This is a genomic window from Streptomyces sp. NPDC001532 (assembly GCF_040298625.1).
GTDB lineage: Bacteria > Actinomycetota > Actinomycetes > Streptomycetales > Streptomycetaceae > Streptomyces.
Genome location: NZ_JBEPAL010000007.1, coordinates 115343 through 173013, shown reverse-complemented (window position 1 = coordinate 173013; position 57671 = coordinate 115343). Strand labels below are relative to the sequence as shown.

General features: G+C 72.2%; 46 protein-coding genes (2 of these 46 running past the window's edge). 15 read left to right on the top strand and 31 right to left on the bottom strand.

The window, feature by feature from the left end:
* A protein-coding gene (locus ABT232_RS09770; RefSeq protein ID WP_351838300.1) for an SDR family NAD(P)-dependent oxidoreductase crosses the window boundary here: on the bottom strand, positions 1 to 6521 show its 5' end (the start). It extends 8209 nt beyond the left edge of the window; 6521 of the gene's 14730 nt are visible here — the first part of the coding sequence; its start codon is at positions 6519 to 6521; the stop codon falls past the left edge of the window.
* A gap of 219 nt (positions 6522 to 6740) precedes the next feature.
* Here ABT232_RS09770 and ABT232_RS09765 point away from each other — a divergent pair, with 219 nt between their 5' ends.
* Complete coding sequence (locus tag ABT232_RS09765; protein ID WP_351838297.1) at positions 6741 to 7646, top strand: shikimate dehydrogenase family protein; 906 nt, start codon at positions 6741 to 6743, stop codon at positions 7644 to 7646.
* A gap of 469 nt (positions 7647 to 8115) precedes the next feature.
* The gene (locus tag ABT232_RS09760; RefSeq protein ID WP_351838437.1) at positions 8116 to 9495 is read left to right on the top strand and encodes a class II 3-deoxy-7-phosphoheptulonate synthase; all 1380 of its coding nucleotides are present in this window, start codon (positions 8116 to 8118) and stop codon (positions 9493 to 9495) included.
* A 63-nt stretch (positions 9496 to 9558) separates the two neighbouring features.
* Here ABT232_RS09760 and ABT232_RS09755 read toward each other — a convergent pair whose 3' ends face one another.
* From ABT232_RS09755 to ABT232_RS09735, 5 genes are all read right to left on the bottom strand, one after another.
* The gene (locus ABT232_RS09755) at positions 9559 to 9756 is read right to left on the bottom strand and encodes a hypothetical protein (RefSeq protein ID WP_351838294.1); all 198 of its coding nucleotides are present in this window, start codon (positions 9754 to 9756) and stop codon (positions 9559 to 9561) included.
* 240 nt (positions 9757 to 9996) lie between these two features.
* Positions 9997 to 10779 carry an AfsR/SARP family transcriptional regulator gene (locus ABT232_RS09750; RefSeq protein WP_351838291.1) on the bottom strand — a complete coding sequence of 261 codons (783 nt, stop codon included), beginning with the start codon at positions 10777 to 10779 and terminating at the stop codon, positions 9997 to 9999.
* A 485-nt stretch (positions 10780 to 11264) separates the two neighbouring features.
* The gene (locus ABT232_RS09745; protein WP_351838288.1) at positions 11265 to 11927 is read right to left on the bottom strand and encodes a ScbR family autoregulator-binding transcription factor; all 663 of its coding nucleotides are present in this window, start codon (positions 11925 to 11927) and stop codon (positions 11265 to 11267) included.
* 642 nt (positions 11928 to 12569) lie between these two features.
* Positions 12570 to 13763, bottom strand: a complete 1194-nt coding sequence (locus tag ABT232_RS09740) for a cytochrome P450 family protein (protein WP_351838286.1) — start codon at positions 13761 to 13763, stop codon at positions 12570 to 12572.
* A gap of 645 nt (positions 13764 to 14408) precedes the next feature.
* Complete coding sequence (locus ABT232_RS09735) at positions 14409 to 15098, bottom strand: ScbR family autoregulator-binding transcription factor (protein WP_351838284.1); 690 nt, start codon at positions 15096 to 15098, stop codon at positions 14409 to 14411.
* Between the two features lie 266 nt (positions 15099 to 15364).
* Here ABT232_RS09735 and ABT232_RS09730 point away from each other — a divergent pair, with 266 nt between their 5' ends.
* Positions 15365 to 17602 carry an acyl-CoA dehydrogenase family protein gene (locus ABT232_RS09730; RefSeq protein WP_351838282.1) on the top strand — a complete coding sequence of 746 codons (2238 nt, stop codon included), beginning with the start codon at positions 15365 to 15367 and terminating at the stop codon, positions 17600 to 17602.
* Between the two features lie 156 nt (positions 17603 to 17758).
* Here the strand turns inward: ABT232_RS09730 and ABT232_RS09725 are convergent, their stop codons facing one another.
* Positions 17759 to 18967, bottom strand: a complete 1209-nt coding sequence (locus ABT232_RS09725; RefSeq protein ID WP_351838279.1) for an ion transporter — start codon at positions 18965 to 18967, stop codon at positions 17759 to 17761.
* A gap of 190 nt (positions 18968 to 19157) precedes the next feature.
* On the opposite strand from ABT232_RS09725, the gene ABT232_RS09720 reads away from it, so the two are divergent.
* Together ABT232_RS09720 and ABT232_RS09715 are read left to right on the top strand one after the other, a co-directional pair.
* Positions 19158 to 19796 (top strand): TetR/AcrR family transcriptional regulator, encoded by a 639-nt coding sequence (locus ABT232_RS09720; protein WP_351838277.1) that lies wholly within the window; start codon positions 19158 to 19160, stop codon positions 19794 to 19796.
* 134 nt (positions 19797 to 19930) lie between these two features.
* Entirely contained in the window at positions 19931 to 21637 is a 1707-nt protein-coding gene (locus ABT232_RS09715; RefSeq protein WP_351838274.1) for a cellulase family glycosylhydrolase, read from the top strand.
* 91 nt (positions 21638 to 21728) lie between these two features.
* Here the strand turns inward: ABT232_RS09715 and ABT232_RS09710 are convergent, their stop codons facing one another.
* Positions 21729 to 23600 (bottom strand): TerD family protein, encoded by a 1872-nt coding sequence (locus ABT232_RS09710; protein ID WP_351838272.1) that lies wholly within the window; start codon positions 23598 to 23600, stop codon positions 21729 to 21731.
* 114 nt (positions 23601 to 23714) lie between these two features.
* On the bottom strand, positions 23715 to 24500 hold the full coding sequence (locus tag ABT232_RS09705) for a hypothetical protein (protein ID WP_351838269.1): 786 nt from the start codon (positions 24498 to 24500) through the stop codon (positions 23715 to 23717).
* A 521-nt stretch (positions 24501 to 25021) separates the two neighbouring features.
* Here ABT232_RS09705 and ABT232_RS09700 point away from each other — a divergent pair.
* A complete protein-coding gene (locus ABT232_RS09700) occupies positions 25022 to 25468 on the top strand; it encodes a DUF3592 domain-containing protein (protein ID WP_351838266.1) in 447 nt (148 codons plus the stop codon).
* Between the two features lie 543 nt (positions 25469 to 26011).
* On the opposite strand, the gene ABT232_RS09695 is transcribed toward ABT232_RS09700, so the two are convergent.
* The 3 genes from ABT232_RS09695 to ABT232_RS09685 form a co-directional block, all read right to left on the bottom strand.
* Positions 26012 to 26698, bottom strand: a complete 687-nt coding sequence (locus tag ABT232_RS09695) for a hypothetical protein (RefSeq protein ID WP_351838263.1) — start codon at positions 26696 to 26698, stop codon at positions 26012 to 26014.
* Between the two features lie 635 nt (positions 26699 to 27333).
* Complete coding sequence (locus ABT232_RS09690; RefSeq protein WP_351838260.1) at positions 27334 to 28674, bottom strand: class I SAM-dependent RNA methyltransferase; 1341 nt, start codon at positions 28672 to 28674, stop codon at positions 27334 to 27336.
* A 238-nt stretch (positions 28675 to 28912) separates the two neighbouring features.
* A complete protein-coding gene (locus ABT232_RS09685) occupies positions 28913 to 30964 on the bottom strand; it encodes an APC family permease (RefSeq protein ID WP_351838257.1) in 2052 nt (683 codons plus the stop codon).
* Between the two features lie 453 nt (positions 30965 to 31417).
* On the opposite strand from ABT232_RS09685, the gene ABT232_RS09680 reads away from it, so the two are divergent.
* A complete protein-coding gene (locus ABT232_RS09680) occupies positions 31418 to 32089 on the top strand; it encodes a potassium channel family protein (protein WP_351838254.1) in 672 nt (223 codons plus the stop codon).
* Positions 32089 to 32766 (top strand): potassium channel family protein, encoded by a 678-nt coding sequence (locus ABT232_RS09675; protein ID WP_351838251.1) that lies wholly within the window; start codon positions 32089 to 32091, stop codon positions 32764 to 32766. Before ABT232_RS09680 ends, ABT232_RS09675 begins: the two co-directional genes overlap by 1 nt.
* 93 nt (positions 32767 to 32859) lie before the next feature.
* Here the strand turns inward: ABT232_RS09675 and ABT232_RS09670 are convergent, their stop codons facing one another.
* The 5 genes from ABT232_RS09670 to ABT232_RS09650 all read right to left on the bottom strand — a co-directional run bounded on the left by ABT232_RS09670 (position 32860) and on the right by ABT232_RS09650 (position 36195).
* Positions 32860 to 33621, bottom strand: coding sequence for a DUF3159 domain-containing protein (locus ABT232_RS09670; protein WP_351838248.1), 762 nt, complete (start codon positions 33619 to 33621; stop codon positions 32860 to 32862).
* A 3-nt stretch (positions 33622 to 33624) separates the two neighbouring features.
* The gene (locus tag ABT232_RS09665) at positions 33625 to 34023 is read right to left on the bottom strand and encodes an OB-fold nucleic acid binding domain-containing protein (protein WP_351838246.1); all 399 of its coding nucleotides are present in this window, start codon (positions 34021 to 34023) and stop codon (positions 33625 to 33627) included.
* A gap of 279 nt (positions 34024 to 34302) precedes the next feature.
* Entirely contained in the window at positions 34303 to 35061 is a 759-nt protein-coding gene (locus tag ABT232_RS09660) for a DUF3710 domain-containing protein (RefSeq protein ID WP_351838243.1), read from the bottom strand.
* Position 35062: 1 nt separating this feature from the next.
* Positions 35063 to 35614: a dUTP diphosphatase gene (gene dut, locus ABT232_RS09655; protein ID WP_351838241.1), complete on the bottom strand. Its 552-nt coding sequence runs from the start codon at positions 35612 to 35614 to the stop codon at positions 35063 to 35065.
* Positions 35611 to 36195, bottom strand: coding sequence for a PaaI family thioesterase (locus tag ABT232_RS09650; protein WP_351838238.1), 585 nt, complete (start codon positions 36193 to 36195; stop codon positions 35611 to 35613). Before ABT232_RS09650 ends, dut begins: the two co-directional genes overlap by 4 nt.
* A 58-nt stretch (positions 36196 to 36253) precedes the next feature.
* Here ABT232_RS09650 and ABT232_RS09645 point away from each other — a divergent pair, with 58 nt between their 5' ends.
* Positions 36254 to 36718, top strand: a complete 465-nt coding sequence (locus ABT232_RS09645) for a DUF3093 domain-containing protein (protein ID WP_351838236.1) — start codon at positions 36254 to 36256, stop codon at positions 36716 to 36718.
* A gap of 15 nt (positions 36719 to 36733) precedes the next feature.
* Here ABT232_RS09645 and ABT232_RS09640 read toward each other — a convergent pair whose 3' ends face one another.
* From ABT232_RS09640 to ABT232_RS09625, 4 genes are all read right to left on the bottom strand, one after another.
* Positions 36734 to 37708 carry a hypothetical protein gene (locus ABT232_RS09640; protein ID WP_351838233.1) on the bottom strand — a complete coding sequence of 325 codons (975 nt, stop codon included), beginning with the start codon at positions 37706 to 37708 and terminating at the stop codon, positions 36734 to 36736.
* 13 nt (positions 37709 to 37721) lie between these two features.
* Positions 37722 to 38018, bottom strand: a complete 297-nt coding sequence (locus ABT232_RS09635) for a DUF4193 domain-containing protein (protein ID WP_043504706.1) — start codon at positions 38016 to 38018, stop codon at positions 37722 to 37724.
* Positions 38019 to 38413: 395 nt separating this feature from the next.
* Complete coding sequence (locus ABT232_RS09630; protein ID WP_351838231.1) at positions 38414 to 39649, bottom strand: sensor histidine kinase; 1236 nt, start codon at positions 39647 to 39649, stop codon at positions 38414 to 38416.
* 6 nt (positions 39650 to 39655) lie between these two features.
* Positions 39656 to 40309 (bottom strand): response regulator transcription factor, encoded by a 654-nt coding sequence (locus tag ABT232_RS09625; RefSeq protein ID WP_003993508.1) that lies wholly within the window; start codon positions 40307 to 40309, stop codon positions 39656 to 39658.
* Positions 40310 to 40779: 470 nt separating this feature from the next.
* Between ABT232_RS09625 and ABT232_RS09620 the strand changes: the two genes are divergently transcribed.
* Positions 40780 to 40953, top strand: a complete 174-nt coding sequence (locus ABT232_RS09620) for a hypothetical protein (RefSeq protein ID WP_351838229.1) — start codon at positions 40780 to 40782, stop codon at positions 40951 to 40953.
* An 86-nt stretch (positions 40954 to 41039) separates the two neighbouring features.
* Here ABT232_RS09620 and ABT232_RS09615 read toward each other — a convergent pair whose 3' ends face one another.
* Positions 41040 to 41855, bottom strand: coding sequence for an inositol monophosphatase family protein (locus tag ABT232_RS09615; RefSeq protein WP_351838226.1), 816 nt, complete (start codon positions 41853 to 41855; stop codon positions 41040 to 41042).
* Positions 41856 to 41863: 8 nt separating this feature from the next.
* On the bottom strand, positions 41864 to 42991 hold the full coding sequence (locus tag ABT232_RS09610) for a ferrochelatase (protein WP_351838224.1): 1128 nt from the start codon (positions 42989 to 42991) through the stop codon (positions 41864 to 41866).
* A gap of 175 nt (positions 42992 to 43166) precedes the next feature.
* Here ABT232_RS09610 and ABT232_RS09605 point away from each other — a divergent pair, with 175 nt between their 5' ends.
* On the top strand, positions 43167 to 44411 hold the full coding sequence (locus tag ABT232_RS09605; protein ID WP_351838221.1) for an MFS transporter: 1245 nt from the start codon (positions 43167 to 43169) through the stop codon (positions 44409 to 44411).
* Entirely contained in the window at positions 44371 to 45690 is a 1320-nt protein-coding gene (locus ABT232_RS09600; protein WP_351838219.1) for a D-arabinono-1,4-lactone oxidase, read from the top strand. The genes ABT232_RS09605 and ABT232_RS09600 overlap by 41 nt, the downstream gene beginning before the upstream one ends.
* Here the strand turns inward: ABT232_RS09600 and ABT232_RS09595 are convergent.
* Entirely contained in the window at positions 45614 to 46468 is an 855-nt protein-coding gene (locus tag ABT232_RS09595) for a hypothetical protein (RefSeq protein WP_351838216.1), read from the bottom strand. The genes ABT232_RS09600 and ABT232_RS09595 overlap by 77 nt on opposite strands.
* A 472-nt stretch (positions 46469 to 46940) precedes the next feature.
* Here ABT232_RS09595 and sepH point away from each other — a divergent pair, with 472 nt between their 5' ends.
* Positions 46941 to 47990 (top strand): septation protein SepH, encoded by a 1050-nt coding sequence (gene sepH / locus ABT232_RS09590; protein WP_351838214.1) that lies wholly within the window; start codon positions 46941 to 46943, stop codon positions 47988 to 47990.
* Between the two features lie 189 nt (positions 47991 to 48179).
* On the opposite strand, the gene ABT232_RS09585 is transcribed toward sepH, so the two are convergent.
* The gene (locus ABT232_RS09585; RefSeq protein WP_351838434.1) at positions 48180 to 49028 is read right to left on the bottom strand and encodes a sulfurtransferase; all 849 of its coding nucleotides are present in this window, start codon (positions 49026 to 49028) and stop codon (positions 48180 to 48182) included.
* 305 nt (positions 49029 to 49333) lie between these two features.
* Here ABT232_RS09585 and ABT232_RS09580 point away from each other — a divergent pair, with 305 nt between their 5' ends.
* Positions 49334 to 50131: a VOC family protein gene (locus tag ABT232_RS09580; RefSeq protein WP_351838211.1), complete on the top strand. Its 798-nt coding sequence runs from the start codon at positions 49334 to 49336 to the stop codon at positions 50129 to 50131.
* A gap of 10 nt (positions 50132 to 50141) precedes the next feature.
* Here ABT232_RS09580 and ABT232_RS09575 read toward each other — a convergent pair whose 3' ends face one another.
* The 4 genes from ABT232_RS09575 to ABT232_RS09560 form a co-directional block, all read right to left on the bottom strand.
* Positions 50142 to 50789 carry a thymidine kinase gene (locus ABT232_RS09575; protein ID WP_351838208.1) on the bottom strand — a complete coding sequence of 216 codons (648 nt, stop codon included), beginning with the start codon at positions 50787 to 50789 and terminating at the stop codon, positions 50142 to 50144.
* Between the two features lie 44 nt (positions 50790 to 50833).
* Entirely contained in the window at positions 50834 to 52030 is a 1197-nt protein-coding gene (locus ABT232_RS09570) for an alkaline phosphatase family protein (RefSeq protein WP_351838206.1), read from the bottom strand.
* On the bottom strand, positions 52030 to 52626 hold the full coding sequence (locus ABT232_RS09565; RefSeq protein ID WP_351838431.1) for a DUF5998 family protein: 597 nt from the start codon (positions 52624 to 52626) through the stop codon (positions 52030 to 52032). The genes ABT232_RS09570 and ABT232_RS09565 overlap by 1 nt, the downstream gene beginning before the upstream one ends.
* A 72-nt stretch (positions 52627 to 52698) precedes the next feature.
* A complete protein-coding gene (locus tag ABT232_RS09560; protein ID WP_351838204.1) occupies positions 52699 to 55509 on the bottom strand; it encodes a bifunctional acetate--CoA ligase family protein/GNAT family N-acetyltransferase in 2811 nt (936 codons plus the stop codon).
* 178 nt (positions 55510 to 55687) lie between these two features.
* Between ABT232_RS09560 and ABT232_RS09555 the strand changes: the two genes are divergently transcribed.
* Positions 55688 to 55969: an HPr family phosphocarrier protein gene (locus ABT232_RS09555; RefSeq protein ID WP_138962230.1), complete on the top strand. Its 282-nt coding sequence runs from the start codon at positions 55688 to 55690 to the stop codon at positions 55967 to 55969.
* A 263-nt stretch (positions 55970 to 56232) separates the two neighbouring features.
* Here the strand turns inward: ABT232_RS09555 and ABT232_RS09550 are convergent, their stop codons facing one another.
* Both ABT232_RS09550 and ABT232_RS09545 read right to left on the bottom strand, forming a co-directional pair.
* Positions 56233 to 56934, bottom strand: coding sequence for a GntR family transcriptional regulator (locus ABT232_RS09550; protein WP_351838201.1), 702 nt, complete (start codon positions 56932 to 56934; stop codon positions 56233 to 56235).
* Positions 56935 to 57130: 196 nt separating this feature from the next.
* A protein-coding gene (locus ABT232_RS09545; protein WP_351838198.1) for a M23 family metallopeptidase crosses the window boundary here: on the bottom strand, positions 57131 to 57671 show its 3' portion. Its footprint extends 224 nt past the window's final position; the window shows 541 of its 765 coding nt (coding positions 225-765); its start codon lies off the right edge, out of view; it ends in the stop codon at positions 57131 to 57133.

Genomic DNA, 57671 nt, shown 5'->3' with positions numbered 1-57671 from the left:
GGCAGCGCGATCTCGGCGAACACCTCGTCGCCGCGCCGCCAGACCTGCCGTACGCCCTGGAAGACGGGCCCGTAGTGGAGGCCTGCGGCGGCCCGGCCCTCGTAGAAGCCGTCCAGGTCGACCTTCTCGGCCTGCGCGGGCGGCCAGGCGGTCAGGTCGAAGGCGGCGTCGGCGGGCTGCTCGGTGAGGCTGCCGGTGACGTGCCGGGTCCACGGGGTCTCCGGGCCGGCGTCCTGCGGGGTGGAGTACAGGCTGACGGTCCGCCGGCCGTCCTCGGCGCCGCCGACGACGACCTGGATGCGGACGCCGCTGCGCTCCGGCAGGACCAGGGGTGCCTCGATGACGAGTTCCTCGACGGCGCTGGTGCCGACCTCGTCACCGGCCCGCACGACCAGCTCGATCAGCGCGGCGCCCGGCACCAGGACGGTGCCGGAGACGGCGTGGTCGGCCAGCCACGGGTGGGTGCGCAGCGAGAGCAGGCCGGTGGCCAGCACGCCGCCGGAGTCGGGCAGCTGGGTGACCGCGCCGAGCAGCGGGTGCCCGGCTCCGGCGAGCCCGGCGCCGGAGACGTCGGCCGCGCCGCCGGCGTCCTCCAGCCAGTAGCGCTCGCGCTGGAAGGCGTACGTCGGCAGCTCGACGGGGCGGGCGTCGGTACCGGCGAGGACGTGCTCCCCGTCCAGTGCGGCCCCGTGCTCGAAGAGCCGGCCGAGGGCGGTCATGACGGCGCGCGGCTCGGGGACGCCGCCGCGCAGCAGGGTGACGAACGCGGTGCCTTCGGCGTCGGGCAGGCAGCCCTGGGCGAGGGCGGTGAGGACGCCGTCGGGGCCGGCCTCCAGGAAGGTGGTGACGCCCAGCTCGTGCAGGGTGGTCACGCCGTCGGCGAAGCGGACGGCGTCGCGCACGTGGCGGACCCAGTAGTCCGGGGAGGACAGCTCTTCGGCGGTGGCGAGCTTTCCGGTGACGTTGGAGACGACACCGATGCGCGGGGCGTGGTAGGTCAGTCCGGCGGCGATCTGCCGGTACTCCTCCAGCATCGGGTCCATGAGGCCCGAGTGGAAGGCGTGGCTGACGGTGAGGCGCTTGGTCTTGCGGCCCTGCGCCTCGAAGGCGGCGGCGACCGCTTCCGCGGCTGCCTCCTCGCCGGAGAGGACCACGGAGTTCGGGCCGTTGATCGCCGCGATGCCGACGCCGTCGGTCAGCAGCGGCAGCACCTCTTCCTCCGTCGCCTGCACGGCGATCATCGCGCCGCCCGACGGCAGCGCCTGCATCAGGCTGCCGCGCGCGGCGACCAGACGGGCCGCGTCGGCGAGGCTCCAGACGCCCGCCACGTGCGCGGCGGCCAGCTCGCCGATGGAGTGCCCGGCGACGAAGTCCGGACGCAGGCCCCACGACTCGGCGAGGCGGTACAGGGCGACCTCGATCGCGAACAGCGCGGGCTGGGTGAACTCGGTGCGGTTCAGCTCCTCCGCGTCCTCGAAGACGACGTCCTTGAGCGGCCTCGGCAGATGCCGGTCCAGTTCGGCGACGACCGCGTCGAACGCCTCGGCGAACACCGGCAGGCTGCCGTACAGCTCGCGGCCCATGCCGATCCGCTGGGCGCCCTGACCGGTGAACAGCACCGCCAGGCGGCCGTCGGCGGCCACCGTGCCGCCCTCGCCGCCGGCGATCGAGCGCAGTTCGGCGACGGCCTCGGCCAGGTCCTCGGCGACCACGGCGGCGCGGTGCTCCAGGGCGGCGCGCGAGGTCAGCAGCGACCAGGCGACGTCCCGCAGTTCGGCCTGCGACTCGGTGAGGTGGTCGGCGAGCCGGTCGGCCTGCGCCCGCAGCGCCTGCTCGGAGCGGCCGGACACCACCAGCGGCAGCGGCCCGGTGAACTCCGCCCGCTCCACCGGGGTCTCGTCGGCGGCGGGCGCCTCCTCGATGACGACGTGCGCGTTGGTGCCGCTCACCCCGAAGGACGAGACACCGGCGCGGCGCGCACGGCCCTCCTCCTTGGGCCAGGGGCGGGCCTCGGTGAGGAGTTCCACCGCTCCGGCCGACCAGTCGACGTTCGGCGACGGCTCGTCGATGTGCAGGGTCTTGGGCAGTTCCTCGTGGCGCAGCGCCATGACCATCTTGATGACACCCGCGACACCGGCGGCGGCCTGCGCGTGCCCGATGTTCGACTTCAGCGAACCCAGCCACAACGGCCGTTCCTGCGGCCGGTTCTGGCCGTAGGTCGCGATCAGCGCCTGCGCCTCGATCGGGTCGCCGAGCGTGGTGCCGGTGCCGTGCGCCTCGACCGTGTCCACGTCCGCCGGCGTCAGCCGCGCGCTCGCCAGCGCCTGGCGGATCACCCGCTCCTGGGAGGGGCCGTTGGGCGCGGTCAGGCCGTTGGAGGCGCCGTCCTGGTTGACGGCCGAGCCGCGGACCACGGCGAGCACGGTGTGCCCGTTGCGCCGCGCGTCCGACAGCCGCTCCAGCAGGACCACGGCGACGCCCTCGGACCAGGCGGTGCCGTCCGCGGACGCGGAGAAGGCCTTCGCCCGGCCGTCCTCGGCGAGACCGCGCTGCCGGGAGAACTCCACGAAGACGCCCGGCGTCGGCATCAGGGCCGCGCCGCCCGCCAGGGCCATGGAGCACTCGCCGCCGCGCAGCGCCTGCACGGCGAGATGCAGGGCGACCAGGGACGACGAGCAGGCGGTGTCGACGGTGAGGGCGGGGCCCTCCAGACCGAGGGTGTAGGAGACCCGGCCGGAGGCGACACTGCCGGCGATACCGATGCCGAGGTAGCCCTCGGTGCCCTCGGGCACCTGGTGGACGGTGCTGCCGTAGTCGTGGTGCATCAGACCGCTGAAGACGCCGATGTGCGAGCCGCCCAGCGAGGTCGGGTCGATGCCGGCCCGCTCGAAGGTCTCCCAGGAGGTCTCCAGGAGCAGTCGCTGCTGCGGGTCCATGGCGACGGCCTCGCGCGGGGAGATCCCGAAGAAGGCGGCGTCGAACTCGGCGATCTGCGGCAGGAAACCGCCGTGCCGGGTGTAGGAGGTGCCGGGGTTGTCGGGGTCCGGGTGGTACAGCGCGTCCAGGTCCCAGCCGCGGTTGTCGGGGAACTCGCTGATGGCGTCGACACCGCCGGCGACCAGCCGCCACAGCTCCTCCGGCGTGACCGCGCCGCCGGGCAGCCGGCAGCCCATCGCGACGATCGCGATCGGCTCGTCGGAGACGGCGAGTTCGGGCAGCTCGGCCGGGGAGTCCTCGTCCGCGGAGCGCAGCAGCCGCTTGCGCAGGTAGGCGGCGACCGCGACCGGCTTCGGGTGGTCGAAGGCGAGGGTGACCGGCAGGTGGAGCCCGGAGTCCTCGGTGAGGCGGTTGCGCAGCTCCACGGCGGTGGCCGAGGTGAAGCCCAGCTCCTTGAAGCTGCGGGACGGGTCGAAGGCGGTCAGGCCGGTGATGGCGCGGACCTGGGTGGCGACCAGCTCCAGCAGCACGCGGTCCTGCTCGGCCTCGGGGAGACCGGCCAGGCGGGCCCGCAGCGCGTCGGTGGAGTCCGCGTCGGGCGCGGCGGCCGTGGTGGCGGGGGTGTCCACGACGTCGGCGAACAGCGCGGGCAGCGGCTCCGCGGCCAGCGGATCGAGGCGTACGGCGGTCAGCTGGGGCTGCGCGACGGTGTGCGCGGCGTCGAACATCGCCAGCGCCTCGTGGGTGCTCAGGGTGCCGGTGCCGGCCGCGGCGGGGTGGCCGGGGGCGGTGTCGGCGGTGCCGTCCCAGGGGCCGAGCGCGAAGGACAGCGCGGGCAGGCCGAGGGCGTGGCGGTGGCCGGCGAGGGCGTCGACCGCGGCGGCGGCAGCGGCGGCGGCGCCGTGGCCCGGGGTGCCGAGCAGACCGTCGGCGGTGGGCACCAGGACGAACGTGGCGAGGGTGGAGTTCTTGGTGAAGTCGTGCAGCGCGAGGGCGCCGCGGACGGCCTGGCGGCGGCCGCGTTCGCTGTCCAGGTCCTCGCGGCCCGCGGTGTGCACGATCGCGGTCACCGGCGCGGGCGCCTTCGGGAACAGCTTGGCGAGGGCCTTGCGGTCGGCGACGTCGGCGGCCTCCAGGCGCACGTCGACACCGGCCTCGGCGAGGTCGTCGCGCAGTGCCGCGGCGGCGGCGTCCTTGCGGCCGCCCTTGCTGACCAGCAGCACCTTGCGGGCCCGGTAGACGGCGACCAGGTGCCGGGTGATGTGCTCGGCGGCGACCCCGTCGGCGCCCGTGACCAGGACGGTGCCGCTGGTGTCGGGTGCGGCGGCGCGGCCGCCGTGCGTGGCGGCGGCGACGGCGCGGACCAGACGCGGGCGCAGGACGACGCCCTCGCGGACGGCGGTCTGCGGTTCGCGGGAGGCGACGGCGAGCGCGAGCGCGGCGGCCAGGCGGGACTCGTCGTTCTCCTCGTCGGCGCCGAGGTCGACGAGCAGGAACCGGTCGGGGTGAGCCGACTGGTAGGCGCGGACCAGGCCCCACACCGCGGCGTGCGCGAGTCCGTCGAGGGCGTCGTCGGGGCCGGTGGCGACGGCGTCGCGGGTGGCGAGCAGCAGCGGCAGGCCGGTGGTGCGCTCCTCGGCGAGCCAGGCGTCCAGGGTCTCGGTGAGGCGGGCGACCAGCGCCTCGGCGGCCTCGGCGCGGCGGGCCGCCCCGGTGCCGTGGGTGTCGTCGCCGAGCAGCAGCACCGCGACGTCGGGGGCGTCGGCTCCGCCGGCGAGTTCCTCGGTGAGGGCGTCCAGGGCGTCGATGCCGCAGGTGGCGTCGACGTCGGCGAGCGCGGCGAGGCCGCCGAGGGAGAGGTGGGTGTCGACGGTGTGGCCCAGCGCCTCCAGGGCGGCGGCCAGTCCGGTGCCGTAGATGTCGCCGGCGAGCGCCCAGCGGGCGGCGGCGGCGGGCCGCGGGGCGGGCACGGAGGGCAGGGGCAGCCAGTCGGTGCGGAACAGGGAGGGGTAGCGGCCGTCGCCGGAGGCGCGCAGCCGGGCCGGGCGCTCCAGCAGCACATGGCGCATGATCTTGCCGGAGGCGGTGCGGGGGACGCGCTCGACCTCGTACACCTCCTCGGGGACCTTGTAGTAGGCGAGGTTCTCCCGGCAGGCCTCGAACAGCCGCTCGAGGTCGACGCCTTGCGGGCCGGGGACCAGGAAGGCGACCGGGACCTCGCCGAGCACGTCGTGCGGGCGGCCGGCGACGGCGACGTCGGCGACGCCGGGCACCGTGCGCAGCACCTCCTCCACCTCGCCGGGGTGGATGTTCTCGCCGCCGCGGATGATCAGTTCCTTGATGCGGCCGGTGACGGTGAAGTAGCCCTGCTCGTCGCGGCGGGCCAGGTCGCCGGTGCGGAACCAGCCGTCCTGGAGGGCGGCGGCGGTGGCCTCGGGCTGGTTGTGGTAGCCGACCATCACGCTGGCGCCCTTGACCCAGACCTCGCCCTCCTCCCCCACGGGCACGTCCTCGCCGGACTCCGGGTCGACCAGGCGCACGTCCAGGCCGGGCACGGGCAGACCGCAGGAGCCCTCGACGCGGGCGCCGGTGGGCCAGTTGATGGTGATGGAGCCGCAGGTCTCGGTGGAGCCGTAGGCGTCGAGCAGCGGCGCGCCGAAGGTGTCCTCGAAGGCGCGGCGCAGCTCGGCGGTGGTGATGGCGCCGCCGACCAGGCACATCCGCAGCTCGGGGGCGGTGAAGCCACGCTCGCGGGCGGCCTGGACGAGGTAGTGGTACATCGTCGGCACGCCGGCGAGGAAGGTGGCCTTCTCCTCGCGTACGGCGTCCAGGATCTCCCCGGCGGAGAAGCCGTCGACGATCCGGGCGGTGGCGCCGACCGCCGTCACCGTCAGCACGCACACGATGTGGGCGAGGCTGTGGAACAGGGGCAACGGCCAGACGACCCGGTCCTCGTGGGTGAGGCCGGGGATCGGGGCGTAGCAGGCGGCGACCGACGTCAGGCAGTTGCGCTGGGTGGACAGCACGCCCTTGGGCCGGCCGGTGGTGCCGGAGGTGTAGAGCATCCAGGCGACGTCGTCCAGGCCGAGGTCGTCGCGGGCCGGCTCGGCGGGCTCCGTCTCGGCGAGCTGCTCGAAGTGGACGGTACCGGCCGGGGCACCGACCGGTACGCCCTCGTCGCCGGTGACGACCACCTTCAGCTGCGGCCGGTCCTGGACCAGCCGGGACACGACCTCCAGCAGCGCGGGCTCGGTGATCAGCACTCGGGCGCCGCTGTCGTCGAGGAGGTAGGAGAGCTCGGCCTCGGTCAGGCGCGGGTTCAACGGGACACCGACGGCCGCCGCACGGGTGATCGCGAGGTAGCTCTCGACGAACTCCACGCTGTTGCCGTGCAGGATCGCGGCCCGGTCGCCCGGTTGCAGTCGCAGACCGGCCAAGTGGCCGGCGAGCCGTCGAGTGCGCGCCTCCAGTTCGGCGTGGCTCACACTCCGCCGCGCATCGCGGTACGCGACCTTGGCCCCGAAGCGATCGGCATTCGCCCTCAGCAGGTCGGGCACCGGCCGGATCAATTCGGTTCGCAGCATGGCGGACACCTCTCGTCGAGTGAAAGACTTCTGCAGCGGAGACAACAGCGTCACATTTCCGCCGCCGATCCGATCCACTATCAACCCCCCTAGGAGGGCCCTGTATTGCCGCCCGGCCGCATGCCGGGACAGGGGGGTGTGACTCAATGCGAAGGTAATTGCCGCCGTGATCGGCCCTGTTCAAGAGGCGGCCGGTAATGACGATCGGAGGAGCCGACCATGATCCCGAATTCCCGTACCCACGTACCGGTGATTTCCGGAAACACCCGACTGTTCGCGGTGCTCGGAGATCCGGTGCAACAGGTGCGGGCGCCGGAAATGCTGAACCCGGTGTTCGCCGAACTCGGCCTGGACGCGGTGCTCGTGCCGGTGCACGCCCCCGTCGCCCACCTCCGCGAGGTGGTCCGCGGTCTGCAGCGCGCGGCGAACGTGGACGGACTCCTCGTGACCGTCCCGCACAAGGCTGCCGTCCGCGACCTGGCCGACGTGCTCAGCCCGGCGGTCGAACTGGCGGGCGGCGCGAACGCGCTGCGGCGCGGGGCGGACGGGCGCTGGTACGCGGAGAACTTCGACGGCGCCGGCTTCGTCGCCGGCCTCACCGCGGCCGGCCACACCCCGGCCGGCAAGCGGGTGACACTGCTGGGCGCGGGCGGCGCGGGCGGCGCGATCGCGGCGGCGCTGACGACGGCCGGCGTCGCGTCCCTCGACGTCGTGGACCTCGACACACACCGCGTACGGGCGGTCCTGGACCGCCTGACGCCCTACGCCGGCAACCGCGTCCGCGCGGGCGGACCGGCCGCGGTCCGCGCGTCCGACCTGATCGTCAACGCCACCCCGCTGGGCCTGCGCGACACCGACCCGCTCCCCTTCGACCCGACGGAGGCCGCCCCCGGCACGGTCGTCGCGGACATCATCATGACCCCCCGCGACACCCGCCTCCTACGCACCGCGGCGGCCCGTGGCCTGCCGGTCCACCACGGCGAACACATGCTGTCCCACCAGCTGCGGCTGTACCGGGAGTTCTTCGACCTGGAGGGGGCGGCTGGGGCGACGGCCGAGGGGGCGGCCGAGAGGGCGGCCGAGGGGACGGCTGCGGAGAGGACGGCGTCGGTGACGCCTGCGTGAGCGGGGACTGGGCCGCGGGGCGGAGCCGCGCGATGCGGCCCAGGCCGCCCGCCCCTTGACGCCCCGCACCCGCCGACGGCGAGCACGCCGCACGGGGCCATCCGCACCGAGCCGCGGCTCGCACGGGCGGTGCGGGCGGCGACGACAAGGGCCGAAGGCGAAGCCGAGGCCACCCCGACCACGACCCGCACCCGCCGACGGCGAAGCCGAGGCAAGCCCCCTCCACGACCCGCACCCGCCGACGGCGAGCAGGCCCCACAGGGGCCACCCGCACCGAACCACGGCTCGCACGGGCGGTGCGGGTGGGAACGACAAGGGCCGAAGGCGAAGCCGAGGCCACCCCACCACGCACCCCCAGGTGCGCCGAAGGCGCCGCCGAGGCCCCCGGTTGCCACGCAGTGCAACCGCAGTGACCCCCGCGTGGCCGCGACCTTCTTAGCCTGCGGGCATGAATCCAACCATCGGCGACATGACGGCCCAGGGAGCGGCAGCAGCCCGCTCCCCCCGGTTCCCCGAAGACATCGAAGCCCAGGTGAAGGCCGCGGTGGCCCGGCCGGCCGCCCAGCAGCCCGAGTGGCCGGATCCGTCCCGCGCCCACGCCGCCCGGGACGCCCTGACACAGCTCCCGCCCCTGGTCGTACCGGGAGAGGTGGACCGCCTCCAGGCCCAGCTCTCCCGGGTCGCGAACGGCCAGGGCTTCCTCCTCCAGGCCGGCGACTGCGCCGAGACGTTCGACGGCAACACCGAGTCGCACGTGACGGCGAACATCCGCACCATGCTCCAGATGGCCGTGGTGCTGACGTACGCCGCCAGCCTCCCGGTCGTGAAGATCGGCCGGATCGCCGGGCAGTACGCGAAGCCCCGCTCCAACTCCACGGACGCGCTGGGCCTGCCGGTGTACCGCGGCGACATCGTCAACTCCCTCGACCCGACCCCCGGCGCCCGCGTCCCGGACCCGCAGCGGATGCTGCGCGCGTACGCCAACTCGGCGGCCTCCCTCAACCTGGTCCGCGCGCTGGCCGGTTCGGGCCTGGCCGACCTCGGCCGGGTGCACGACTGGAACCGTGACTTCGTCCGCACCTCCCCGGCCGGCGAGCGCTACGAGGCCCTGGCGGCGGAGATCGACCGCGGCCTGGCGTTCATGACCGCGTCCGGAGCGGACCACGGCGCCCTGCACACCACGGAGATCTACGCCAGCCACGAGGCGCTGCTCCTGGAGTACGAGGACGGCCTGCTGCGCTGGGCGGCGTCCCCGGCCGGCGAGCCCCGCCTGTACGGCCTGTCCTCGCACATGCTGTGGATCGGCGAGCGCACCCGCCAGCTGGACGGCGCCCATGTCGCCCTGGCCTCGCTGCTGGCGAACCCGGTCGGCCTGAAGCTGGGCCCGGGCACCACGCCCGAGCAGGCGGTGGAGTACGTCGAACGGCTCGACCCGGACAACGTGCCCGGCAGGGTCACGCTGATCAGCCGGATGGGCAACGGCAAGGTCCGGGACGTACTGCCGGCGATCGTGCAGAAGGTGGAGGCGAGCGGCCACCGCGTGGTGTGGCAGTGCGACCCGATGCACGGCAACACGGTGGAGGCTGCCAGCGGCTACAAGACCCGCCACTTCGACCGCATCCTCGACGAGGTGAAGGGCTTCTTCGAGGTGCACAAGGCGCTCGGCAGCCACCCGGGCGGTCTGCACATCGAGCTGACCGGCGACGACGTCACCGAGTGCCTGGGCGGCGCGGAGGACATCGACGAGCAGGCGCTGGCGCAGCGGTACGAGACCAGCTGTGACCCGCGGCTGAACCCGAAGCAGTCGGTCGAACTCGCCTTCCTGGTGGCGGAGATGCTCCAGGCATGAGCCCGGCCCGACCAGCACGAAGGGGGCGCCCGGAAAATTCCGGGCGCCCCCTTTTCTCGGCGCTCACTCGGCAATCAGCGCGGGGTGGTGCCAGGCGAGCGCCGTATAACGGTCGACTCGGTCGGTGACGCTCTCGTTCGGAGTTCCTTTGTACGACCCGAGATTTCCGGTGAAAATGCTGATCGCCGCATCGAGCGCGACATTGAGTCCGATGCGCGGGTCGTCTTCCTCGACGGTGGACTCGGAGTGCTGTGCCTGCATTTTCCTGACCCTCCCTGAACCGGCCGCGAAACGTTTCCCCGTTCCTGATAGAGAACGTAGAAGTCCGGGCCGTCCGAGGGATCCCCTAGCCCACCCCAGAGGTTTTTCCAATTACCGCGGGATGAGCGTTCCCCGAGATCTCGGCGTCTCGCAGATCTCGGAGTCTCAGACGTCTGGGAGTCTCGGGGGTCTCGGAGTCTCGGAGGTCCGGGAGTCCGGGAGGTCTGGGAGTCCGGGACGTCAGACCAGCTGCGGCCGGCGCCCGAGGAGCCGCGGCTCCTGGTTGAGGATCGCCCGCTCCAGCTCCTGGAGGTCCCGCGTCGGGTCGAGGCCGTGGACGTCGACCAGCGCCTGCCGGGTACGCCGGTACGCGGCCAGCGCCTCGGTCTGCTGACCGCAGCGGTACAGCGCGAGCATCAGCTGGTGGCAGAGCCGTTCCCGGGTGGGCACGACGGACGCCATCTGCTCCAGCTCGCCGACGAGTTCGCGGTGCCGGCCCAGCTCCAGCCCGGCGGCGGCCCAGTCCTCGTAGACGGTCAGCCGCTCCCGCTCCAGCTGGGCGAAGGTCGGCCAGCTGATGCCGGTCTCGGCGAGGTCGACGAGGACGGAGTCCCGCCACAGGGACAGCGCCTGGGTGAGCGAGTCGACGGCCGCGTCGGGGAAGCCGGCGGCGAGTTCGGCGCGGCCCTGGGCGGCGAGCCGCCGGAAGCGGAAGGCGTCGACGGTCTCCGGTTCGAGGCGCAGCTGGTAGCCGTGCGGCGCGGTGGTGAGACGGACACCGCTGCCTGCCAGCTCGGCCTGCTCGAAGATCCTGCGGATGCCCGAGACCGCGTTCTGCACCATCTTGCGCGAAGTGGTCGGTGCGTCGTCGCCCCAGAGGGCGGTCACGAGCCGGCTGGTGGCGACGGTCTTGTTCGGGTTGAGCAGGAGATAGCCGAGAGTGGCCCGTTGGATGACTCCGCCCAGAGGCAGTGCTCGTTCTGCGGTGATCAGTTCGAGCGGACCGAGAAGGTTGAACCGCATACTATCCCCCACGCTTTGGACGGCTTCAGCAACACCCCCTAGAAAACAAACCGGCTCCGCTGTTTGTCAAGCGGGAAGCGGCAATAGACCTCAGAAACCTCGAGGTTCACCAGAGCGAGCGAGCCGACAAAACGGCACCTACATGGTCACTCCAGGCACATATGCCGTGTGCAACTTGCCACGCCATCCAGGCTTTGACACCAGAAAACAGCGACGACAGTCTGCTTTGGATCATCGAGCGGCAACTGCCCACCCACCACGACAGCCGCCCGCCGCCCGCCGCCCGCCGCCCGCCGAGACAGCACGCCTGCATGCCAGGCGACAGCACGACGTGGCGGCAGCGCGACAGAGCGACGCGGCAACGCGGCACGCGGCACGCGGCACGCGGCAACCCAGCGACGCAAGATGACGGCCCTTCAGGGCAGCAAGAAGCCACCCCCGGGCAAGAACACCCCAGGGGCTCGTCGAGCCGACGCGCTACGCCGCTACCGCTCGGCCACCGAACTGGCCACCGGCACCCCGCAGGGCGACTCCTCGACCCCGACGTGCCCGGAGGCCACGAACAGCTCCTGGGCCGCCGGGCCGACGACACGCGGCAGCAGAAGTGTCCAGAAGCGTGTCAGGGTCGACCGGTCGAGCCAGCGGCGGTCCCGGCCGCCCAGGGCCTCCAGGCCGGCCGCGACGGCCACCACGGCCGTCGACAGGTCACCTGTGGCCACGTCGGGCATCAGGGCACCCTCGCGCTCCGCACGTTCGACCGTGACCTCGACCCAGGTCTGCCAGTCCTGGCGCAGGTCCTGGGTGGCGTCGCCACGCTCGGGGTGGGAGCTGAGCGCGAACCCGGCGCGCAGCACGACGTCCTGGCCGAGCCCTTGCACGAGGTCGTGACTGGCGTCGATGAGCACCTGGAGGGACAGGGCGTCCCGCTGCCGGGTGATCCACAGCAGCCGCTCTCCGGCCACGGACACCACCGCGTCTAGGAGCGCCGCCTTGTTCGCGAAGTGAAAGTGCAGCGCTCCGCTACTGACCCCCGCCTTGGCGCTGATGGTGGCGAGCGAGGCGACCTCGAACCCGTCCCGATCGAACAGCTCGGCCGCGGCGTTGACGAGCGCATTGCGCGTCCGTATCGCGCGTTCCTGCTTGGCCATGGCGGACTCCGTTGCTCACCGGCGGTCAGTGCTGCGGAGGACGGGGTTCCGTTCGGTCGCCGTCGGGGGCCGCAGACTCCTCACTGTAACAAACCAGCTGCGCGGTTTCCCTACTTCGTAAGGCCTCGGACCTGGGAAAGCCCGGAAATCGACCCAGGAACCGGCCCTCGAAGAGCCACCAGTGGAGCGCCGCTTGACGGTCGTGGACAGCGGATGGACGCCCGATGGGCGGCCAGTGGGCGGCCCATGGATATCCAATGGACGGTCAATGGACGCCAGGGCGCACCGGAGGGCCGGCCGGACCCGCCGCCGGAACGGCCCCGATCGGCGACAGCCCTCTGCCGACCGCCACCGACCGCCACCACGGCCCCCCGGAAACCCCGAGGTCCCGCCGGCCGGCCGCTCCGCGACCCACCGTCGTACGCCGCTCGGCAAACAAGCAAACGGGGCCCGCGAAAACGGGCCCCGTCAGGGAACGCGCGGCAAGCCGCGCCCTCGGCCGCCGGCACGGCACGCCGAGGACGAACGCCTCACTCAATACGACCAGTGGCCGCTCTCAGCACCTCCATGGTTGGCGTGATTCCACCGGCCGCGCCCCGCACCGCTCCCGGGCCGCCCCGGCCTCCGCCGGCCGCCTGTGGCTCACTTCCGCAGCAGCACCGGCAGCGCCCCGAAGCCGTTCAGCAGGAACGTGGGCAGCGGGCGCAGCTCCTCCTCCGGGCAGCCGAGGGCCAGGTCGGGGAAGCGCTCGAAGAGGGCGCGGAAGGCGACGGTGGCCTCCAGGACCGCCAGCGGGGCGCCGAGGCAGCGGTGCGCCCCGTGCCCGAAGCCGAGGACGTCACGGTCGGTGCGCAGCAGGTCGAAGCGAGCGGCGTCCTCGCCGTACCGCTCCGGATCGCGACCGCCCGCCGCGAAGCTGACGAGGATGGGGTCGCCCTGCCGGATCAGCACGCCGTCGAGGTCGATGTCCTCGACCGCGAACCGCATCGGCGAGTAGGAGGCGGGGCTGTGGACGCGCAGGGTCTCGTTGACCACGTCGTCCCAGCCGGCCCGCCCGGCCCGGACATGCTCCAGCTGCTCCGGGTGGGTCAGCAGCGAGCCCACGCCGTTGACGATGAGTGTGGACGTCGTGTCCTGTCCGGCCGCGATCATCAGGAAGAGCGTGCCGAGGAGTTCGTTCTCGCTGAGCCGGTCACCGTCGTCCCGGGCGGCGATCAGCGAGGAGGTCAGGTCGTCGCCCGGCTGCCTGCGCTTGGCGGACACCAGCTCGGCGAGCAGCCGGAAGGCGGTGCCGCGGGCGGCCTCCATGGTCTGGGCGGAGACGCTGGAGGAGAACACCACCCGCAGCGCGGCGCAGAGCGCCGTGCGCGTCTCGCTCTCCTCGACCCCGAACAGCTCGCAGACGACCCGCAGGGGCAGCGCCTCGGCGAAGCCGGAACGCAGTTCGACCGGCCCGCCCTCGGATCCGGCGTCCAGCGCGTCGAGGAGGGACGTGGTGATCTCCTCGACCCGGGGCTTCAGTGCGGCGGTCCGGCGGGCGGTGAAGGCGCCGGCGACGAGTCTGCGCAACCGCCCGTGTTCCGCGCCGTACGCGAAGAGCATGTTCTCGTTGGCGACCCAGGGAAAGAGCGGCCAGTCGGGCGTGATGCGCCCCTCGATGAAAGCGGGCCAGTGGCGCCGCGCGTCCTTGGAGACCCGCGGGTCCAGCAACAGCCGCTCCACCTGGCTCTGCCGGACGACCGCCCAGGCCCGTATGCCGCCCGGCAGTTCGACCTCGACGGCCGGGCCCTGCTCCCGCAGCATCGCGGCCTCGGCCGCGATGTCCCTTCCGGTCACGTCCAGTGTGTAGAGACCAGAAGTAACGTTCATTCTGTTGAACTCCATTCGGTCGTCGTCGCGTTCCGCCCCCACCCGCACGCACACACACCGAGGAGAACGAGGAGCCCGGCGGCTGCTCCTCCCCCGTGGCGACGGCCCGTCACCCGGGCCGCGCCGGCACGCCGCTTCACCGGCGCGCATCACACCGCCGCCCGACGCACCGAAGCGCGCCGACCGGCTTGGAGCCGTCGTACTCGATCAGGCCGTGATTCCTGCTTCCAGCGGTCCGTACGCCGTCGAGGCCGTACGCCGATCCGCCGAAGTTCCTGCTGTCGCGGCGCGGTTGGCCTCAGCGCGGTGAGCCGAGGATCCGGAGCCCCGGGTCCCACACACCGCGCTTCCGCCGGCCCATGGACCGAAGCCCCCTGCGCTACGCCCCCACAGACCCCGCCCGCGGACCGAACCCCCGCGACCGCGGCCCCACAACCGAGCGACCGCAGCCACAGCACGAGACCTCACCCGCGAGCCCACCCGCACGAACCGTGCACACGAGACCACCCGCACGCACGAGACCGCAGACCCAAGCCCGCGCCTAAGGCCACACCTAAGCCTTCTACCGGGCCGTGGCCCGTCCGGCAGCCGTTTCGGCAGACCGGTGACACCTCACACGGCAGCCCCGGCGTGGGCGGCCAGCCGCTCGTCGCGCAGCCGGACGGCCTCCGTGTAGACGCGCTCCGCGCGGTCGGGCGCGAAGTCCAGCCGGACGAGGACGCCCGGCACGGTGACGGCGGTGATGAGGTTCCGCATCAGGTCCGTCGTCCGCTCCACCATGTCCGCGTGGCCGGTCATGATCTTGGAAAGCACCTGCACGCCAGTGAAACTGCTGGTGAACAGGGTGGCCGTGGACGCCACATCGATGTGCGGCAGCAGCTCGCCGGCCGCCTTGGCGCGGGCCAGGACATCCATGTTGTGGTTGATCCAGCCCTGCATCGGCACCCTGCGGTCCAGGCCGTCCTGCGGGGACCCCTGGTCCACGGTGAGCCGGATGCTGCCACGCACCATCGGATCGCCGAGCCGCAGCAGATGGGCGAGGAGCAGCGCCTCGTCCAGGCTCTGCTGCAGGTACAACTCCTGCGGCGGAACGGGCGGCAGCGCGGACACCTGTCCGGCCAGCACCTCCTGGGCCAGCTCCTCCTTGGAGGAGAAGTGGAAGTACAGCGCGCCCTTGGTCACGCCGCACTTCTTCAGGACCTCGGAGATGGTCGCCGCCTCGTAGCCGACCTCGTCGAACAGTTCCGCCGCCGCCTTGACGATCTTCTGGCGCGTACGGATGGCCCGCTCCTGCTGTGCCACTGCATCCCTCCGTACCCCTCGGAAGAAGAGACCGAGTGGTTTGTATTCCTATAGCCCGCGTGGAGTGATGAGTTGGCGTCCGGCCGCCTCACCCCCGTCGTTCCAGACCGGGCGCGCGAAACCGGTCAATTCACACGTCCGATCGGAACAATAAAACCACCCAGCCGGTTTTGCAAGGGCTTGAAAACAAACCGATTGGTCCGTAGTTTTCTCTCCGGCGCCACCAACGCATACCTTCTGGCTTGGCACTCACTGGGGGACAGTCGATGTTTCAGCAGGTTGAAGCACCGTTCAGAGGCACCGAAGAATCAGACCGCGCGGACGGTTCTATTCCGCTTCTTCGCACCGCGTCCGCGGGTGCCACCACCGCCGTCGCCACCAGCGCGGCCGTCGCTTCCGCACCCGCCCGCACCCGCACCACCGTCGCTCCCGTCGAAGGCAGCGCCCTGGACGAGCTCACCCACCTGCTCTTCGAAGGCGACGAGCGCGACCGCGTCCACGGCCCCTGGCGAGCCCTCGTGGGGGGCGAGGAGTTCGCCTACCGCCCCGGACTGCCGCCGCAGGAGCGCGCGGAGCTCTCGTACCAGCGCCTCCGCCTGGTCAACAGCGCCGTCCCGTCAGCCGAGGCGCTGACCTACGACGCCCGCCGGCTCGCCGCCCTGCACGAGTGGACCGGCTTCGTCGACGGCGGCCTGTGCACGCTCGCGAGCATCCACTACAACCTCTTCCTCGGCAGCCTGCTCGACCACGACGGCTACCGCCGCGACCTCACCCCGTACGCCGCCATGCGGCGCACCGGCGTCTTCCTGTGCACCGAGCTGGAGCACGGCAACGACGTCGCCAACCTCCAGACGGTCGCCCGCTTCGACCGCGAGACCGGCGGATTCATCCTGCACACGCCGACCGTCGGCGCCCAGAAGTTCATGCCGAACACCAGCCTCACCGGCGGCCCGAAGAGCGCGGTGGTCGCCGCCCGGCTGCTGGTCGACGACGAGGACCAGGGCATCTTCCTCTTCCTCACCCCGCTCAGCGACGACAACGGTCACCTGCCCGGCGTTCGGGTCCGCCGACTGCCCGAACGCACCGGCACCCCGGTCGACCACTGCCTCACCGCCTTCGAGCACGTCCGACTGCCCCGTGAGGCCATGCTGGAGGCCGCCCACGGCCGGCTGGACGAGGACGGCAAGCTGACCAGCTCCCTCGGCAACCGCCGCAAGCGGTTCCTGCGCTCCGTGGGCCGCGTCACCGTGGGCAAGCTCTGCATGAGCGCCGGCACCCTGGGCATGGCGCGCGCCGCGCTCACCATCGCCGTCCGCTACGCCCACCACCGGCAGATCGGCGGCACCAAGGCCGGCCAGCGCGTCCCGCTGACCGCCCACCGCAGCCACCACGCCCGGCTGCTGCGCTCCCTGTCCACCGCCTACGCCATGACCTTCCTCCAGCGCTCGATGGTCGACCGCTGGATGACCCACGACGAGACCGACCGCGAGCAGCGCGAGGAGATCGAGCGGCTGATCGCCGTCGCCAAGGGCTGGATCACCTGGCAGGCCCGGGACATCACCATCGAGTCCCGCGAGCGCTGCGGGGCTCAGGGTCTGTTCCCGCACAACAACCTGGCGGACCTCCAGCTGAACGTCGAGGGCGGCATCACCGCCGAGGGCGACAACCTGGTGATCTGGGTGAAGGCCGCCTCCGAGATGGTCTTCGGCCACGAGTCGGGCCCCGAGCAGCCGATGGCTCCGGGCGGGCGCGATCTGACCGACCTCGGCTTCCTGCGCGACCTGCTCGCCTCCGCCGAGCGGATCTGGCAGACCCGCGCCCGGGAGGCGCTGCGCGGCGGTCCGGCGGGCGACCCGATCGGACGCTGGAACGCCACCTCCGGCGCCGCCCTCGAAATGGTCTCCGCGCACGCCCGCCTCCAGGCGGCGGACGCCCTGCTGGCCGCCGCCGACACGGCCCGCAACGCCCGCGCCCGGTTCCTGCTGGAGAACATGTCCCGGCTCTTCCTGCTGGAGCAACTGCGCCAGCACACCGGCGACCTGCTGGCCGCCGGCCTGATGACGCCCGAGCAGATGGTGTCCCTGCACAACACCGCCGACCGCGTCATAGCCGACCTGGCGCCCCACATGATGACCCTGGTGGACGCCTTCGACCTGCCGGAGGAGTTCCTCTCCCGCGTCCCGATCGCCGGCCCCGACTACATGGACCACTACCACCAGCACCCCACCCCCGACCCTCAGCCGGAGCCGACAAGAGCCACCGCGACGAGGACCACTACTCCTATCGCGACGGAGGGCATCGCGACGAGGACCACCACGCCTATCGCGACGGAGGGCATCGCGACGAGGACCACCACGCCTATCGCGACGGAGGGCATAGCGACGGGGACCACCACGCAGTCGCTGCCCGAGCCCGCGCTGACGTCGGCGCTGGAGTCGGCGGTCGAGTCCGTCCTGGAGTCCGCGTCGGAGCCGGAGCCTCTGCCGGAACCGACCCCCGCCTGATCCCGCGCCCGACCCCCGGGGGCCCACTCCCCCGGGTATGCCGACGTCCCGCGCGAGGCCGCCCCCACCCAGGGAGCGACCTCGCCCCACGTCCGGCACCCGAACAACCACACAGCGGCCCTACGGAGCCAGCGCCTCTACGGACCCACCGCTCCCCTACCGACCGGAGCCGTAACCGGAACCGGAGCCGGAGCCGGAGCCGGAAGCGGAGCCGGAGCCGAAAGCGGTACCAGAGCCGGCTCCGGAACCGGAGCCGCTGCCGCTGCCGCTGCCGCTGCCGCTGCCGCAAGCCAACCCCGCCTCCAGATCATCGAGCGCACATCTCGCGAGAGCGATCCGGGCCCGCAGTTCCCCCTCCGAAAGCCCCGCGGCCCGCACCGCCCCGGAGCGAGCGGGCCCCGCTCCCCCTCCACCCCCTCCGCCCTCTCCTCCCGCTGCACTCCCTCCACTCCCGCCACCCCGGGCACCCGCCAGGCCCTCGACCCGCTCCCGCTCCAGTTCCCGAGCCTCGTCCAAGGAGCTGATGACGACGCCGATGAGGACGTTGACCAGCACGAAGGAGGCGAGCACGACGTAGGAGGCGTAGTAGAGGATGCTCCAGTCGGACACCTTCAGCCCCGCGTGCACCGCGTCGCCGAGACCGTCCAGCGTGATCAGCAGGAACAGCGTCAGCACGGCACGGCCGATCGTCCCGTACTGCTCGGGATCGTCCTGGCCGAAGAAGACCCAGCCGACCATGGCGTAGACGTAGAGCACCAGCGCGCCGACGAGCAGGAAACTGACGGTGCCGGGCAGGCTCCGGGCGACCGCGACCATGACGATGCGCAGCTGCGGCAGGAAGCGGGCGGTGCGCAGCACCCGGGCCAGCCGCAGCAGCCGTAGCACGGTGGTGTTCTCGCGTACGAGGGGCAGGAACGCGCAGGCCACGACGGCAAGGTCGAACAGGTTCCACGGATCCCGGAAGAAGGCCCGGGGCCGGTCGGCGTGAGCGCAGGCGCGCAGGGCGATCTCGGCGGTGAAGGCGGCCAGGCAGAGGTTCTCCGCGAGACCCAGCCACTGGTGCCATTCCGCGACGACGCTGCGGTAGGTCTCTACGCCCAGCAGGGCCGAGTTGGCGAGGATGAGGACGAAGACGGCGAGCCCGAACCAGGGCGCGTCGACGAGTTCGCGGGCCCATGCCGCCAGCGCCACCGCACGGCGGCTCGGCGGCACGCTGCCCGTGGGAGCAGGGCAGTGGTCGAGGTACTTGATGTCGTGGTGGCCGGCGTACGTGGTGTCGTGGTCGTCGGTGTTGGTGATGTCGTGATGGTCGGTGTACGTGGTGTCGTGGTGGTCGGTGTGCTTGGTGTCGTGGTGGTCGGTCATCTTTCTGTATCTGCTCCATCGCTCAGCGTGATACTCGCACTCTCACCCGGACCCACCCCCGACCCCGCCCCGACGCGCCCCTGACCGACACCCCCGATGAAAGTCACCGCAGGACAAGCCGCTGGAGACCAAGACTGACGAATCGATCAGAATTGCGAAGTTCCACCATGTCCACGGCTAGACTCGCCGCATGCCGACGTCGACCACCGCCCCACCGCCCGGCAACCGCTTCGAGCGACGCCGCGCCGAGACACGCAGGGCACTCGTCCGCGCGGCCCGGCAGATTCTCGCCGAGACCGGGGACACCGGCGTCAGCATCCAGGCCATCGCCGAGCGCGCGGACGTCGGATTCGGCTCCTTCTACAACCACTTCGGCTCGAAGGCGGAACTGTTCGACACGGCCGTGACGGACGCCCTGGAGGAGTTCGGGCAGACCTTCGACGAACGGCTGCGCGGCATCGACGACCCGGCGGAACTCCTCGCGGCCGGCTTCCGCCTCAGCGCCCGGATGGCCGACTCGCACCCCGAGCTGATGCAGGTGCTGCGCCGCCACGCGCTCGGCCATCTGCACTCCGAACGGGGCCTGGCCCCACGCGCCCTGCGCGACCTGATCCGCGGCGTCTCCGCGGGCCGCTTCACCGCGGTGGACCCGGTCGCGGCCCTCTCGGCGATGGGCGGCGCCCTGCTCTCCCTCGTCGAACTGCGCTTCGCGCGCCCCGAGCTGGACGGCGACGAGACGGCCGCCAACCTCGCGGAGATGGTGCTCCGCATGCTGGGCGTGCCCGCCGAGGACGCCCACGAGGTGGCCCGCCGCCCGTTGCCCGCGTGACCACCTGATCCCCGCACGACAACCGCTTTCCGTCGCGACCCTTGACGCACCCCAGCCGTTACTGGCTTCATGGGAGCGCTCCCACACCCCTTTTTCCGCCACCGGCTTCCTTGCCTCACTCATCTGGAGTCGCAGTGAGAACGACAAGAAGCACGACGCTCAGGCATGCCCCGAACCCCGCGACCGCCCTGCTCGCGGCGCTGGCCACCCTGGCCGCCCTCCTCGGCCTCCTGACGGCGGCCCCGGCCCACGCCGCCTCCACCGCCACCACCGCCGCCGCCGCGGACCCCCAGTCCCCCGGCGCCGCGGCCACCGGCCTGCACATCAGCAACGGCCGCCTCCTCGAAGGCAACGGCAACGACTTCGTCATGCGGGGCGTCAACCACGCCCACACCTGGTACCCGGGCGAGACGCAGTCGCTGGCCGACATCAAGGCGCTCGGCGCCAACACCGTGCGGGTCGTCCTCTCCGACGGCCACCGCTGGACCCGCAACAGCGCCGCGGACGTGGCCGCCGTCGTCGACGACTGCAAGGCCAACCGCCTGATCTGTGTGCTGGAGGTGCACGACACCACCGGCTACGGCGAGGACGCGGCCGCCGGCACGCTCGACCACGCCGCCGACTACTGGATCAGCCTGAAGGACGTCCTGGCCGGCGAGGAGAACTACGTCATCGTCAACATCGGCAACGAGCCCTGGGGCAACACCAACCCGGCGGGCTGGACCGAACCGACCATCGCCGCGGTCAAGAAGCTGCGGGCCGCCGGCTTCGAGCACACGATCATGGTGGACGCGCCGAACTGGGGCCAGGACTGGCAGGGCGTCATGCGCACCAACGCCAAGACCGTCTACGAGGCCGACCCCACCGGCAACCTGATCTTCTCGATCCACATGTACAGCGTCTTCGACACGGCAGCGGAGATCACCGACTACCTGAACGCCTTCGTCACCGCCAACCTCCCCATCCTCATCGGCGAGTTCGGCGGCCCGTCCGACCAGTGGGGCGACCCGGACGAGGACACCATGATGGCCACCGCCGAGCAGCTGGACCTCGGCTACCTGGCCTGGTCCTGGAGCGGCAACACCGACCCGATCCTCGATCTGGCGATCGGCTTCGACCCGGCGCAGCTCAGCTCGTGGGGCCGGCGCATCTTCCACGGCGCCAACGGCATCGCACAGACCTCCCGCGAGGCCACGGTCTTCGGCGGCACCGCCCCCGACACCCAGGCCCCGACCGCCCCCGGCACCCCGACCGCCTCAGCCCTCTCCCCCACCTCGGTCACCCTCACCTGGCCCGCCGCGACCGACAACGTCGGCGTCACCAGCTATGACGTGGTCCGCGTCGACGGCACCACGGAGACCGCGGCCGCCTCCTCCACCACGACCTCGGTCACCGTCACCTCCCTGACGGCCGACACGACGTACACCTTCGCGGTCTACGCCAAGGACGCGGCCGGCAACCGCTCCGCCCGCTCGGCCACGCTCACCGTGAAGACCGAGAAGGACACCGGCACCCCGGGGACCACCTGCTCGGTCGGCTACCGCGTCACCAACGAGTGGCCCGGCGGCTTCCAGGGCGAGATCACCCTCCGCAACACCGGCACCGCCCCGATCAACGGCTGGACCCTGGCCTTCACCTTCGCCAACTCCCAGACCATCACCAACATGTGGGGCGGCACCCCGACCCAGACCGGCGCCGCGGTCAAGGTCGCCGCGGCCTCCTGGACCTCCACCATCCCGGCAGCCGGCTCGACCACGATCGGCTTCACCGGCACCAGAACCACCACCAACACGGCCCCGACGACCTTCACCCTGAACGGCACGACCTGCGCGACCAGTTGAGCGATCCGCGGCAGCCGACCGGCGGGGACCGTCCACCCCGCCGGTCACGCGCGGACCGACCGGCCGCGCACCGTCCACGCCGCTCACCGACTCACTCGGTGACGTCCACCCGGTAACCCCTGGCCAGGTCGGGCAGACCGTGGTCGTAGCCCTGCCCGACGGCGCGCAGCCGCCACCCGTCGCCGCGCCGGTACAGCTCGGCGAGGATCATCGAGCGCTCGGTGGTGGCGGCGTCGAGAGTGGCGCGGGCGATCGGGGCCGCGCCGATGCCGCAGGTGGCGGTGATCTCGACAGCGCCGACGTCGGAGAAGGTCGCGGCACCGTCGATCGCGGCGGCGACGACGACCCTGTGGATCTCCAGGGGCAGACGGTCCGGCTCGACGGTGACGGCCTGCTCCGTCGGGCTGTCCGTGGCGAGCCGTACGGTGCCGTCCGGGTGCTCGGGAGCGCCGTAGAAGACGAAGTCCTCGTCCCCTCGCACCTGTTCCCGCGCGTCGAGCGCGAAGGCGACGACGTCCACGGCGCAGGCGGTGTGCTGCTTCCACGAGGCGGCCACGGTCCAGGCCGCGTCGGTGTCGGGCAGATCGAGGACGGCGCCGCGGACCAGGACCTTCGCGCTCTCCGGCCGGTTCCCGGCCGCACCCTGTGGCGGGGCAAGGATCGGCGCGGCACCGGGTGCGAGGAGCCAGTCGGCGTCGTGCACGCGCAGCCCGAGGGTGACGATCCGCGTCATACGACGATCCGCTTCGCCTCCGGCCAACACCACGATGTCGGTCACACTGGCCGAGAGGTTGACGGCCGCGGACGCGCCGAGCGAGACGGCACGAGCGCGTGCCTCGGCGGCCTCCTGGTGGGTGCCGCCCAGAACCAGGACCCTGCGCCCGGCCAACGCCTGGGTGCCCGAGGTGGTGGCGCTGGTGCTGGCGGCCGTCGGCGCGGCGGTGCGCTGTGCCGGGAGGCTCGGCGCGGGCGCCTGCTGTGCGGTAATGGTGCTCCGGGGCCCCTCGGTGGCGCGGCGCTGCCGGGCGGCGCCGGCCCGGGCGGCGCCCTTGGCCTCGCCGGGGCGCACGTTCTCCAGCAGCCGCAGGTAGGCCGACTCGTCCACGAGCGGGACACCCTCGTCCACGGCCCGCCGCAGTTTCCCGGATGCCGTGCCGGGGTCGTTGGTGACGACGAGGCTGGTCTGACCGCTGACCGAGGTCATCATGTTCAGCCCGGCCGCCACCGAGCGGGCGACGAGTTCCTCGCGGGAGAGCCGGGTCTCCCCGGTGATGGCGACCTTCATGCCCTGGACCAGCGGCCGCCCCGGCTCGAGACGCCCCGGGTTGCGGTAGGCGCACGGGGTCTTGGGGACGTAGGGCTGGTGGTCCTGGCGAGGTGGGCAGTCCAGGAGCGGCAGGGACAGACCCAGTTGCTCGGCGGCGCTCAGCGAGCCGCGCAGGATTCCGGAGAGCACCCGTACGTCGTCCCGCGCGTCATGGGCCCGCTCCTGGCGCACGCCGTAGTGCGCGGCGAGCGTGCTCAGTCTCAGATCGGGCGTCGCGGGCCCGACCAGCCGGTTGAGGGCCAGAGTGCACAGACGCCTGCTCACCGGCACCCAGGAACGGACGCCGGCGAACTCGTGGGCCAGGAAGTCGTAGTCGAACTGCGCGTTGTGAGCGACCAGCACGCGGCTGCTGAGGAGCGCGCCCACCTGCGGCGCCACGTCCTCGAAGGTGGGCGCGTCCGCGAGACGGTCCCGGGTGAGACCGTGCACGTGCACCGGCCCCGGATCGCAGCCCGGGTTGAGAAGGGTGGAGAACTCCCCGGTCTGCCGCCCTTGTGCGTCCAGCGTGAGGATCGCGAGGGACAGGACCCGGTCCCGGCCGGGACGCAGTCCCGAGGTCTCCACGTCCACCAGCGCCCAGTCGTGGAAGTAGTCAGGCGCCACGGGCCACTTCGGACTCGACGACAGCAGGCCCATACGCGGCTCCCCTCCCCCGGAACGGCGAGCGGCACCCACGCCTCTCCACCGTGATGATCGACCGGCTGGGATTTTCGCACGCGTGGGCCCCGGTCTGCCCGGTCTCTCCTCCTCTCACCAGCCACCGTCCGGAACAGGGCCACCTGGCGAGTGATGGGGTTCGTTGTCGGCCGCGTACCGATCGGCGACGACGAAGGTACTGGCGCAGTCCGGGCACGAAGCTCGGCCGAAGACAAAGGCGAGACCCTCGATGATCCGGACCAGGCCGAGTGCGCGAGCGGTGTCGCGCATCCGTGCGCCCACACCGCCGAGCCGGTCGACGGCACACGGCTCGAGAGGGCGGCGCCGGACGTCCCCCTCGTACCAGTCCCGAGAGGCGGAGTAGTGCCCGTGGCCGCCGATCGCAAGGGTGACGGGCAGGTCGCAGTGCGGGCAGCTCACGCTGTAGAAGCCGTCGTCGAAGTCGTACTCGGCCATGCTCCAGCCGGCCGCGCCGGCGAACGCGAGGTCCGCCCGGAAGAACGCCATCGCGTACGCCGCCGGCAGATCACCGTCACCGATGCGCCGGGCGAGCAAGTCCCTGAGCTCAGCGATGACCGGAGCCGTTTCCCGTACGAGCGCGTCGGCACCGTGGTCCTGATGAACCCCCGCGACGATCGCCCCGGCCAGCTCCAACGCCCGATCTACCGCGACCGTTTCACCGGAACGAGCGATGTCCCGCAGATACGGCAGAGCCGCAAAACTCGCGGCACAGACGGTGCCCCCTTCGGTGGCGATGAGATGCCAGAGCTCCCGCCAGCCCCCTTCATCGTCACCCGGCGCTCGCAGCACCCGCTCCAGTACACCGGGGACCTCGCCCCAGGGCCCACGCCCGTACCTCGACAGCCGCCACTCGATCACCTACCGATCCAAACACGCGACCGCCATCGCACCCCTCACGGACCAGCCCACGGCGGAATCGGGCCCGGGATCCCAGTGATCGCAGCACCGGCCTCAGGACCCGGGACGACCCTACGCCTCGGCCCCTGGTGCGGTCGGCGGCCGCCTCTCGCGGCAGGCTCGTACTCCACGTGGACCTGGGCACACACCCGGCGCCCGGAGGGCCCGCACACCCACCCCTGAGCGTGACACAGCAGCGCACGCCCCTTCCGAGCAGACAGCGACCGGCACCGCCCGAAGCTCGCGGCAAGCGTGGACGGACACCATGAGACCTGCACCCACACCGGCCTGTCCCTCAAGCTCCTCGCTCCCGCCGACGAGGCCCCCACGGCACCGCCCGAACCGCGCCTCAGTGGCGTGTACGAGCGGGTGAAAACGGCGGCTTCCAGCGCCTGCCTCAGCACGAAACCGCAGGTCATCCCGGTAGGTTTCACAACGCGCCGCGCATCCGGGCCGGCATGTGGCCTCACCGAGGGGACTCCATGGAACCGCTGTTCAGCGTCGTACCCCTCCTCCTGATCGTCCTCGCGGTGTGCTTCGCCGTCGTCATCGTCCGCCGCGCCCGCCAGGTCAGCAGTGCCTGGTCGAGAGGGCTCACGGCGCAGGCCCGACGTGTCAGGTCGTACACGAAGACGAGCGGTGGGGGAAGCAGCCAGGTGCGCACGACGATGCACCACGTCTACACCTTCACGACCCGCGACGGGCACGTCGTCCGCTTCGACGAGGAGGGCGGGCCGTCGACGACGGTCGAGGGTGACATCGTCACCGTGCACTACCTGCCGGAGCGCCCCGACCGCGCCACCGCCAAGCCTCCGGCCCAGGCGAAACTCACCGCCGGCACCATCGGCTCCCTGCTCTTCCTCGCCGTCTTCACCGTCTTCGCCATCATCCTCCTGCTCGCCATGAACTCGGACGGGCCCACGCCCTGACGTGGGAAGCGTCGGCGTCTGTCGGACATGTGAAGCCCCGGCCTGTCGGCCCGGGTTCTGCTGCATGCCGACCTGAGTGCGTCGCAGAAAAAGCCAAACGTCCACTCCGACGAGCACACCGACCTCGACGGCCGGCCGTACGACGACCACGCCTACGGGCTGCGCCGGCAACAGCGCGATGCCGGCACCGCCGCAGCGTTCGAGAACCTGCGCGCAGTGCGACGCCCAGCGCATGCTGGACACCGCCAGCGCAACTGCCCCTCATTCCCGCCAGCGCCGCGCAGACCCGCTGGATCTACCGACTCGGCGTCCCGCGCGACGCGCTGGACCGCCTCAACACGCTGCACAAGGAATGGCTCCGTCCCGCGAAAGTCTCCCGTCCGACGCCAGAGCCGGGACCGACCGTCTTCGACGCCGCCCTTGCCGAGCTGCACGCGGCGTGCATGCGCCGCTCGTCCGTGGCGGACCGCATACCGCAGTCGGCCCCTCCTCCGGGCAGTGGAAGGGCCGCCTGATCACGGTCGTTTCCGCATACGCCGACGACTACGCGGGATCCAGCACGGGTTTCTCCGGGAGCCCGCCGTTCTTCTCACAGCCCAGTTCCTTGGCCATGGCCAGCGAGAAGGAATGGGCCACGGTCGCGTAGGCGTCCTTCAACGCCTCGGTGTCCCCCTCGGGCTCCGTCGGTGTGCCCCAGCGTTCCACGCCAATCTGAAGGTGGGCCGCGTCCGAAGAGCGCAACTCATCGCTTGTGCAGGCGAATTGGATGTAGGCCTTGTCCGCCGCCGCCAGGGTCTGCTCTCCCATCTTCAGCTCGGTGAACTTCGGGGCGGGAGTGCCCGTCGGCGGGCCGTCGACCCACCTCCAGGTGACTCTGAGCTCGAGATCCGGCGTGCCGATGGGCGAGTAGACACGGCAGATGTCGCCGCGAAACACCCGGGGGTCCCCGAACGCCAAGGCAACGTCCACCGCAGTCTGAGCGACGGTGTACTCCTCCGCCGACGCCTCGAAACTCGACGAACCCGTGATCACCTTCAGCGCCTTGGACGCCTCGGCGGACACGGCATCGCCACCGCACAGTTGTGTCCCCGCAACGACCTTGTAGTTGTCCGGAAGGCCGTCCTCATCTTTATCCCCTTCACAGCCGGTGCCCCCGAGGAGCGACAAGCCGGCCACGGCCGTGGCAAGGAGTCCAATGCGTACCGACCTACGCCTGATCACTGTCCGCATCCTTACGTGTCCTCGACCGCCGACCTCAGCCCGTCTCCAGGCTGTTGCCCTGCTGTTTCGCCCGGTCGTTGCCCAACCCGTAACCGATCAGCGTCGAGCGGTAACGGCAAGCCGCGCTGAGAGCTGACCGGGTGGTGCGGCATCTGCGGGCGGTGCCGGAGCCCGCGTACCACTCCAGGCACAGCATCTCCGGTGCTTGCCGACGTCCCGCCCCGCAGCCACGCCGGAACGGGCTGCACGAAGTCGTGCACGGCTCGTACGGTGGCCGACACGGCTTGCCGCGCCGCCTCGGCGTCGGCGGCCTGGGTCTGCAACCGCTCCACCTCGGACCGCACACATGTGGCCCGTTACATGCCTTGAGTCGTCCGCCGAAGCGGCGCGCCGTTCCCATCCGGCCGCGGTGTCGCTGACAGGGCGACAGGATGGGCGTCAGGATGGGCGTCACCTGAGCGTCAAGATGACCTGCGGTCGCGCGCGCCTGGACAGATGACGCGTGTCCCTCACCCCGCGCACCTCGTGAAACGGCAGGTCTGCGGGGTACCAGAAGCGCGGGGGTCAGGTGCACGTCGTGCACGTGCACTCACGAACAGGTCGACCGGACCCGCCCGAAACACGGAAATCAGAAAACCAACAGGTCAGCGGCCCTTTTCGGCAGGCTCCAGGATCGCCACACACTCCACGTGATGCGTCATCGGGAACAGATCGAACACCCGCAACGTCCGCACCCGGTACCCCCCGTCCCGGAAGTACCCGAGGTCCCGGGCCAGCGCCGCCGGGTCGCACGCCACGTACGCGATCCGCCGAGCTCCCAGCGACGCCAGGTGCTCCACCGTCTTGCGGCCGGCGCCCGCACGCGGCGGGTCGAGGACGACGAGGTCGACCTCCGTGATGCCCGTGCGCGGGAGGACCGCCTCGACCTTGCCCTGTTCGATCCGTACGCGCGGGAACTCCGCGAGGTTGTGTCGCGCGTCCTCCACCGCTCGCTTGCCGGACTCGATGCCGAGGACCGCGCCGGTCTCGCCGAGGCGGTCGGCGAGCGCGCCGGCGAACAGGCCGACGCCGCAGTAGAGGTCCAGCGCCATCTCGCCCTTGCGGGGCAGCAGGCCCTGCATCACGGCCGTGACCAGGGTGTCGGCGGCCTTCGGGTGGACCTGCCAGAAACCGCCGTTGCCGACGCGGTGGGTGCGGCCGTCGGCGCGTTCGCGGACGAAGGGGCGGCCGTGGACGCGGTGGACGCCGCCGTCCTTCTCGCCGACCCGCAGCACCGACACCGGCCGGTCCAGTTCGACGATCGGCAGCCGCGCGCCCGGCTTGGGAGTGAGGATCACCTGGCGGTCCTGGGAGCCGGTCGCGGCGATCGCCTCGACCGACGCCATGCCCGTCCAGTCGCGCTTCTCGATGCCCAGCTCGCTGACGCCCTCCGCGGCGATCATGCAGTGGTCGATGCGCTCGACCTCGTGCGAGCGGTGCTTGCGCAGTCCCGCGTGCCCTTCGGCGTCGACGGCGTACTGCACCCGGGTCCGCCACTGCGGCACCTGGCCCGCGGGCAGCTTGTCGCCCTCGGCGGGCATCACCGTGCCGTCCCAGCCGGCTTCCTCCGGGGTGAGGCCGGCGAGCCGCTGCAGCTGCTCGGCGACGACCTCGCCCTTCAGCCGGCGCTGGGCGCCCGGCTTTGCGTGCTGCCAGTCGCAGCCGCCGCAGCGGCCGGGGCCGGCGAAGGGGCAGGGGGCTTCGATGCGGTCCTTGGACGGGTCGAGGATCTCGACGGCGTCCGCGCGCAGGAAGCGGGCCCCTTCCTCGCCCTCGGTCACCCGGGCCACGACCCGCTCGCCGGGCAGCGCGTGCCGGACGAAGAGGACCTGGCCGGCGTCGGTGCGGGCGATGCAGTGCCCGCCGTGCGCGACGGGCCCGATCTCGACCTCGTACTCCTCCCCGACCAGCGACCCCGCCTGCGGTTTCTTCGGTTCTGCCTGCATGGCGGGGTGACTCCAGATCGAGAGGGGGAACGGCTGTCCAGCGGGGCCGGCCCGAAGCGGGCCGGACAACAGCCCACCAGTCTACGTCGTCCCGGCGCGGCTCATCCCGCCGTGCCGGAAGGCCCGCCTCCCACCGTGCCGGAAAGCCAGCCTCACGCCATACCCGAGGCCACGCCTCACGCCGTACCCGAGGCCACGCCTCACGCCGTACCCGAGGCCGCGCGTCACGCGCGCCGGCTCACTGCTTGGCCTGCGGCGACTCCTTCGCCCGCTCCTGCGCGGGCCCCCGCCGCACCGCGCCCGGCGCGTTCCACTCCGACCGCTTGCGGGCGCGCTGCTTCGCGACCTCGGAGGAGGCGAGCTGGTACGGGACCGAGGTCACCATCACGCCGGGCGTGAACAGCAGCCGGCCCTTGAGCCGCAGGGCGCTCTGGTTGTGCAGCAGGTGCTCGTACCAGTGGCCGACGACGTACTCGGGGATGATCACGGACACCGCGTCGCGCGGCGACTCCCGGCGCAGGCTCTTGACGTACTCGATGACCGGCCGGGTGATCTCGCGGTACGGCGAGTCCAGGACCTTCAGCGGTACGTCGATGCCGCGGCGCTCCCACTCGTCGCGCAGCGCCTTGGTCTCGGCCGGGTCGACGTTGACGCTGAGCGCCTCCAGCGTGTCCGTGCGCAGCAGCTTGGCGTAGGCCAGGGCGCGCAGGGCGGGCCGGTGGATCTTGGAGACCAGGACCACCGAGTGGACGCGGGAGGGGCGGACGCTGTCGTCGCTGGGCCCGTCGGGGGCGGCGAGTTCCTTGGAGACGTGGTCGTAGTGGCGGCGGATCGCGGTCATCGTGCCGTAGAAGATCACCATGCCGAGCAGCGCGACCCAGGCGCCGTGGCTGAACTTGGTGACGAGGACGACGACCAGGACCATGAAGGTGAAGAAGGCGCCGAAGGCGTTGATCGCGCGGGAGCGGATCATGTGGCGGCGCTTGGCCGGGTCCTTCTCGGTGGCCAGGTGGCGGTTCCAGTGGCGGACCATGCCGGTCTGGCTGAGCGTGAAGGAGACGAAGACGCCGACGATGTACAGCTGGATCAGCCGGGTGGAGTCGGCGGCGTAGATCCACACCAGCAGCGCGGCGGCGCCGGCCAGCAGCACGATGCCGTTGGAGAAGGCGAGGCGGTCGCCGCGGGTGTGCAGCTGGCGCGGGAGGTAGCGGTCCTGGGCGAGGATCGAGCCGAGCACCGGGAAGCCGTTGTAGGCGGTGTTGGCGGCCAGGAACAGTACCAGCGCGGTGGCCGCGGCCAGCACGATGAACGGGAAGCTGCCGGCGCCGAAGACGGCCTCGGCGACCTGGGAGATCACGGGGTGCTGGATGTAGTCCGCGCCGACCGGGGCGCCGTTCTCGTAGAGGTCCTTCGCCGGGTTCTCGGCCATGCGGACCTTGGAGACCATGGCGAGGCCGATGATCCCGCAGAACATGGTGACGGCGAGCAGGCCCATCAGCGCCAGCGTGGTGGCCGCGTTCTTGGACTTGGGCTTGCGGAAGGCCGGGACGCCGTTGGAGATCGCCTCGACGCCGGTGAGCGCGGCACAGCCGGAGGAGAACGCGCGCAGCAGCAGGAAGACCAGGGCGAATCCGGCCAGCCCTTCGTGCTCCGGCTTGATCTCGTAGTCGGCGGTGGGGGCCCGCATGGTCTCGTCCAGCACGATGCCGCGGAACGCTCCCCACGCGATCATGACGAAGACGCCGGCGACGAAGACGTACGTGGGGATCGCGAAGAGCGACCCGGACTCCCGCACGCCGCGCAGGTTCATCAGCGTCAGCAGCACGATCACGGCCATCGCGCAGAGCACCTTGTGCTCGACGACGAACGGGACGGCGGAGCCGAGGTTCTCGATGCCGGAGGAGATGGACACGGCCACGGTGAGGACGTAGTCGACGAGCAGGGCGCTCGCCACGGTGAGGCCGGCCTTGGGGCCGAGGTTGGTGGTGGCGACCTCGTAGTCGCCGCCGCCGCTGGGGTAGGCGTGCACGTTCTGCCGGTAGGAGGCGACGACCGTGAACATCAGGACCACGACGGCGGCCGCGATCCAGGGGCTGAAGTGGTAGGCCGACACACCCGCGATGGACAGGACCAGCAGCACCTCCCCCGGGGCGTACGCCACGGAGGACAGCGGGTCGGAAGCGAACACGGGGAGTGCGATGCGCTTCGGCAGGAGCGTTTCACCCAGCCGGTCGCTGCGCAGTGCGCGCCCGATGAGGAGCCGTTTGGGCACGTCGGTCAGTTTGGACACAACAGAGGATCGTAGGCCTTCGAACAGGGAAGCGCCCACCCGCCACCCTCATCTGCTCCCCGAGTGAAATCGGCCAGGGGCGCGCCGCCGGGTGCCACGGGCGGGACGCCGGACATGCCTATATGACAAAACGCCTGCCATCACGCCCTGTCAGCACGCCCGATGACGTACGCCCGCGACGCACGTCCGCGACGTACGCCACGAGGCGCCGGCCAGGGCTCGACACCGATCCGGAGGAACCATGCCCACCGCCGCAGAGCTGATCGGCGCCACCGCCGCCCTCGTCGGCCTCGGAATCCTCACCCTGGTGAGCGTCTGGAGCATCAGCCGCCGCTGACCTCACACGAACCGTGCACGGGGGTGCCGTCCACGGACCGCGCGTGTGTAGCTTGGTCGGCGGTCTGAGACCCTGTTCAAGCCAGGCCGACAACTCTTGACACCGGAAGGACGGTCGTGCACATCGTCATCATGGGCTGCGGCAGAGTGGGTTCCGCTCTCGCGCAGACCCTGGAGCAACAGGGGCACACGGTCGCCGTGATCGACCAGGACCCCACCGCCTTCCGACGACTGGGTTCCTCGTTCGGTGGCCGCCGGGTCACCGGGGTCGGCTTCGACCAGGACACCCTGCGTGAGGCGGGCATCGAGGAGGCCGGCGCGTTCGCCGCCGTCTCCAGCGGCGACAACTCCAACATCATCGCGGCCCGCGTGGCGCGCGAGATGTTCGGCGTGGAGAACGTCGCGGCCCGCATCTACGACCCCCGCCGCGCCGAGGTCTACCAGCGCCTGGGCATCCCGACGGTCGCCACGGTCCGCTGGACGGCGGACCAGATGCTGCGCCGGCTGCTGCCGTCCGGCTCCGAGCCGCTGTGGCGCGATCCCACCGGAGGCGTCCAGCTGGCCGAGGTGCACGCCTCCGCGGCCTGGGTCGGTCACAAGATCAGCAAGCTCCAGGAGGAGACGGGCGTCCGGGTGGCGTTCCTGACCCGCCTGGGCGAGGCGATCCTGCCCACCTCGCAGACGGTGCTGCAGGAGGGCGACCTGGTGCATGTGATGATGCGCACGGACGAGGTCGAGAAGGTCGAGGCGGCGTTCGCCCAGGGCCCCGAGAAGGAGGGCGGTCACTGATGAGGGTCGCCATTGCCGGTGCCGGCGCGGTGGGCCGCTCGATCGCGGGCGAACTGCTGGAGAACGGCCACGAGGTCCTGCTCGTCGACAAGGCGCCGACCGCGATCTCGGTCGAGCGCGTCCCGCAGGCGGAGTGGCTGCTCGCCGACGCCTGTGAGATCACGTCGCTGGACGAGGCGGCGCTCCAGCGCTGCAACGTCGTCATCGCCGCGACCGGCGACGACAAGGTCAACCTGGTCGTCTCCCTGCTGGCGAAGACGGAGTACGGCGTTCCGCGCGTCGTCGCCCGCGTCAACAACCCCAAGAACGAGTGGCTCTTCAACGAGTCCTGGGGCGTGGACGTCGCCGTCTCCACGCCGCGTCTGATGTCGGCCCTGGTCGAGGAGGCGGTGAGCGTCGGCGACCTGGTCCGCCTGCTGCGCTTCAGCCACGGCGACGCCAACCTCGTCGAGCTGACCCTGCCGGAGGAGTCGGCGCTGGCCGGCACCCAGGTCGGCGACGTCGAGTGGCCCGAGGACACCTCGCTGGTGACGATCATCCGCGGCACCCGCGTCCTCACCCCCTCCCAGGAGGACTCCCTGGAGGCGGGCGACGAACTCCTCTTCGTGGCCGCCCAGGCCCGCGAGGAGCAGCTGGAGGACCTGCTGTCGGTGCGCCGCGAGGACGCGACGGGCTGAGCCCCGCGGCCGGTACGGCGAGAAGGGCGCCCGGAGATCTCCGGGCGCCCTTCTCAGCGTCTGTGGTGCCTGCGGCAGCGATGTGCCGGGCGGCTACTCCGCCGAAGCGGACTTCCGCGCGGCCTCCCGCTCGGCCTGCCGCTCGGCCCGCCGCGCGGCCTCCCGCTCCTTGGCGGCAGCCTCCTCCGCCTCCATCTCCGCGAACACATCGATCGGCGCGGGCGCCTTGGCCAGGAACACCCAGGTCAGCCAGACGGCCAGCAGGAACGGCGGGATCTTCAGCGCCACCAGCACCCAGCCGAGCTGGGTGGTGTCGGCCCACCAGTACAGCGGGAAGAGGATCGCGCACTTGGCGAGCAGGATCAGGCCCCACGCCCAGCTGGCCTTGGTGTACGCCTTCTTGCGGCCGGGATTGCGCGTGCGCCAGGAGAGGTTCTCCTTGAAGACCGGGCCGAGGATCAGGCCGATCAGCGGCACCCCGGCGATCGCCGTGATGATGTACGCGAGGGCGAGGCCCAGCGTGTAGAGCATGCCCGGGAGGTAGAAGTCCTTGGCGTTGCCGGTCATCATCGCGAAGACCACACCGAAGGCCACGCCGAAGACGCCGCTGAAGGCGTGCTTGACGGTGTCCCGCGTGACGAGGCGCACCACGACCAGCAGCAGGGACACGCCCAGCGCGGCGATCGCCGACAGGTGCAGGTCCTTGTTGATGGTGTAGATCGTGACGAAGAGCAGCCCGGGCACCACGGTCTCGACCATGCCCCGGACGCCGCCGAACGCCTCGAAGAGCGCGGCCTCCGTCACCGCCCTCGAATCCTGTGGGGCGTCTTCGGTCGGCTTGTCGAGCGACGTCACCGGCTACTCCCGTCCGAGGGGTCTCAATTCGTACTTGGGGTTGAACAGCACGCGCCGGCCTCGGCTCATCGAGATCCGGCCCGATGCGATCAGCTTGCGCCCCGGTTCTATGCCTGTGATGGAGCGCCTGCCGAGCCACACCACGTCCAGCGCGGCGGAGCCGTCGAAGAGTTCGGCCTCCAGGGCCGGGACGCCCGCGCGCGGCCGCAGGGTGACCGTGCGCAAGGTACCAGTAACGGTGACTATCTGCCGGTCGTGGCAGTCACCGATCCGCGTACAGCCGGCGGTGACGGCGTCCTCCCGCAGCTCCTCGGACTCCAGGTCCTCCTGCGACGAGGAGAGCCGGTCGAGCATGCGCCGGAACCGGCCCACCGGCTTTTCGGAACGAGGAACAGCACTCATGCTTGAAGCGTACCGGGGCACACCGACACCGTCGTAGCCCGAGTCCCGCCGCCCCGCAACCCCGGGCCCGCGTCAGGACCGCCTCCCGGCACCCGCACCCGCCGCCGCCTGCGCGTTCGGCACGGCGGAAGGGCCGTACCCCGGTGGGGTACGACCCTTCTCACACTCTCGGATCAGGTCCGGCGGCCACTCTCGGAGCAGGTCCGGCAGCCGCTTTCGAATCAGGCCCGGCGGCCGCTTTCGAAGTCGGTCCACCGAACACTGTCTGCCGGACCCGACCTAGCGGACCTCGGTGATCTCCGGCCCGCGCTGGAGCTGGCCCATGCCACCGGAGAAGCGGGAACCGCTCTCCTCCTGCTGGACGCCCTCGGGGACCATCTGCGCGTCGTTCGGCAGCTTCAGGACGATCGGGTCGCGGGGCGCCATCGGGCCCTCGCCACGGACCACGACGGTGTCCCGGAAGATCTGCTCCAGCAGCCCGGCGGCCTGCGGCTGCACCGCGCCCTGCCCGGAGATCACTCCGCGCAGGAACCACCGCGGACCGTCCACACCGACGAACCGCACGACCTGGAAACCGCTGGTGCCGTCCGGCAGTTGGACCGGCACCTGGGCACGCATCTCCCAGCCCAGCGGGCCCTCGACCTCGTCGATGATGCCGCCCTGCTGGGTGATGCCGGCGCCGATCTCCTCGCGCACCTCGGCCCAGATGCCCTCACGCTTGGGAGCGGCGAAGGCCTGGAGCTGGATGGCGCTGTCGCGCAGCACGACGGTCGCGGCGACGATGGCGTCACCGGCGACCTCGACCCGCAGTTCCATGCCTTCGACTCCCGGCACGAACAGACCGCCCAGGTCCACCCGGCCCTCGGCCGGGTCCCGGACCTCGGTGCTGTCCCACGGGCCGTCGGGCCGGGGCTCCGGCTCCAGCCGTACCCGCTCCCGAGTGCCCTCGTCCGCCTCAGTGTCGACGCTGTCGACGACCTGCTCGGCCTCGCCGGCCGCGTCCTCGGCGGCACCCTTCTTCTTGCGACGTCCGAACACGTCACTGTCCTTCCCGGTCGGATACGACCGAAGCGTATCGATACCCACCCGTCGTGCCGCCCACGGCGGCCTGACCGCTTGTGCCGCTCCCGCCGTCCACCGCGGCATGGCCACCGGTGGAACCGAAGCCCCCCTCGGCCCGCGCGGAGTCGGGAAGTTCCGCCACCTCCTGGAAGCGGACCCGCTCGACCTGCTGGACGACCAGTTGGGCAATCCGGTCGAAGCGCTCGAACCGCACCGACTCGCGCGGGTCGAGATTCACCACGATCACCTTGATCTCCCCACGGTACCCGGCATCAACCGTCCCGGGGGCATTCACGAGGGCGACACCGCACCGCGCGGCCAGCCCGGAACGCGGGTGCACGAAGGCCGCGTACCCCTCGGGCAGCGCGACAGACACCCCCGTGGGCAGCACCGCGCGCTCGCCGGGCGCCAGCTCGCACGCCTCGGTGGTGCGCAGATCCGCTCCCGCGTCCCCGGGGTGCTCGTACGCCGGCAGCGGCACGTCGGGGTCGACGCGCCGGATCAGGACGTCCAGCGGGGCGCGGCTCACGGGTTCACCTCGAAGGCGCGGGCCCGGCGGAGCTGGTCCGGGTCGCTCATGGCGGCCTGGATCTCCTCCTCGCGGCCGTTGTTGACGAAGTGCTCGACCTTGACCTCGACGAAGAGCGCGTCGGCGCGCACGGCGACGGGTCCGTCGGGGCCGCCGACCCGTCCGGTGGCGGTGGAGTAGATCTTGCGTCCGGCCACCGCGGTCACCTCGGCCTCCAGATGCAGGGTGGTGCCCACCGGCACGGGCCGCGCGAAGTCGGTCTCCAGGCGGCCGGTGACGGCGATGGTGCGCAGCAGCCAGTTCAGCGAGCCCAGCGTCTCGTCCAGCGCCGTGGCCAGGATCCCGCCGTGCGCCAGTCCGGGAGCGCCCTGGTGTTCGGGCCGTACGGTGAACTCGGCGGTGAGGGACACGCCCTCGCCGGCCCGCGCCGCCAGGTGCAGTCCGTGCGGCTGCTCGCCGCCGCAGCCGAAACACTGGCCGTAGTGCGCGCCGAGGAGCTCGCCGGGTGCGGGAGCGTCGGGGTGCCGCACCGGTTTCACGGCGTCGGCGGGAGGCTGAAGAGCTGCGGATGTACCACTCACAGGCGCAGACCTTACCCGCGCGTCGGCCCCCCGCGGACACCGTGCCAAGCTTGGTTTCATGCAGCTCTCCGCCACCTCGTACGACGAACGTCTCACCGCCCCCCGCTCCTGGTGGCTGATCAGCTTCCTGGTGGGGCTCTCGCTGGCCCTGATCATGCTGCCGTTCGGCACCCTGCCGATGCTCGGCGGTCTGGTCGGCGGTACGGCCGTCGCGGCGGTCGCGGCCAGTTCGTACGGCTCGCTGCGCATCCGCGTGGTGAACGGTTCGCTGATCGCGGGCGAGGCGAAGATCCCGGTGACGGCGCTGGGCGAGGCGGAGGTGCTGGACCCCGAGGAGGCCCGCGCCTGGCGGACCTACAAGGCCGACACCCGCGCCTTCCTGCTGCTGCGGGCCTACATCCCGACGGCGCTGCGGGTACAGGTCACGGACCCCGAGGACCCGACCCCGTACCTGTACCTGTCGACGCGGGAGCCCGAGCGGCTGGCTGCGGCCATCGAGGCGGCCAGGACGGCCGCGGCCTGAGAACGCGCCCGGCCGTCAGCGGCCGAGCTGTCTCGGTTCCCCGGGTTCGCCCGCGACCGGCAGTGGCTCGGCCGGCTGTTCCAGCGGCGGCAGGTCGGCCAGCGCGTCCCACGGCACCTGGGACTTGCGCAGGTCGGTGCGGATCCGCGCGGCGAGCTTTCTGGTGTCCCGCCGGTTCATGACCGCGCCGACCGCGGCGCCGACCATGAACGGCATCAGGTTCGGCAGGTTGCGGACCATGCGCTTCATGATCTGCTGGCGCAGTTCCCGCTTCAGCTGGCCGCCGAGCGCGGAGTTGACCGTGGTCGGCTTGAGCGGGTCGACGCCGCGCTCCTCCGACCAGGACTTCAGATAGGCGCTGCTGCGGTCCTTCAGGCCGCCGGGCGGCCGCACGCCGTACACCTCGTGCAGTTCGGCGATGAGTTTCAGCTCGATCGCCGCGACTCCGGTGATCTCGGCGGCCAGTTCCGCGGGCATGGCCGGCGGCACGGGCAGCATCGCGGCGGCTCCCACGCCCGCTCCCACGGTCGCGGAGGCCGTCGAGGCGCCCGTCACGAGCTTGTCCGCCAGCTCCTCGGGTCCCAGGCCCGGGAACTGCTTGCGCAGCGTCTCGAGGTCCCTCACGGGAATCCGCGGGGCGATGTCGATGAGCCGGTCGGCGAGATGGGCGAGGCCCGCACGGGCCTTGTCACCGCCCTTTCGGGCACCTTCCTTCGCCAGGTGCCGGGCCCTGTCCCGGAACGCCGCAGCGCGCCGTCTGGCGGTGGGCGCGGGGTTCTGGGCGGCGGGCGGCGCGGGGCTGTTCTGCGCCGGCACCCGGAAGCCGTCCCGGTCCCCGGCCGGTTCGAGCGAGGCCGATCCCGCCGGGACGGATCCCGTGCCGGATGAGCCTCGCTCGTCGTCACGCACGCCGTAGGGGCCGTCGGACGGCCCCGAGTCCGCTCCCCTGCCGGGGAGGCGGCGCTTCCAGGGAGGGGTCGAGCCAGTCACGGCCGACCCCGCCTCAGTCGCAGTCGCGGCAGATCGGCTGGCCGTTCTTCTCCCGGGCCAGCTGGCTGCGGTGGTGTACCAGGAAGCAGCTCATGCAGGTGAACTCGTCCTGCTGCTTCGGCAGCACACGGACCGCCAGTTCCTCGTTCGAGAGGTCGGCGCCGGGCAGCTCCAGACCTTCTGCGGCCTCGAACTCGTCGACGTCGACGGACGACGCGGACTTGTCGTTCCGGCGTGCCTTCAGTTCTTCGAGACTGTCCGAGTCGACGTCGTCGTCGGTCTTGCGTGGAGTGTCGTAATCGGTGGCCATGGTCGCTCTCCCCCTCCGGGTGTCTGCGGTGTCTCCAGCGCACGTAACGCGTGAGAGGCCGGACTTGTGCCCGACCCGAGGCGGAGATTTTGCCTCACATCAAGGTCTGTTACTCAATCGACACCCAACCGGACCCCTCGCAAGTGATCGGGTTGGACGGCGATCGGGACCGTACACGGTCCGAATGTCGCACTTCAAAGGCGTCTCACCGTGTACTTCCCGTGATCAGGCCACCGGAAAACCCGGATTTTCCCGGCTTTCCGACGGCTTTGGTGATCACGGAAAGTAGATGACCTGAAAATCGCCCTTGTGATCGATCACACACGAGGCGGCCGGACGGGTGCCCCGAGAATTCCGCGCAAAGCGAACATCCTCGGGTGTGTCGGCCCATGGTCTCAGACGGGCAGGGTGACGCGCATGACGAGTCCACCTCCCTCGCGCGGCTGGGCCGCGATGTGCCCGCCGTGCGCCCGGGCCACGGACCGCGCGATGGACAGGCCGAGGCCGACGCCCTTGTCGCTGCCCGTGCGTTCCGTGCGCAGCCGCCGGAACGGCTCGAAGAGGTTGTCGATCTCGTACGCCGGCACCACCGGGCCGGTGTTGGAGACGACCAGCACCGCCTGACCGTGCTGGATCTCGGTGGTCACCTCGACCCAGCCGCCCTCCGGCACGTTGTACCGGACGGCGTTCTGCACCAGGTTCAGGGCGATCCGCTCCAGCAGCACGCCGTTGCCCTGGACCACCGCGGGAGCCCGCTCGCCCCGGATCCGCACGCCCTTCGCCTCGGCCTCGGCGTGCACCTGGTCGACGGCCTGCGAGGCCACCTCCGCGAGATCCACCGGCTTGCGCTCGATGATCTGGTTGTCGCTGCGGGCCAGCAGCAGCAGGCCCTCCACCAGCTGCTCGCTGCGCTCGTTGGTGGCCAGCAGGGTCTTGCCGAGCTGCTGGAGCTCCACGGGCGCGTGCGGGTCGGACAGGTGCACCTCCAGCAGCGTGCGGTTGATCGCCAGCGGGGTGCGCAGCTCGTGCGAGGCGTTGCCGACGAAGCGCTGCTGGGCGGTGAAGGCCCGCTGGAGGCGCTCCAGCATGTCGTCGAAGGTGTCCGCGAGCTCCTTCAGCTCGTCGTCCGGGCCGTCCAGCTCGATCCGGCGGGACAGGTCCGAGCCGGCCACCGCGCGGGCGGTGCGGGTGATCCGGCCGAGCGGCGACAGGACCCGGCCGGCCATGGCGTACCCGAAGGCGAACGCGATCACGGCGAGGCCGAGCAGGGTGAGCAGGGAGCGGCTGAGCAGGTTGTCCAGGGCGTGCTGGCGCTGCTCGTTGACGCACTCGTTCAGCGCCTCGTTCAGCTCGGCCGCGGGCAGCTCGGCGCTGCGCAGCTTGCACACCTCGCTGGACACACCACCGGAGACGATCTTGAAGGGCAGCTCGCCGCCGACGTTGAGGGCGCTGGCGGCGAACAGGTAGATGATCGACAGCAGCAGGATGCCCGCGATCAGGAACATGCCGCCGTACAGCAGGGTGAGCCGTATCCGGATGGTCGGGCGCAGCCACGGGAAGGGCGGTTCGGGTTTTCTCGGGTCCCAGGTGGGCTTGGGGGGCGCCGTAGGGGGCGCCGGCGTCGTGGCCACGGCGGATCAGATCCGGTAGCCGGAGCCGGGCACGGTGACGATGACGGGCGGCTCGCCCAGCTTGCGGCGCAGGGTCATGACGGTCACCCGGACGACGTTGGTGAACGGGTCGGTGTTCTCGTCCCAGGCCTTCTCCAGCAGCTGCTCGGCGGAGACGACGGCGCCCTCGCTGCGCATCAGCACCTCCAGGACCGCGAACTCCTTGGGCGCCAGCTGCACCTCCTTGCCGTCGCGGAAGACCTCGCGGCGGTTGGGGTCCAGCTTGATGCCGGCGCGCTCCAGGACGGGCGGCAGCGGCACGCTGGTGCGCCGGCCGAGGGCACGCACCCGGGCGATCAGCTCGCTGAACGCGAAGGGCTTGGGCAGGTAGTCGTCGGCGCCGATCTCCAGGCCCTCGACACGGTCGCTGACATCGCCGGAGGCCGTCAGCATCAGCACGCGGGTGGGCATGCCCAGTTCGACGATCTTGCGGCAGACGTCGTCGCCGTGCACCAGCGGGAGGTCGCGGTCGAGGACGACCACGTCGTAGTCGTTGACGCCGATGCGTTCCAGGGCGGCCGCACCGTCGTACACGACGTCGACGGCCATGGCCTCCCGGCGCAGCCCGGTGGCCACCGCATCGGCGAGCAGCTGCTCGTCCTCGACGACGAGTACGCGCACGTCGCTGTCCTTCCTGTGTCCGCCCGCGCGACGCCGATGGGCGCGCGCGGGCAGGGTCTGGGTGGGTGTGTGGAGCTCCATCCTGCCCTTTTCGGCCATAAGTCGGCGGTAAGTCGGGGCGGCGGGGGCCGGCCGGGGGCCCGGGGAACGGCGGGGCGAAGCTTCGGCGAACGAGCGGCGGCGGGCCGGTGAGATCACGCCTCGCGGCCCGGGAATGCGAGATTTTCTCCGGCGGTTGAGGTTTTCGCGGAAGACAGCGGGGGGAGGACGGTTTACACCCCGCGATCACGCTCTGCTTGTGCCGCAGCACCATGCGGTACGCCGCCGCCGCTTCACGCAGAGTGGGCGTGGGTGTCCGGCACCGTCGCCGCCCAGCTGGGCAGCGCTGGGCACTCATGAGACGTGATCGCCCCTTCCGAACGGCACACCCCCGTGCCACCGACCCACGACCCAGGACGAGGGGGCGCAGCATGGACGCTTTCACCTCAGGACTTCTGCAGCGCATAAGGGCGACCGAGTCCGACCTGACGCGGGCTCTCGACGAGGGCGACGAGTTCCTCGTCGACGTGGAGCAGGGCGAGCTCGACGACCTGCGCCGCCTCGCCGCCGAGCACGGCGTGGAAGTCGGCGTGTACCGCGTCTGATCCGGTCCACACGCACAAGGCGGGCCCCGGCGAATCCATCGCCGGGGCCCGCTCTGTGTGCGCGTGAGGGTCTGGAGGGCGGCGCGTCAGTCGTGCCAGGCCCCGAAGTCCTCCAGGAGCCGCTGGAGGGGCTCGAAGACGCCCGGGGTCCCGGCGACCGTCAGCTCCCCCGAGGGGCGCTCTCCGGGCCGTCCACCGGTCACCGCGCCCGCCTCCCGGGCGATCAGGTCACCGGCGGCGAGGTCCCAGGGGTGCAGACCGCGCTCGTAGTAGCCGTCGAGGCGGCCGGCGGCGACGTCGCACAGGTCGACCGCGGCCGAGCCGCTGCGCCGGATGTCGCGCAGCCGCGGGATCAGCCGCCGGGCGATCTCGGCCTGGTGGGTGCGGACGTCGGTGACGTAGTTGAAGCCGGTCGAGACCAGGGCCTGGTCCAGCGGCGGCGCCGGACGGCAGCGCAGGACGCGCTCCCCCTCCCAGGCGCCGGTGGCCCACGCCCCGCGTCCGCGCACCGCGCAGTACGTCTCGCCGCGCATCGGGGCGGCGACGACGCCGGCCACGGTCTCGCCGTCCTGCTCGGCGGCGATGGAGACGGCCCAGGTGGGCAGCCCGTAGAGGTAGTTCACGGTGCCGTCGAGGGGGTCGATGACCCAGCGGACGCCGCTGGTGCCGTCGGCGGCGGTGCCCTCCTCGCCGAGGAAGCCGTCGTCGGGGCGGCGCTCGGTGAGGAAGCCGGTGATCAGCTTCTCGGCGGCGATGTCCATCTCGGTGACCACGTCGATGGGGCTCGACTTGGTCGCGGCCACGCCGAGGTCGGCCGGGCGCCCGTCGCGCAGCAGGTCGCCGGCGCGGCGGGCGGCCTCCTGGGCGAGCGCGAGGAGCTCGGTGGGGAGGGTGTCGGTCACGGGGGTCCTCACGCGTAGGGGCTGTCGACGCCCGCGGCGGCGGGGCGGGGGGCGCGGGCCGGGCAGCAGCCGACGGGGCAGAGGTCGTGGCCGGCGCCGAGCGCGCCGAGGGCGCACGGGGTGATGCGCTGACCGCGTTCGGTGGCGGAGCGCTCCAGGATCAGCTCGCGGACGCCGGCGGCGAAGCGCGGGTCGGCGCCGACGGTGGCGGAGCGGCGCAGCGGCAGGCCCAGCTCCTCGGCCTTGGCCTTGGCCTCGGTGTCGAGGTCGTACAGGACCTCCATGTGGTCGGAGACGAAGCCGATGGGGGCCATGACGACGGCCGGGACCCCGGCGGCGTGCCGCTCCTCCAGGTGGTCGCAGATGTCGGGCTCCAGCCACGGGATGTGCGGGGCGCCGGAGCGGGACTGGTAGACGAGCTGCCAGGGGTGGTCGACGCCGGTGCGCTCGCGGACCGCGTCGGCGATCACCCGGGCCACGTCCAGGTGCTGGGCGACGTACGCGCCGCCGTCGCCGTGGGCCTCGGCCGGGCCGGAGGTGTCGGCCGCGCTGATCGGGATGGAGTGCGTGGTGAAGGCGAGGTGGGCGCCGTCGCGGACGTCCTCGGGGAGGTCGGCGAGGGAGGCCAGGACGCCCTCGATCATGGGCTCCAGGAAGCCCGGGTGGTTGAAGTAGTGCCGCAGCTTGTCGATCCTCGGCAGCTCCAGGCCCTCGGCCTCCAGGGTGGCGAGCGCGTCGGCGAGGTTCTCGCGGTACTGCCGGCAGCCGGAGTAGGAGGCGTAGGCGCTGGTGGCCAGGACCAGGATGCGGCGGCGGCCGTCGCGGACCATCTCGCGCAGGGTGTCGGTGAGGTACGGCGCCCAGTTGCGGTTGCCCCAGTACACCGGCAGGTCGAGGCGGTGCTCGGCGAAGTCCTTGTGCAGGGCGTCCAGCAGGGCGCGGTTCTGGTCGTTGATCGGGCTGACCCCGCCGAACAGGAAGTAGTGCCGGCCGACTTCCTTCAGGCGTTCCTTGGGGATGCCTCGCCCGCGCGTCACGTTCTCCAGGAACGGCACCACGTCGTCCGGCCCTTCCGGGCCGCCGAAGGAGAGCAGGAGCAGGGCGTCGTAGGGGGTGGCATCGAGCGCGTCTGGCATGAGAACGATCCTGCCACCCGGCACTGACAGCGCGGAAACGGCGGGGTGCCGGTCGGGGCCGGGCCTGCTCCGGGCGGGTGCGTTAGGGTGACCTAATTAGTAAGCTGTAGCAACCACCTTCACGCCTTACGACCACCTTCACGCCTTACGGACGTACCGAGCCGCCGGAGAGCCCGTGCCCAGCCCCTACCGCGCCCTGTTCGCCGCACCCGGCTCCACGGCGTTCTCCGCCGCCGGCCTCCTCGGCCGGATGCCGCTGTCGATGATGGGCATCGGCGTCGTCACCATGATCTCCCAGCTCACCGGCCGGTACGGGCTCGCGGGCGCGCTGTCGGCGACCATCGCGCTGGCGGCCGCGGTGGCCGGCCCGCAGGTGTCCCGGCTGGTCGACCAGTACGGGCAGCGCCGGGTGCTGCGCCCGGCGACCCTGCTGTCGCTGGCCGCCGCCGCCCTGCTGCTGCTCGCCGCGCACTACGGCTGGCCGGACTGGGTGCTGTTCGTGGCCTGTGTCGGCATCGGCTGTGTGCCGAGCGTCGGCGCGATGATCCGGGCCCGGTGGGCCGCCGTGTACCGGGGCACTCCGCAGCTGCACACCGCGTACTCCTTCGAGTCCGTGGTGGACGAGATCTGCTTCATCTTCGGGCCGATCATCTCCATCGGCCTGTCCACCGCCTGGTTCCCGGAGGCCGGTCCGCTGCTGGCCGCCGGCTTCCTGGCGGTCGGCGTCTTCTGGCTGACCGCGCAGCGCGCCACCGAGCCCGAGCCGCACCCGCGTGAGGACGGCGACGGCGGCCGCGCGAGCGCGCTGCGCTCCCCCGGTCTGCAGGTCCTGGTGAGCACGTTCGTGGCGACCGGCGCGATCTTCGGCGCGGTCGACGTGGTCACCGTGGCCTTCGCCGACGAGCAGGGCCACAAGGGCGCCGCCAGCCTCGTGCTCGCGCTGTACGCGGCGGGTTCCTGTGTGGCGGGGGCCGTTTTCGGGCTGCTGCGCTTCAAGGGGGCGCCCGAACCTCGCTGGCTGCTGGGTGTCTGCGCGATGGCCGTGAGTATGATCCCCCTCCTACTGGTCGGGAACCTGCCGTTTCTGGCCGTGGCGCTCTTCGTCGCGGGCCTGTCCATCGCTCCCACGATGATCACGACGATGTCCCTGATCGAAGAGCACGTACCGCGCGCGCAGCTGACCGAGGGCATGACCTGGGTGAGCACCGGGCTCGCCGTGGGTGTCGCGCTCGGCTCCTCGGTGGCCGGGTGGGTCATCGACGCGGCCGGTGCGCGCGCCGGGTACGGGGTTCCGGCGGTGTCCGGTGCCGTCGCGGTCGCGGTCGGTTTCCTCGGGTACCGCCGGCTCAAGCGGCCGGCTCCGGGTCGGGGAGGCACCGTTGAGCAGCACAGCGAGCGGGAAGAGCGGCACGTGGCGTAACTGGGGCGGCAATGTCGCCGCCCGCCCCGCGCGGGAGGTCACACCGGCTTCCGTGGAGGAGCTGTCCGCGGCGGTGCGCGCGGCCGCGGAGGACGGCCTGCCGGTGAAGGCGGTCGGCAGCGGGCACTCCTTCACGTCCATAGCCGCCACCGACGGCGTGCTCATACGCCCGCAGCTGCTGACCGGCATACGCGACATCGACCGCGAGGCCGGCACGGTCACGGTCCAGGCCGGCACTCCGCTGCGGCGGCTCAACATGGCCCTGGCCCGCGAGGGCCTGTCGCTGGCCAACATGGGCGACATCATGGAGCAGACCGTCTCCGGGGCCGTCAGCACCGGCACCCACGGCACCGGCCGCGAGTCGGGCTCGATCGCCGCCCAGATCAAAGGCCTGGAACTGGTCACGGCCGACGGCTCGGTGCTCACCTGCTCCGAGAAGGAGAACGCCGACGTCTTCGCGGCGGCCCGGATCGGCCTGGGCGCCCTGGGCATCGTCACCGCGATCACCTTCGCCGTGGAGCCGGTCTTCCTGCTCACCGCGCGGGAGGAGCCGATGCCGCTGGAGCGGGTCCTCGCCGAGTTCGACGAACTGTGGGCCGAGAACGAGCACTTCGAGTTCTACTGGTTCCCGCACACCGGCAGCACCAACACCAAGCGCAACAACCGCAGCGCCGGCCCCCAGCGGCCGGTGAGCCCGGTCAAGGGCTGGATCGAGGACGAGTTCCTGTCCAACGGGGTGTTCCAGGCGGCCAACTGGGTCGGCCGCGCGGTGCCCGCCACCATCCCCGCCATCGCCCGGGTCTCCAGCAAGGCGCTGTCCGCGCGGACCTACACCGACATCCCGTACAAGGTCTTCACCTCACCGCGCCGGGTGCGCTTCGTGGAGATGGAGTACGCCGTCCCGCGCGCGGCCCTGGTCGACACGCTGCGCGAGCTGAAGGCGATGGTCGACCGCTCCCCGCTGCGGATCAGCTTCCCGGTGGAGGTGCGCACCGCCCCGGCCGACGACATCACGCTGTCGACGGCGTCCGGCCGGGACAGCGCGTACATCGCGGTCCACATGTTCCGCGGCACGCCCTACCAGGCGTACTTCACCGCCGCCGAGCGGATCTTCACCGCGCACGAGGGGCGCCCGCACTGGGGCAAGGTGCACACGCGGGACGCCGAGTACTTCGCCGGGGTCTATCCGCGGTTCGGCGAGTTCACCGCGCTGCGGGACCGTCTTGATCCGGAACGGCGGTTCCGGAACGACTACTTGCGGAGGGTGCTGGGGGCGTAGCGGACGCGCCCGGCGGCGTCGGCGGGTCCGTATCCCCGTCGGTTGCCTCGGGGGACGCGCTCGGCGCCGGGCTGTCCGCCTCACCGCTGTCACCGCCGCCCGGGACGGCGTCCGACGGTGTGGTGGCGTCCTCGTCCTGCGGGGCGTCGGCGGACGGGGCCGAGGAAGCCGAGCCGTCCGAGTCCTGCGTGCCGCCGGACCCACCGGGCTCCTGGGACCGTCCGGAGTCGCCGGAGTCGCCGGAGTCGTCCGGATCCGTCGAGTGCGAGGGCGACTTGGCCCGGCCGGAGAGCGCGTCGCCGACCGTGGTGCTCCGCCCGCCGCTGAAACTGCTGCCGGAGACCAGCTCGTAGGCCGTGATGCCGGTCATGGTGACCCCGAAGACCAGGGCCGCCGCCAGCACCGGCCGCCGCCGGCCCCGCACCCGCGCCCGGTAGACGGTGCCCTCGGTGAACTCCCCGGGCACGGGCGGCGCTTGCTCCGCCACGGGCACCCGCTCCCGCGCCTCCCGGGGCCGGGCGGCCACCGTGGCGTCGCGCAACTGCTCGCCGGTGCGCTTGAAGAAGTGCTGGAACAGCGAACCGCCGCAGGTGGCGACGGCACTGACCAGGCCGGCGCCGAGGATCGTCCCGTAGACACCGAAGTACGAGGCGAGTTTGGCGGCCACGACCGCGGCCACCGCGCTGCCCGCGACCTGGGGCACGCTGAGATCGATCCGCTTCCTCCTCACCTCCTCCCCGGCGCTCGACTCCTGGACGACATCGGGCCTTTCACGCATTCCCTGGCCTTGCCTGCCTTTCCCGTACTAGATCGACCGACTGCACGAGATGGGGACGTACCGGCGAAAGCGTGAGTTCCGTTTCCGGCGATTCCGTGAACTACGCCACGTTTTCGATCGAGGAAAACCGGCCATGGACGGCCAAGTCCCACTCCTGGTGGAAAGTTGGGCGGCGCGCCAATCCACGCACGTGGTCCAAATGGAGTACTGTTGCGAGCCCTGGGTCCGGGCTCCCGCCAGGGTGTCCGGGGCCGGTCAAGGACCGCCGGGAGGGGGCTTGTTGCACAGGGTGACGGAGTTGGTCACTTAGCGTTGCGAATAGGTAACCGTGCCATAACGGCGATCCAGGGCCCGCGCCCGACACGCCGGGCAACTCGGCAAGGTTGTGGCAGGCTGCACCCGGGCAGGCCACACTCGACTAGCGGAAGCAGCGACGCACGTGACGTCGGCAGGCACCACCCGGGAGGTCCCCATGCCCGAACTGCGTGTCGTGGCCGTCTCCAATGACGGCACACGGCTGGTGCTGAAGGCTGCGGACAGCACGGAGTACACGCTTCCCATCGACGAACGGCTCCGCGCCGCCGTGCGCGGCGACCGTCCCCGCCTCGGCCAGATCGAGATCGAGGTGGAGAGCCATCTCCGCCCCCGAGACATCCAGGCGCGGATACGCGCGGGCGCGACTGCGGAAGAAGTCGCCCAGATGGCCGGCATCCCCGTCGATCGCGTACGCCGCTTCGAGGGTCCCGTGCTCGCCGAGCGTGCCTTCATGGCCGAGCGAGCCCGCAAGACCCCGGTCCGCCGCCCCGGCGAGAACTCCGGTCCGCTGCTCGGCGAGGCCGTCCAGGAACGGCTGCTGCTGCGCGGCGCCGACAAGGACACCGTCCAGTGGGACTCCTGGCGCCGGGACGACGGCACCTGGGAAGTGCTGCTGGTCTACCGCGTCGCCGGCGAACCGCACTCGGCGAGCTGGACCTACGACCCGCCCCGGCGCCTCGTCCAGGCCGTCGACGACGAGGCGCGTTCGCTGATCGGCGAGTCCGACGACCTCGGGGCGCCCGAGCCCAGCTTCCCCTTCGTCCCGCGGATCGCCCGGCTGCCGCGCGACCGCGCGCTGGCCGGTTCCCTCGACCGGGACCGCGACCGGGAGCGGCCCAGCCTGCCGGCGGCCGCGCCGGAGCCGGCGGAGGAGACCACGGCCACGGCCGAACGGGACTCGCTGACCAGCCTGCTGGAGGCGGTGCCGAGCTTCCGCGGCGACCTGGTGGTGCCGGAACGCCCCACGGAGGCCGTCGAGGAGCCGGACGACGAGCCCGTGGCGGAGGAACCCCCGGCGCCCGCCGCCTCGGCCGGCTCCGCCTACGCCGACGTCCTCATGCCGCGTTCCGTGGGCAGCCACCGCGACCGCCTCATCGGCGCCACCGACCGCCAGGCCGAGGCCGACGGCGTCCGTCCGGGCCGCCGCGCGGCCGTCCCGAGCTGGGACGAGATCGTGTTCGGCACCCGGCGCAAGAAGCAGGAGTAACCGGCCCTACGACCGTGAGGGCCCGCGGGGGCGACACGGCGGGCCCTTCGCTCGCGCGCGGCCGACGGCCCGTCGGGGCTCCACGCCGGAGAGGGGCAGCGTCGTACGGGCGTACGAGGATCCCGTACGCCCGTGCGCGGAATCGCCGCGGTGTGCGCCCCCGCGCCCGGCCGAGCCTCAGCGCGCCCCCTACTGCGGGTCCGCGCCCACCGCCACCGGGCGGTCCGGGTCCGAGGACCACTCCGACCAGGAGCCGACATAGAGCGCCGCGGGGATGCCGGCGACCGCGAGGGCCAGCACCTCGTGCGCCCCGGAGACGCCCGAGCCGCAGTACACGCCGACCTCCGCGTCCTCGGCCGCGCCGAGCGCCTTGAAGCGGGAGCGCAGTTCCTCGGCGGGCAGGAAGTGGCCGTCGGGGGTGACGTTCTCGGTGGTGGGGGCCGACACCGCGCCCGGGATGTGGCCGCCGACGCGGTCGATGGGCTCCACGTCACCGCGGTAGCGCTCCGCCGCACGGGCGTCGAACAGGACTCCGGAGCGGGCCAGCGCGGCGGCGCCGTCGGCGTCCAGCAGCCCCGTTCCCGGAACCGGCCGGAAATCGCCCTCCTCGGGCGCCGGGGTCTCCTCGGACAGCGGCCCCCGCCAGGACGGCAGTCCGCCGTCCAGGACCCGCACGTCCGGGTGACCCGTCCAGCGCAGCAGCCACCAGGCGCGGGCCGCCGCCCAGCCCTGGCCGCCGTCGTACACGACCACCGGCCTGCCGGAGCTCACGCCCGCCCGGCGCATCGCGGCACCGAACTCCGCCAGGTCGGGCAGCGGATGCCGGCCCCGCTCACCCGGTGCTCCGGCCAGTTCCCGGTCCAGGTCGACGAAGGCGGCACCCGGCAGATGACCGGCCGCGTACGCCGCCCGGCCGTCGAAGGCGGGCTCGCCGGCCGCCTTGGCGATGCTCAGCTGCCAGCGGACATCGAGCAGTACGGGCGGGTTCTCCCCCGCCAGGTCGCTCGCGAGTTCGGATGCGGAGATGATGGCGTTCATGGCCACCATCCTGGCGTACGGGGTGGCCGCAGCGTCCATGTCCGGCTACTCTGCTCCGCCAAGCAGGCCCGATCACGAGGCGTAGGGAATCGGGCACGCGCAGTACAGCCCCGGGTACCACCGATCGACATCCGCGGGCCACCGTCCCGAAACGGACAGGAACCGCAGATCGGGCATTCTCCGGTCACCGGACGAGATGCGGCGGCGCGCCCGAGCGCGCGGCACCGAGCGTGGTGCGAGCATCGGCACGGTGATCCGGAGGCGGAAGCGACGCGGCGCCGTGAGGGGCCGAGGAGAGAGTGACGATGACCGAGGCACGGGGGCCGGCCGGCCGGCACGGTGAACACGCCCGGTACGCGCCCGGCACGCCCTGCTGGGTGAGCCTGATGGTGCACGGGATGGCCGCGACCCAGGAGTTCTACGGATCGCTGTTCGGCTGGGACTTCCGCCCGGGCCCCCAGCAACTCGGCCCCTACGTACGGGCCCTGCTCGACGGCCGTGAGGTGGCCGGCATCGGACAACTGCCGCCCGACCGGCACCTCCCCGTGGCCTGGACCCCCTACCTCGCCTCCGACGACGCGGGCCGGACGGCGGAGACCGCGCGGCTGTGCGGCGGGACGATCGGCGTGGGGCCGCTGGACGCGGCGGAGGCCGGCCGGATGGCGATCGGCTCCGACCCCTCGGGGGCCGTCTTCGGGATCTGGCAGGCGGCGGCGCACCTCGGCACGGCCGCCTCCGGCGGGCCGGGCACGCCGGTCTGGAACGAGCTGCTGACCTTCGAGTCGGCGACCGTCGCCAAGTTCTACGAGACCGTGTTCGGGTACGAGGAGGAGCCGCTGGTCTCCCCCGACTCCGACTACGTCACCCTGCGCGTCGACGGCCGGGCGGTCGCCGGGATCCGCGGTGTGGGGCACGCGCTGCCCCGGGACCGGGGGCCGCACTGGCTGACCTGCTTCGAGGTGGCCCGGGTGGAGGAGGCCGTGGGCCGGCTGATCGAACTGGGCGGGCACGTCCTCGCCCCGGTCGAGGACACCGGCCGCGGCCGGGCCGCCACGGTGACCGACCCCGAGGGCGCCCGGTTCTGCCTGCTCCAGCGCCCCTGACGCCGGCGGCTCAGGCGGGTGGTACCGGCAGGACGTCCGGGGACAGCGCCGCCGCGCGGGCCGTCGCCGCCGTCATCCGACGCCGGTGGTGCCGGCGGCACAGCACCTCGTAGCCGACGGCCTCCGCCTGGTTGACGTCGCCGACGACCACCTGGGCGCCCTCGACGACCATCTCCCCGCCGATGGTGCGGGCGTTGTGGGTGGCGCGGGCACCGCACCAGCACAGGGCCTCGACCTGGAGCACCTCGACGCGGTCGGCCAGCTCCACCAGGCGCTGGGAGCCGGGGAAGAGCTTGGTGCGGAAGTCGGTGGTGATGCCGAAGGCGTAGACGTCCAGCCCCAGGTCGTCGACCACGCGGGCGAGTTGGTCGATCTGCTCCGGCGCCAGGAACTGCGCCTCGTCCGCGATCACGTAGTCCGCGCGGCGGCCGTGCGAGAGGTGGTCGACCAGGTAGGCGTACAGGTCCATGCCGTCCTGGACCTCGACCGCGTCGGTGACCAGGCCGAGCCGGGAGGACAGCTTGCCCTCGCCCGCGCGGTCGTCGCGGGTGAAGATCATGCCCTGGAGCCCGCGCGCGGAGCGGTTGTGCTCGATCTGGAGAGCCAGTGTCGACTTCCCGCAGTCCATGGTTCCGGAGAAGAACACCAGCTCGGGCATGGCAGGGTGAGCACCTTTCGGCGGGATCGTCATGGTCGGGAGCCTCAGGAACGTACTTCGAGCAGCGGGACGAGCTGCTCGGCCGGGGTCATCGAGCCGTGGTTGCCGACCATCGCCGACTCCTTGGGCTCCCGCTCGGAGGCGATGATCAGCACGTCGTCCCGCGCGGCGGCGACGACATCGCCGATGCGTCCGTACACCCGTTCGTCGATCTGCGGCCCGAACCAGCCGGCGGCGATCGCCTCGTCGCGGGAGGCGACCCAGAACTGCTCGCCGAGCACCTCGCGCCAGCAGGTCAGGACGTCGTTCGCGGCGCCCGGCACCGCGTAGACGTGCCGGGCCCGGCCCTCGCCGCCGAGCAGGGCGACCCCGGCGCGCAGCTCCCAGTCCTCGTCGAAGTCGATGCGGTGCTGCTCGTCGAAGGGCACGTCGACCATGCCGTGGTCGGCGGTGACGTACAGCGCGCTGCGCGGCGGCAGCTGCTCGGCCAGCCGCTGGACCAGCCGGTCGACGTACATCAGCTGGCCGCGCCAGGTGTCGGAGTCGACGCCGAAGCGGTGGCCGGCGCCGTCGACCTCGGCGTAGTACGTGTAGACGAGGCTGCGGTCGCCGGCGGCCAGCTGTTCGGCCGCGAGGTCCATGCGGTCCTCGCCGGACAGCCGCCCGTGGAAGGTGCCGCCGCTGAGCGCGACCTTGGTCAGCGGGGTGTTCGCGAAGGCCGGGGAGGACACCTGCGCCGCGTGCACTCCCGCGCGGTCGGCCAGGTCGAAGATCGTGGGGTACGGCTGCCAGGCGCCCGGGTCGGTCCAGGGCTGCCAGCGCAGCTGGTTCATCAGCTGGCCGGTGGCCGGATCGCGCACGGTGTAGCCGGGCAGGCCGTGGGCGCCGGGGGGCAGACCGGTGCCGACGGAGGCCAGCGAGGTCGCCGTGGTCGCCGGGTAGCCGGTGGTCAGGGGGCGGCCGGTGCCGCCGCGGGAGCTGGCGAGCAGCGAGGTGAGGAAGGGGGCCTCGTCGGGGTGCGCCTTCAGCTGCTCCCAGCCGAGGCCGTCGATCAGGAACACGCAGTTCCGGTCGGCGGGGGTCAGCTCGGAGATGGCGGGCGTCGCGCCGGGCACGCCCAGGCCGGCGGCCAGGGTGGGCAGCAGATCGGCGAGCGAGCCCGTGCCGTACTCGGGCAGGGGCGCCGAGTCGACGGCGAGGGGTTCCGGATGGGAGTCCCAGGAGGTGGGCTGCTGGACCATCAGCGGGTCGGGTCCGCGGTCGCCTCGGAGATGGCCTGCGCGAAGACGAGCGCCTGGCGCACCGTCTCGGGGCCGTCGCCGGCCTCGCTGACGCGCAGGCTGAGGTCGTCCGCCGTCGAGCTGCCGGTGTAGCCGTGGTCGGCCTCGCAGTTGGGGTCGCCGCAGGCGGCGGGCTCCAGGTCGATGCGGGAGACGGCGCCCCAGCCGATGGTCAGCACCACTTCGCGCGGCAGCGTGCCCGGCGTGTACGACTCCGGGTTGGCGACCACGCGGCTCACCACGACCGACGAGATCCGGTCGAGCTTCACGGACTCGGTGGAGGTGGTGGCGTACGGCGTCGGGGAGGTGGTGTCGGCGGCCTGCTCGTCGGTGTGGCTGACGATGAAGCGGTTGCCGGTGAGGACCAGCACGGTGACATGCCGGCGCACCTCGTTCTGGTCGAACGTGGTCTCCTGGTGGACCAGGTACGACCGGATGGGCTCGCCGCCCACGGCGGCCTCCACCGCCTCGGCCACGAGGGCCGGGTAGTAGCCGCTGCGCTCGATCGCCGCTCGCAGCCCCTGGGTCGTCGTACTGGTCTTGGCCATGACGTCCATCCTACGGTGGCGCACCGACTGCGAGGCACCGCTCGGGACGGCTTCGGCGGTCGTGACCGGCTCGGTACCGGGTCAGTAGGCGGGCAGCGTCCGCGGGCCCAGGTCGTCTCGGGCGGGCGGCGGGGCCAGGCGTACCGAGGCGCCCAGGACGCTGACGCCGTGGGGTGCGACGACGACCGGTTCCAGGGTGACCGCGACCACTTCGGGGTGGTCGTCGACGAGCCGGGAGACGCGCAGCAGCAGCTCCTCCAGGGCGGGGGTGTCGACCGGTGCGGAGCCGCGCCAGCCGAACAGCAGCGGTGCCGTGCGGATCGAGCGGACCAGGGTGGTGGCCTCGCGGTCGGTGACCGGAATGAGCCGGTGCGCCATGTCGCCGAGCAGCTGCGAGGCGGCCCCGGCGAGACCGAAGGAGAGCACCGCTCCGGCGGCGGGGTCGATCACCGCGCGTACGACGGTGTCGACGCCGCGCGGTGCCATGCCCTGCACCACCGGGCGCAGCTCCTCCGGCGTCCCGAACAGCTCGGTCAACTCGGTGTACGCCCGGCGCAGTTGCTCCTCGTCCGCCAGGTCCAGCCGGACGCCGCCGAGGTCCGCGCGGTGCCTGAGGTGCGGGGCGGTGGCCTTGAGGGCGACGGGGTAGCCGAGGGAGCGGGCGGCGGCGACGGCGTCCTCGGGGGTGGGGGCGGGGAGCGCGCGGCGCACGGGGATGCCGTAGCGGCCCAGCAGCTCGCAGGTCTCGTCGGTGCCGAGGGTGAGGCCCTGCCCGCGCGCGAGGAGGCCCTCGATCAGCCGGGCGGCGCCCTTCTCGTCGATGTCCTCGTACTCGGGCACCTTGCCGGGGTCGGCGGCCTCGCGTCGCCACTGCCCGTACTTCACGGCCTCGGCGAGGGCGCGGACCGCGCGTTCGGCGGCGGGGTAGGCGGGGATCAGCCGGGTGCCGTCGGGGGTGCCGGCGGCGGGGGCCGGCGCGGGGCCGGTGTCCGGGACCGGGGTGTCCGGGGTGGCGGCACGCGCGCGGGGGGCGGTGCTGGTGGCGGCGGACAGGGCCTCGGCGAGGCCGCCCAGTTCCACGTGCACGACCAGCACCGGCTTGGACGGCGCGCCCTCGGCCGCCGACCGCAGCGCCTCGGCCAGCGCGGCGTCCCCGGCGGGCGTCTCGCCGATCGCGGGTATCGCGGTGACCACCACGGCGTCACAGGTGTCGTCGGCCAGCGCGCGGGCCAGTGCCGCGCGGAAGTCCTCCGGTGCGGCGGCCGTCGTGAGGTCGAGCGGGGGCGTGGGCCGCAGGCCCTCGGAGAGGCAGGCGTCGTAGGTGAGCAGTCCCAGGGACTCGGAGTTGCCGAGGATGGCGACGCGCGGGCCGGCGGGCAGCGGCTGGCGGGCGAGCAGCAGACCGGTGTCCACCAGTTCCGTGATGGTGTCCACGCGCAGCACGCCGGCCTGCCGGAGCAGCGCGGAGACGGTGGCGGGCGGCAGCCGGGTCGCGCGCACCGCGTGTCCCTGCGGGGCGGATCCGGCGCCCTGCACGACGACCAGGGGCTTGGCGGCCGCCGTACGCCGTGCCAGGCGGGTGAACTTGCGGGGGTTGCCGATGGACTCCAGGTACATGAGGACGACGTCGGTGTCCGGGTCGTCGTACCAGTACTGGAGGACGTCGTTGCCGGACACGTCCGCGCGGTTGCCGGAGGAGACGAAGGTGGAGACGCCGGTGACCCCGGTGACGCCGCCGCCTCGCCGGTGCAGGCGGGACAGCAGGGCGATGCCGATGGCGCCGGACTGGGCGAACAGGCCGATCCGGCCGGGGCGGGGCAGCTCGGGGGCGAGGGAGGCGTTGAGCCGGACCTGCGGGGAGTTGTTGATGATCCCGAACGCGTTGGGGCCGATGATCCGCATCCCGTACGCGCGTGCCTGGCGGACGAGGGCCCGCTGGCGCTCGCGTCCCTCGGGGCCGCTCTCGGCGTATCCGGCGGAGAGGACCACGAGGCCCTGCACCCCGTGCTCGCCGCACTCGGCGACGACCTCGGGCACGTGTTCGGCCGGGACGGCGACGACCGCGAGGTCGACGGGGCCGTCGATGTCGCGCACCGACCGGTGGGCCGGCACTCCGTCGAGTTCCCGCTGCCCGTCGGGCAGCGCCTTGTTCACGGCGTACAGCGGCCCGGTGAAACCGGCGTCCCGGATGTTGCCCAGCACGCCGCGGCCGACGCCTCCGGGCGTGCGGCCTGCGCCGACGACGGCGACCGAGCCGGGGGCGAGCAGCCGCTGCACGGACCGCGCCTCCGCGCGGTGTTCGCGCGCGTACTGCACGGCCAGGGAGCGGTCGGTGGGTTCGAGGTCGAGTTCCAGGCGGACGACGCCGTCCTCGAAGCTGCGCTTCTGGGTGTACCCGGCGTCCGTGAACACCTTGATCATCTTGTTGTTGGCGGGCAGCACCTCGGCGGCGAAGCGGCGGATGCCGCGCTCGCGGGCGACGGCGGCGACGTGCTCCAGCAGGGCGGAGGCGACGCCGCGGCCCTGGTGGGCGTCCTGCACGAGGAAGGCGACCTCGGCCTCGTCGGCGGGGGCGGAGGCGGGCAGTCCGTCGGCGCCGATGCGGTCGTAGCGCACGGTGGCGATGAACTCGCCGCCGATGGTGGCCGCGAGTCCCACCCGGTCCACGAAGTCGTGGTGCGTGAAGCGGTGGACGTCCTTCGCGGACAGCCGCGGGTAGGGCGCGAAGAAGCGGTAGTACTTCGACTCGTCCGACACCTGCTCGTAGAAGCTGACCAGGCGCTCCGCGTCGTCGACCGTGATGGGGCGGACGCGCGCGGTGCCGCCGTCGCGCAGCACCACGTCGGCTTCCCAGTGGGCGGGGTACTCGTGCCGGTCCGACGAGGTCTGCATGGGCCCCAGAGTACGGCTCGCGTCCGACAACGGCGCGGGGCAGTCTGTGGGGGACGGGAGCCGGACCGAGGCCGCGGTCCGGCGACGTCTCCGGGGGTGAGGCACGCCCGCTCCGGGCATGCCTCACCGTATGGGAAACTGGTCTAGACAACCCTGAACACCTGAAGGGCAGCATCACATGGCTGAGCGCCGCGTCAACGTCGGCTGGGCCGAGGGTCTCCACGCCCGCCCCGCCTCCATCTTCGTCCGAGCCGCCACGGCCTCCGGCGTCCCGGTCACGATCGCCAAGGCCGACGGGAACCCCGTCAACGCGGCCTCCATGCTGGCCGTCCTCGGCCTGGGCGCCCAGGGCGGCGAGGAGATCGTGCTCGCCTCCGACGCCGAGGGCGCGGACGCCGCGCTCGACCGTCTGGCCAAGCTGGTCTCCGAGGGCCTCGAGGAGCTTCCCGAGACCGTCTGACGCTCGGCGGCAGCCGCATCGGAGCCGCGTCGCCCCTGCCGGGCGGCGCGGCTTCGCCATTCCCCCGCATTCCCCGTATCTCCCGAAAAACTTATGGGGCGCCGCGGCGCCGGCCGACGCGGAATTCCAGGCGCGCCAACCACGCGAGAGAACTTTTCCGGGCACGCGGAAGCGGCCCGACGGGAGAATTCCCGGCGTGCCGATAAAAGGGCAGGACGAATACCAGGCCGCTTGATATCTGCTCTTTGTATACGGTGCCCGTGTTAATGCCGCAGGCCCGACATGTTTACGGCATGTTGCGAGTTCCTCACACGCTCCGGCCGTTCGGCGGCCGAGCCCGGGCGGAACCGCAGCCGGTGCGCGGCGAGGGAGCGCTCGGTGTGCAGGGCGGTGAGCGCCCGGGCCCGCTCGCTGTCCCCGCGCGCCACCGCGTCCACGATCGCGCCGTGCTCGGCCCAGGCCTCCGCGGGGCCGGCCGACGCCTCCACCGCGTACATCCAGGCGATCTTGTGCCGCAGCTGGGTGAGCATCGAGGTCAGGGCGGGGCTGCCGGAGGCCTGGGCCAGCGTCTCGTGGAACCAGCCGCCCAGAGAGCGCAGATCGTCACTGTGGCCCCGGCGGGCCCGCTCCTGGCCCAGCCGGACCAGTCCGCGCAGCACCTTCAGATGCGCCTCGGTGCGCCGCTGCGCCGCGCGGGAGGCACCCAGCGGCTCCAGCAGCAGTCGCATCTCCAGCAGGTCGGAGGCCTCCTGCTCGGTGGGTTCGGCGACGCACGCGCCCGCGTGCCGCCGGGTCACCACGAACCCCTCCGCCTCCAGCGTGCGCAGGGCCTCCCGGACGGGCACGCGCGAGACGCCGTAGCGGCGGGCGAGCAGTTCCTCGGTGAGCCGGCTGCCGCGCTCGTAGACACCCGCGACGATGTCGTCCCGGATCGCCGTGCAGACCGAGTGCGCCGGAATACGCATGACCGACCTCCGCCTTAATCCCCGTGAAACGTCGCTGATTGACGTGTGTTCAGTGACTCTATTGCAATGAGCCGCAATTTCCGATGGCGGGCCGGAATCCATGGATATTTTTTGGACAGCGGGGCGTCCGAAACACCGAAAGCCCCGGCCGGGGCCGGGGCTTCGGGAAGGCTTGTGGAGCGGTGGCGGGCCGCCGTCAGATGCGCACGCCGTGCGCGCGCAGATAGGCGACCGGGTCGATGTCCGAGCCGTACTCCGCGCTGGTGCGGGCCTCGAAGTGCAGATGCGCGCCGGTGACGTTGCCGGTGGCGCCGGACAGGGCGATCTGCTGGCCCGGGGTCACCGTCTGGCCGACGGACACCCCGATGGAGGACAGGTGGCCGTACTGGGTGTACGTGCCGTCGTGCATCCGGATCACCACCTGGTTGCCGTACGCCCCGCCCCAGCCGGCCTCGACGACCGTGCCGGCGCCGACCGCGTGGACGGAGGTGCCGCTCGCGGCGTGGAAGTCGACGCCGGTGTGGCTGCCGGAGGACCACAGGGCGCCGCCGGACTGGTAGCCGGTGGAGACGTAGGAGCCGGCGATCGGCAGCACGAAGGTGTTGAGGCGCTTGCGCTCGGCCTCACGGGCGGCGCGCTCCTCGGCCGCGCGGGCCTTGACGACCGCCTGCTCGGCCCGCTCGGCGGCGGCGGCCTCGGCCTCGCGCTCGGCGGCGGCCTGCTCGGCGGCCTGCTGC

Bases quoted from the DNA above. Each gene is read 5' to 3' on its own strand.
- ABT232_RS09720 (WP_351838277.1), top strand. From the start codon at position 19,158: ATGCCGACGTCGACCACCGCCCCACCGCCCGGCAACCGCTTCGAGCGA.
- ABT232_RS09560 (WP_351838204.1), bottom strand. From the start codon at position 55,509: ATGCAGACCTCGTCGGACCGGCACGAGTACCCCGCCCACTGGGAAGCC.
- sepH (WP_351838214.1), top strand. From the start codon at position 46,941: ATGCCCGAACTGCGTGTCGTGGCCGTCTCCAATGACGGCACACGGCTG.
- ABT232_RS09755 (WP_351838294.1), bottom strand. From the start codon at position 9,756: ATGCAGGCACAGCACTCCGAGTCCACCGTCGAGGAAGACGACCCGCGC.
- ABT232_RS09710 (WP_351838272.1), bottom strand. From the start codon at position 23,600: ATGGGCCTGCTGTCGTCGAGTCCGAAGTGGCCCGTGGCGCCTGACTAC.
- ABT232_RS09645 (WP_351838236.1), top strand. From the start codon at position 36,254: ATGCAGCTCTCCGCCACCTCGTACGACGAACGTCTCACCGCCCCCCGC.
- ABT232_RS09675 (WP_351838251.1), top strand. From the start codon at position 32,089: ATGAGGGTCGCCATTGCCGGTGCCGGCGCGGTGGGCCGCTCGATCGCG.
- ABT232_RS09725 (WP_351838279.1), bottom strand. From the start codon at position 18,967: ATGACCGACCACCACGACACCAAGCACACCGACCACCACGACACCACG.
- ABT232_RS09575 (WP_351838208.1), bottom strand. From the start codon at position 50,789: ATGCCCGAGCTGGTGTTCTTCTCCGGAACCATGGACTGCGGGAAGTCG.
- ABT232_RS09750 (WP_351838291.1), bottom strand. From the start codon at position 10,779: ATGCGGTTCAACCTTCTCGGTCCGCTCGAACTGATCACCGCAGAACGA.
- ABT232_RS09555 (WP_138962230.1), top strand. From the start codon at position 55,688: ATGGCTGAGCGCCGCGTCAACGTCGGCTGGGCCGAGGGTCTCCACGCC.
- ABT232_RS09565 (WP_351838431.1), bottom strand. From the start codon at position 52,626: ATGGACGTCATGGCCAAGACCAGTACGACGACCCAGGGGCTGCGAGCG.
- ABT232_RS09730 (WP_351838282.1), top strand. From the start codon at position 15,365: ATGTTTCAGCAGGTTGAAGCACCGTTCAGAGGCACCGAAGAATCAGAC.
- ABT232_RS09665 (WP_351838246.1), bottom strand. From the start codon at position 34,023: ATGAGTGCTGTTCCTCGTTCCGAAAAGCCGGTGGGCCGGTTCCGGCGC.
- ABT232_RS09700 (WP_351838266.1), top strand. From the start codon at position 25,022: ATGGAACCGCTGTTCAGCGTCGTACCCCTCCTCCTGATCGTCCTCGCG.
- ABT232_RS09765 (WP_351838297.1), top strand. From the start codon at position 6,741: ATGATCCCGAATTCCCGTACCCACGTACCGGTGATTTCCGGAAACACC.
- ABT232_RS09635 (WP_043504706.1), bottom strand. From the start codon at position 38,018: ATGGCCACCGATTACGACACTCCACGCAAGACCGACGACGACGTCGAC.
- ABT232_RS09745 (WP_351838288.1), bottom strand. From the start codon at position 11,927: ATGGCCAAGCAGGAACGCGCGATACGGACGCGCAATGCGCTCGTCAAC.
- ABT232_RS09610 (WP_351838224.1), bottom strand. From the start codon at position 42,991: ATGCCAGACGCGCTCGATGCCACCCCCTACGACGCCCTGCTCCTGCTC.
- ABT232_RS09690 (WP_351838260.1), bottom strand. From the start codon at position 28,674: ATGCAGGCAGAACCGAAGAAACCGCAGGCGGGGTCGCTGGTCGGGGAG.
- ABT232_RS09550 (WP_351838201.1), bottom strand. From the start codon at position 56,934: ATGCGTATTCCGGCGCACTCGGTCTGCACGGCGATCCGGGACGACATC.
- ABT232_RS09570 (WP_351838206.1), bottom strand. From the start codon at position 52,030: ATGGTCCAGCAGCCCACCTCCTGGGACTCCCATCCGGAACCCCTCGCC.
- ABT232_RS09620 (WP_351838229.1), top strand. From the start codon at position 40,780: ATGGACGCTTTCACCTCAGGACTTCTGCAGCGCATAAGGGCGACCGAG.
- ABT232_RS09760 (WP_351838437.1), top strand. From the start codon at position 8,116: ATGACGGCCCAGGGAGCGGCAGCAGCCCGCTCCCCCCGGTTCCCCGAA.
- ABT232_RS09585 (WP_351838434.1), bottom strand. From the start codon at position 49,028: ATGAACGCCATCATCTCCGCATCCGAACTCGCGAGCGACCTGGCGGGG.
- ABT232_RS09695 (WP_351838263.1), bottom strand. From the start codon at position 26,698: ATGCGGACAGTGATCAGGCGTAGGTCGGTACGCATTGGACTCCTTGCC.
- ABT232_RS09580 (WP_351838211.1), top strand. From the start codon at position 49,334: ATGACCGAGGCACGGGGGCCGGCCGGCCGGCACGGTGAACACGCCCGG.
- ABT232_RS09595 (WP_351838216.1), bottom strand. From the start codon at position 46,468: ATGCGTGAAAGGCCCGATGTCGTCCAGGAGTCGAGCGCCGGGGAGGAG.